The organism is Burkholderia sp. NLJ2 (assembly GCF_049487195.1).
In the GTDB taxonomy this organism is placed as follows: Bacteria; Pseudomonadota; Gammaproteobacteria; order Burkholderiales; family Burkholderiaceae; genus Burkholderia; species Burkholderia pyrrocinia.
This window is the reverse complement of the sequence record NZ_CP137808.1, coordinates 1877229-1931646: the sequence shown is the minus strand read 5'-3', so window position 1 is coordinate 1931646 and position 54418 is coordinate 1877229. Positions and strand designations below refer to the sequence as shown.

Annotated in this window: 56 protein-coding genes, 2 pseudogenes and 1 riboswitch (2 of these 59 only partly in view); of the genes and pseudogenes, 25 read left to right on the top strand and 33 right to left on the bottom strand. The window is 68.4% G+C overall.

Going from position 1 to position 54418, the window contains the following annotated elements; translation table 11 throughout:
• Together R9B84_RS08860 and R9B84_RS08855 are read right to left on the bottom strand one after the other, a co-directional pair.
• Window positions 1-689, bottom strand: a pseudogene (locus R9B84_RS08860) (APC family permease) (its annotated part extends 310 nt beyond the left edge of the window); the annotation flags it as partial.
• Window positions 690-763: 74 nt separating this feature from the next.
• Window positions 764-1462, bottom strand: a complete 699-nt coding sequence (locus R9B84_RS08855; protein ID WP_423757688.1) for a GNAT family N-acetyltransferase — start codon at window positions 1460-1462, stop codon at window positions 764-766.
• Between the two features lie 330 nt (window positions 1463-1792).
• Here R9B84_RS08855 and R9B84_RS08850 point away from each other — a divergent pair, with 330 nt between their 5' ends.
• From R9B84_RS08850 to R9B84_RS08840, 3 genes are read left to right on the top strand one after another with little or no spacing between them, the layout of a single operon-like run.
• Window positions 1793-2245, top strand: coding sequence for a MaoC family dehydratase (locus R9B84_RS08850; RefSeq protein ID WP_423757687.1), 453 nt, complete (start codon window positions 1793-1795; stop codon window positions 2243-2245).
• Between the two features lie 40 nt (window positions 2246-2285).
• The gene (locus tag R9B84_RS08845; RefSeq protein ID WP_423757686.1) at window positions 2286-2429 is read left to right on the top strand and encodes a hypothetical protein; all 144 of its coding nucleotides are present in this window, start codon (window positions 2286-2288) and stop codon (window positions 2427-2429) included.
• Window positions 2430-2487: 58 nt separating this feature from the next.
• Entirely contained in the window at window positions 2488-3399 is a 912-nt protein-coding gene (locus R9B84_RS08840) for a LysR substrate-binding domain-containing protein (RefSeq protein ID WP_423757685.1), read from the top strand.
• A 95-nt stretch (window positions 3400-3494) separates the two neighbouring features.
• Here R9B84_RS08840 and R9B84_RS08835 read toward each other — a convergent pair whose 3' ends face one another.
• Window positions 3495-4208, bottom strand: coding sequence for a gamma-glutamylcyclotransferase (locus R9B84_RS08835; RefSeq protein ID WP_423757684.1), 714 nt, complete (start codon window positions 4206-4208; stop codon window positions 3495-3497).
• A gap of 293 nt (window positions 4209-4501) precedes the next feature.
• Between R9B84_RS08835 and R9B84_RS08830 the strand changes: the two genes are divergently transcribed.
• The 4 genes and pseudogenes from R9B84_RS08830 (at window position 4502) to R9B84_RS08815 (ending at window position 7692) form a co-directional block, all read left to right on the top strand.
• Complete coding sequence (locus tag R9B84_RS08830; protein WP_423757683.1) at window positions 4502-4789, top strand: DUF4148 domain-containing protein; 288 nt, start codon at window positions 4502-4504, stop codon at window positions 4787-4789.
• A 184-nt stretch (window positions 4790-4973) separates the two neighbouring features.
• Window positions 4974-5456: pseudogene (locus R9B84_RS08825) on the top strand (phospholipid methyltransferase); the annotation flags it as partial.
• Window positions 5453-6328 (top strand): lipid A biosynthesis lauroyl acyltransferase, encoded by an 876-nt coding sequence (locus R9B84_RS08820; protein ID WP_423757682.1) that lies wholly within the window; start codon window positions 5453-5455, stop codon window positions 6326-6328. The pseudogene R9B84_RS08825 and the gene R9B84_RS08820, both read left to right, overlap by 4 nt.
• A gap of 656 nt (window positions 6329-6984) precedes the next feature.
• The gene (locus R9B84_RS08815) at window positions 6985-7692 is read left to right on the top strand and encodes an SDR family NAD(P)-dependent oxidoreductase (RefSeq protein ID WP_423757681.1); all 708 of its coding nucleotides are present in this window, start codon (window positions 6985-6987) and stop codon (window positions 7690-7692) included.
• A gap of 29 nt (window positions 7693-7721) precedes the next feature.
• On the opposite strand, the gene R9B84_RS08810 is transcribed toward R9B84_RS08815, so the two are convergent.
• Entirely contained in the window at window positions 7722-8687 is a 966-nt protein-coding gene (locus tag R9B84_RS08810; RefSeq protein ID WP_423757680.1) for a LysR substrate-binding domain-containing protein, read from the bottom strand.
• Window positions 8688-8902: 215 nt separating this feature from the next.
• Here R9B84_RS08810 and R9B84_RS08805 point away from each other — a divergent pair, with 215 nt between their 5' ends.
• The 6 genes from R9B84_RS08805 (at window position 8903) to R9B84_RS08780 (ending at window position 12207) form a co-directional block, all read left to right on the top strand.
• On the top strand, window positions 8903-9367 hold the full coding sequence (locus R9B84_RS08805) for a RidA family protein (RefSeq protein ID WP_423757679.1): 465 nt from the start codon (window positions 8903-8905) through the stop codon (window positions 9365-9367).
• A 281-nt stretch (window positions 9368-9648) separates the two neighbouring features.
• Window positions 9649-10068 (top strand): organic hydroperoxide resistance protein, encoded by a 420-nt coding sequence (locus R9B84_RS08800; protein WP_423757678.1) that lies wholly within the window; start codon window positions 9649-9651, stop codon window positions 10066-10068.
• Window positions 10069-10131: 63 nt separating this feature from the next.
• Window positions 10132-10461, top strand: coding sequence for a DUF4148 domain-containing protein (locus R9B84_RS08795; RefSeq protein WP_423757677.1), 330 nt, complete (start codon window positions 10132-10134; stop codon window positions 10459-10461).
• Between the two features lie 53 nt (window positions 10462-10514).
• Window positions 10515-10841 (top strand): DUF4148 domain-containing protein, encoded by a 327-nt coding sequence (locus tag R9B84_RS08790; protein ID WP_423757676.1) that lies wholly within the window; start codon window positions 10515-10517, stop codon window positions 10839-10841.
• A gap of 74 nt (window positions 10842-10915) precedes the next feature.
• On the top strand, window positions 10916-11245 hold the full coding sequence (locus R9B84_RS08785; RefSeq protein WP_423757675.1) for a DUF4148 domain-containing protein: 330 nt from the start codon (window positions 10916-10918) through the stop codon (window positions 11243-11245).
• A 245-nt stretch (window positions 11246-11490) separates the two neighbouring features.
• Window positions 11491-12207 (top strand): GNAT family N-acetyltransferase, encoded by a 717-nt coding sequence (locus R9B84_RS08780; RefSeq protein ID WP_423759982.1) that lies wholly within the window; start codon window positions 11491-11493, stop codon window positions 12205-12207.
• 48 nt (window positions 12208-12255) lie between these two features.
• On the opposite strand, the gene R9B84_RS08775 is transcribed toward R9B84_RS08780, so the two are convergent.
• The 7 genes from R9B84_RS08775 to R9B84_RS08745 all read right to left on the bottom strand — a co-directional run bounded on the left by R9B84_RS08775 (window position 12256) and on the right by R9B84_RS08745 (window position 17438).
• On the bottom strand, window positions 12256-12711 hold the full coding sequence (locus R9B84_RS08775) for a MarR family winged helix-turn-helix transcriptional regulator (protein WP_423757674.1): 456 nt from the start codon (window positions 12709-12711) through the stop codon (window positions 12256-12258).
• Window positions 12712-12838: 127 nt separating this feature from the next.
• Window positions 12839-12967 carry a hypothetical protein gene (locus R9B84_RS08770; protein WP_279612962.1) on the bottom strand — a complete coding sequence of 43 codons (129 nt, stop codon included), beginning with the start codon at window positions 12965-12967 and terminating at the stop codon, window positions 12839-12841.
• A complete protein-coding gene (locus R9B84_RS08765) occupies window positions 12964-13335 on the bottom strand; it encodes a GFA family protein (protein WP_423757673.1) in 372 nt (123 codons plus the stop codon). The genes R9B84_RS08770 and R9B84_RS08765 overlap by 4 nt, the downstream gene beginning before the upstream one ends.
• A 185-nt stretch (window positions 13336-13520) precedes the next feature.
• A complete protein-coding gene (locus R9B84_RS08760) occupies window positions 13521-14621 on the bottom strand; it encodes an NAD(P)H-dependent flavin oxidoreductase (RefSeq protein ID WP_423757672.1) in 1101 nt (366 codons plus the stop codon).
• Between the two features lie 256 nt (window positions 14622-14877).
• Complete coding sequence (locus R9B84_RS08755) at window positions 14878-16134, bottom strand: MFS transporter (protein ID WP_423757671.1); 1257 nt, start codon at window positions 16132-16134, stop codon at window positions 14878-14880.
• A complete protein-coding gene (locus tag R9B84_RS08750) occupies window positions 16131-16394 on the bottom strand; it encodes a hypothetical protein (RefSeq protein ID WP_423757670.1) in 264 nt (87 codons plus the stop codon). Before R9B84_RS08750 ends, R9B84_RS08755 begins: the two co-directional genes overlap by 4 nt.
• 117 nt (window positions 16395-16511) lie before the next feature.
• The gene (locus tag R9B84_RS08745) at window positions 16512-17438 is read right to left on the bottom strand and encodes a LysR family transcriptional regulator (RefSeq protein ID WP_423757669.1); all 927 of its coding nucleotides are present in this window, start codon (window positions 17436-17438) and stop codon (window positions 16512-16514) included.
• Between the two features lie 234 nt (window positions 17439-17672).
• Here R9B84_RS08745 and R9B84_RS08740 point away from each other — a divergent pair, with 234 nt between their 5' ends.
• Window positions 17673-18305 carry a 5-formyltetrahydrofolate cyclo-ligase gene (locus tag R9B84_RS08740; RefSeq protein ID WP_423757668.1) on the top strand — a complete coding sequence of 211 codons (633 nt, stop codon included), beginning with the start codon at window positions 17673-17675 and terminating at the stop codon, window positions 18303-18305.
• A gap of 629 nt (window positions 18306-18934) precedes the next feature.
• Window positions 18935-20398: an MFS transporter gene (locus R9B84_RS08735; RefSeq protein WP_423757667.1), complete on the top strand. Its 1464-nt coding sequence runs from the start codon at window positions 18935-18937 to the stop codon at window positions 20396-20398.
• Between the two features lie 59 nt (window positions 20399-20457).
• On the opposite strand, the gene R9B84_RS08730 is transcribed toward R9B84_RS08735, so the two are convergent.
• From R9B84_RS08730 to R9B84_RS08710, 5 genes are all read right to left on the bottom strand, one after another.
• Window positions 20458-21351, bottom strand: a complete 894-nt coding sequence (locus R9B84_RS08730) for a LysR family transcriptional regulator (protein ID WP_047900702.1) — start codon at window positions 21349-21351, stop codon at window positions 20458-20460.
• A gap of 95 nt (window positions 21352-21446) precedes the next feature.
• Window positions 21447-22274 carry an alpha/beta hydrolase gene (locus R9B84_RS08725; RefSeq protein WP_423757666.1) on the bottom strand — a complete coding sequence of 276 codons (828 nt, stop codon included), beginning with the start codon at window positions 22272-22274 and terminating at the stop codon, window positions 21447-21449.
• 256 nt (window positions 22275-22530) lie between these two features.
• On the bottom strand, window positions 22531-22914 hold the full coding sequence (locus R9B84_RS08720; protein WP_034184203.1) for a VOC family protein: 384 nt from the start codon (window positions 22912-22914) through the stop codon (window positions 22531-22533).
• Window positions 22915-22937: 23 nt separating this feature from the next.
• Window positions 22938-23900 carry a hydroxymethylglutaryl-CoA lyase gene (locus tag R9B84_RS08715; protein WP_423757665.1) on the bottom strand — a complete coding sequence of 321 codons (963 nt, stop codon included), beginning with the start codon at window positions 23898-23900 and terminating at the stop codon, window positions 22938-22940.
• Window positions 23901-23929: 29 nt separating this feature from the next.
• A complete protein-coding gene (locus R9B84_RS08710) occupies window positions 23930-25120 on the bottom strand; it encodes a CaiB/BaiF CoA transferase family protein (protein ID WP_423757664.1) in 1191 nt (396 codons plus the stop codon).
• Between R9B84_RS08710 and R9B84_RS08705 the strand changes: the two genes are divergently transcribed.
• On the top strand, window positions 25119-25517 hold the full coding sequence (locus tag R9B84_RS08705; RefSeq protein WP_423757663.1) for a hypothetical protein: 399 nt from the start codon (window positions 25119-25121) through the stop codon (window positions 25515-25517). The two genes, R9B84_RS08710 and R9B84_RS08705, sit on opposite strands and share 2 nt — an antisense overlap.
• Window positions 25420-26355, top strand: a complete 936-nt coding sequence (locus tag R9B84_RS08700) for a D-2-hydroxyacid dehydrogenase (RefSeq protein ID WP_423759981.1) — start codon at window positions 25420-25422, stop codon at window positions 26353-26355. The genes R9B84_RS08705 and R9B84_RS08700 overlap by 98 nt, the downstream gene beginning before the upstream one ends.
• A 277-nt stretch (window positions 26356-26632) precedes the next feature.
• Here the strand turns inward: R9B84_RS08700 and R9B84_RS08695 are convergent, their stop codons facing one another.
• From R9B84_RS08695 to R9B84_RS08640, 12 genes are all read right to left on the bottom strand, one after another.
• Window positions 26633-26845, bottom strand: coding sequence for a hypothetical protein (locus R9B84_RS08695; protein ID WP_047900698.1), 213 nt, complete (start codon window positions 26843-26845; stop codon window positions 26633-26635).
• A 206-nt stretch (window positions 26846-27051) separates the two neighbouring features.
• Window positions 27052-27489, bottom strand: a complete 438-nt coding sequence (locus R9B84_RS08690; RefSeq protein WP_174418945.1) for a hypothetical protein — start codon at window positions 27487-27489, stop codon at window positions 27052-27054.
• 172 nt (window positions 27490-27661) lie between these two features.
• Window positions 27662-28585: an ABC transporter permease gene (locus tag R9B84_RS08685; RefSeq protein WP_423757662.1), complete on the bottom strand. Its 924-nt coding sequence runs from the start codon at window positions 28583-28585 to the stop codon at window positions 27662-27664.
• Window positions 28585-29454, bottom strand: coding sequence for an ABC transporter permease (locus tag R9B84_RS08680; RefSeq protein ID WP_423757661.1), 870 nt, complete (start codon window positions 29452-29454; stop codon window positions 28585-28587). The genes R9B84_RS08685 and R9B84_RS08680 overlap by 1 nt, the downstream gene beginning before the upstream one ends.
• A 37-nt stretch (window positions 29455-29491) precedes the next feature.
• The gene (locus R9B84_RS08675) at window positions 29492-30571 is read right to left on the bottom strand and encodes an ABC transporter ATP-binding protein (RefSeq protein WP_423757660.1); all 1080 of its coding nucleotides are present in this window, start codon (window positions 30569-30571) and stop codon (window positions 29492-29494) included.
• Between the two features lie 49 nt (window positions 30572-30620).
• A complete protein-coding gene (locus tag R9B84_RS08670) occupies window positions 30621-31796 on the bottom strand; it encodes an ABC transporter substrate-binding protein (RefSeq protein WP_047900689.1) in 1176 nt (391 codons plus the stop codon).
• 316 nt (window positions 31797-32112) lie between these two features.
• Window positions 32113-32688, bottom strand: a complete 576-nt coding sequence (locus R9B84_RS08665; protein WP_423757659.1) for an RBBP9/YdeN family alpha/beta hydrolase — start codon at window positions 32686-32688, stop codon at window positions 32113-32115.
• Window positions 32689-32705: 17 nt separating this feature from the next.
• Window positions 32706-34034, bottom strand: a complete 1329-nt coding sequence (locus tag R9B84_RS08660; RefSeq protein WP_423757658.1) for an MFS transporter — start codon at window positions 34032-34034, stop codon at window positions 32706-32708.
• 156 nt (window positions 34035-34190) lie between these two features.
• Window positions 34191-35246 (bottom strand): 3-keto-5-aminohexanoate cleavage protein, encoded by a 1056-nt coding sequence (locus R9B84_RS08655; RefSeq protein ID WP_423757657.1) that lies wholly within the window; start codon window positions 35244-35246, stop codon window positions 34191-34193.
• Between the two features lie 128 nt (window positions 35247-35374).
• Entirely contained in the window at window positions 35375-36223 is an 849-nt protein-coding gene (locus R9B84_RS08650) for a TauD/TfdA dioxygenase family protein (RefSeq protein WP_423757656.1), read from the bottom strand.
• A 10-nt stretch (window positions 36224-36233) separates the two neighbouring features.
• Window positions 36234-37214: a quinone oxidoreductase family protein gene (locus R9B84_RS08645; protein ID WP_423757655.1), complete on the bottom strand. Its 981-nt coding sequence runs from the start codon at window positions 37212-37214 to the stop codon at window positions 36234-36236.
• Window positions 37215-37232: 18 nt separating this feature from the next.
• The gene (locus tag R9B84_RS08640) at window positions 37233-38180 is read right to left on the bottom strand and encodes a universal stress protein (RefSeq protein ID WP_423757654.1); all 948 of its coding nucleotides are present in this window, start codon (window positions 38178-38180) and stop codon (window positions 37233-37235) included.
• 243 nt (window positions 38181-38423) lie between these two features.
• Between R9B84_RS08640 and R9B84_RS08635 the strand changes: the two genes are divergently transcribed.
• The 3 genes from R9B84_RS08635 (at window position 38424) to R9B84_RS08625 (ending at window position 43499) form a co-directional block, all read left to right on the top strand.
• Entirely contained in the window at window positions 38424-41117 is a 2694-nt protein-coding gene (locus R9B84_RS08635) for a LuxR C-terminal-related transcriptional regulator (protein WP_423757653.1), read from the top strand.
• Between the two features lie 353 nt (window positions 41118-41470).
• Window positions 41471-42595 carry a porin gene (locus R9B84_RS08630; protein WP_423757652.1) on the top strand — a complete coding sequence of 375 codons (1125 nt, stop codon included), beginning with the start codon at window positions 41471-41473 and terminating at the stop codon, window positions 42593-42595.
• Between the two features lie 199 nt (window positions 42596-42794).
• On the top strand, window positions 42795-43499 hold the full coding sequence (locus R9B84_RS08625; RefSeq protein WP_423757651.1) for a glutathione S-transferase N-terminal domain-containing protein: 705 nt from the start codon (window positions 42795-42797) through the stop codon (window positions 43497-43499).
• Window positions 43500-43634: 135 nt separating this feature from the next.
• On the opposite strand, the gene R9B84_RS08620 is transcribed toward R9B84_RS08625, so the two are convergent.
• On the bottom strand, window positions 43635-44141 hold the full coding sequence (locus tag R9B84_RS08620; protein ID WP_423757650.1) for a MarR family winged helix-turn-helix transcriptional regulator: 507 nt from the start codon (window positions 44139-44141) through the stop codon (window positions 43635-43637).
• Window positions 44142-44270: 129 nt separating this feature from the next.
• Here R9B84_RS08620 and R9B84_RS08615 point away from each other — a divergent pair, with 129 nt between their 5' ends.
• Window positions 44271-45449 carry an MFS transporter gene (locus tag R9B84_RS08615; protein ID WP_423757649.1) on the top strand — a complete coding sequence of 393 codons (1179 nt, stop codon included), beginning with the start codon at window positions 44271-44273 and terminating at the stop codon, window positions 45447-45449.
• Window positions 45450-45696: 247 nt separating this feature from the next.
• On the opposite strand, the gene cobM is transcribed toward R9B84_RS08615, so the two are convergent.
• Genes cobM through cbiE form a run of 4 tightly spaced genes read right to left on the bottom strand, consistent with a single transcriptional unit; the run spans window position 45697 to window position 49538 of the window.
• A complete protein-coding gene (gene cobM / locus R9B84_RS08610; RefSeq protein ID WP_423757648.1) occupies window positions 45697-46425 on the bottom strand; it encodes a precorrin-4 C(11)-methyltransferase in 729 nt (242 codons plus the stop codon).
• A 43-nt stretch (window positions 46426-46468) separates the two neighbouring features.
• Window positions 46469-47200, bottom strand: a complete 732-nt coding sequence (locus R9B84_RS08605) for a cobalt-precorrin-6A reductase (RefSeq protein ID WP_423757647.1) — start codon at window positions 47198-47200, stop codon at window positions 46469-46471.
• Window positions 47197-48285 (bottom strand): cobalt-precorrin-5B (C(1))-methyltransferase, encoded by a 1089-nt coding sequence (locus R9B84_RS08600; protein WP_423757646.1) that lies wholly within the window; start codon window positions 48283-48285, stop codon window positions 47197-47199. Before R9B84_RS08600 ends, R9B84_RS08605 begins: the two co-directional genes overlap by 4 nt.
• Window positions 48285-49538: a precorrin-6y C5,15-methyltransferase (decarboxylating) subunit CbiE gene (gene cbiE / locus R9B84_RS08595; protein WP_423759980.1), complete on the bottom strand. Its 1254-nt coding sequence runs from the start codon at window positions 49536-49538 to the stop codon at window positions 48285-48287. The genes R9B84_RS08600 and cbiE overlap by 1 nt, the downstream gene beginning before the upstream one ends.
• A gap of 202 nt (window positions 49539-49740) precedes the next feature.
• A riboswitch (cobalamin riboswitch) is annotated at window positions 49741-49932 on the top strand.
• 134 nt (window positions 49933-50066) lie between these two features.
• Here cbiE and cobG point away from each other — a divergent pair.
• The 4 genes in view from cobG to cobJ are tightly spaced (each overlapping or abutting the next) and all read left to right on the top strand, a layout consistent with a single transcriptional unit that may run on beyond the window.
• A complete protein-coding gene (gene cobG, locus R9B84_RS08590; RefSeq protein ID WP_423757645.1) occupies window positions 50067-51425 on the top strand; it encodes a precorrin-3B synthase in 1359 nt (452 codons plus the stop codon).
• Window positions 51418-52044 (top strand): precorrin-8X methylmutase, encoded by a 627-nt coding sequence (locus tag R9B84_RS08585; protein WP_423757644.1) that lies wholly within the window; start codon window positions 51418-51420, stop codon window positions 52042-52044. Before cobG ends, R9B84_RS08585 begins: the two co-directional genes overlap by 8 nt.
• A complete protein-coding gene (locus R9B84_RS08580; protein WP_423757643.1) occupies window positions 52041-52775 on the top strand; it encodes a precorrin-2 C(20)-methyltransferase in 735 nt (244 codons plus the stop codon). The genes R9B84_RS08585 and R9B84_RS08580 overlap by 4 nt, the downstream gene beginning before the upstream one ends.
• Window positions 52772-54418, top strand: the 5' portion of a protein-coding gene (gene cobJ, locus R9B84_RS08575; RefSeq protein WP_423757642.1) for a precorrin-3B C(17)-methyltransferase. Its footprint extends 63 nt past the window's final position; the window shows 1647 of its 1710 coding nt (coding positions 1-1647); the start codon lies at window positions 52772-52774; the stop codon falls past the right edge of the window. The genes R9B84_RS08580 and cobJ overlap by 4 nt, the downstream gene beginning before the upstream one ends.

Below are 54418 nucleotides of genomic sequence, written 5' to 3'. Positions count from 1 at the left end.
CCGACGACGCCGGCCAGCGCGATGTTGATCGCGGGCGTCTTGAAGCGCGGATGAATGACCCCGAAGATGCGCTTCGGCAGGATTTCATCGCGGCCCATCGCATAGAGCAGCCGGCCGACGCTCGCCTGCGCGGAGATGCCGGACGCGAACTGCGCAAGGATCAGGCCCACGAGGAACACCGTCACGAACAGATCGCCGCCGATCATCTTCGCCAATTCGAACGCGGCCGAATCCGTGTCCTTGAATTCGACGCCGGGGTGTGCGAGCTGCATCGTGTACGCCGCGATCACGAAGATCGCGCCACCGATCAGCGCAATCAGCAGGATCGCGCGCGGCATGTTCTTTTTCGGGTCGATCGTTTCCTCGGTCAGCGTCGAGACGGCGTCGAAGCCGAGGTACGAATACGCGGCGATCGCGGCGCCCGCCATCGTCGCGCCGAACGGCACGTGCGGCTTGAAGAACGGCTCGGCCATCGCGATACCGCCCGCGCCTGCCGCCGCCGACGCGTAGTGCCAACACAGCAGGACGAACATCGCGACAATCGCGAGTCGCACGATCATCAGCACGATATTGAAGCGCGCAGCCAGTTCGATGCCGAAGATGTTCAGGCCGCTCGTCAACACGATGAACGCCACGATCCAGATCCATGTCGGCACATGCGGAAATGCCGCGTTCAGATAGGCGGCGCCGTGTGACTTGTATCGTGGCGCGGACGATGCACGTGGAACCTGGCAGGCGGTCCCTCAGCAAACGCCCTGCTGTTTCAGGCCTCGCCCGGCAGCGCCGAATGACGGAAATCCAGATCGAGTCGCAGATTCGTCACGAACGCGGCTCCCGGCTCCCGGGACAGCCTGAATCCGAGTGATCGCGCGAGGCCGGTCATCGCGTCGTTCTCGCTCCACGTCGTGCCGACCATGCGCTTCATGCCCGACCGTTCCGCAAGATCGATCAGGCTCGACAACAGCGCACGGCCGAGCCCTTGCCGATGCCAGGCGTCGTCGATCACGATCGCGCATTCGACGACATCGGTTTCGCCGTCGTTCATCGCATAACGCGCGACGCCGATCAGCCGTTCGCGGCCGCTGGCACAGATTGTCGCGATCACCGCGCCTTCCCGCCGGCGGTCGATGCGGGTCCATCGAACCATCTCGTCTTCGGTCGGCTTGCGCGCCGACATCAATCGCATGTAGCGGCTCTGGCTCGACAGCCGGTCGACCAGATCGCGTTCGATCTCGAGATCGCTGTGCTCGATCGCACGCAGGAGCACCGGCGTTCCGTCCCTCGCCTCCCGGATGCGCCGGATGCTGAGGGCCGGCGCGTCCGGCATGGCCTTGCGGTACGGGGCCGGTTCGATCTCGGTCGTGCCCATCCTTACCTCCGCATGGTTTTCGCGCTGCCCGGCGTGCGTCCGGAATTCGTTCGACACGGAAAGCGACGCCGCCTTCGGCTGGCGCTTCATCATGCAATCAGTCTAGCGATACACCCGCCTCTACCCCAAGCGTGCCGGGTCAAAGCGGTTTTCCAATCGGATCAATAATGCCGAACGACAAACGGCGTGAGCCCGACGGCCCGGCGGCACCCTACGACCCGGTTACGCGCGGCCTTCTCCACCGTTCGTTGCCGCTTGCGGCACCCGCATCCCGGTGCGCCGATTATTGACCGATCCGGAATGCCGCATTCATCGCCGCCCTCTTACACCGCGTCGTAACGTTTCATATAGTGGCGTCAAGCCCGAACGACCACCCATCAGCGGCGCCGCCCGGATCTCTCCTCCCGCGCATCGGATACGTCCATGGACCAGCAGCTTTTCTACTTCGACGATTTCACGATCGGCGACACCTTCGTCGGCGCTACGCACGAGGTCACCGCCGCCGACATCAAGCGATTCGCCGCGGAATTCGATCCGCAGCCGTTCCATCTCGACGACGAAGCCGCGCGCGACACGATATTCGGCGGCCTGGCTGCGAGCGGCTGGCATACCGCGGCGATCACGATGCGGCTGCTCGTTGCGAGCGGGCCGAAGCTGGCGAACGGAATACTCGGCGCCGGCGCCGACATCGAATGGAAGCAGCCGACGCGCGCGGGCGACGTGCTGCGCGTCGAGAGCGAAGTCGTGGAGCTGACGCCGTCCCGGTCACGCCCGCAGTACGGGATGCTCACGCTGCGAACCAGGACGGTCAATCAACGCGGCGAAGTCGTGCAAATCCTGACCGCCAGGCTGATGGTCGCTCGTCGTCCTGCATGACGCGTATCGCCCCGAACCGCGCGAACCAAGAAGACACAACGTGATCGTCGATCCCTCCACCCAGGACGCCGCCGCGAACGACAAGCTGCGGATCGGCTCGATGCTGTCGTGCGCCATCGCATGGGTCAGCACGCTTGCCGCAGGCAGCGTCGCGAATCTCGCCCCGATCTCGTTCTTCAGCTAGCGAGACGCAGCCGGATTGCGGTTTAATGGCGACTCCACCCCCGACCGGAGTCGCGTACATGGACCGCATTGCTGCGATGAATGCATTCGTCCGCGTCGTGGAAGCCGGGACCTTCACGAAAGCGGCCGATACGCTCGACATGCCGAATGCGACGGTGACGCGGTTGATCCAGAAACTCGAGGAAGACCTGCAGGTGCGCTTGCTGCATCGCACCACGCGATCGGTGACGGTTACGCCCGAAGGAGCGATCTACTACGAGCGCGTCGTGCAGCTGCTCGCCGATCTCGCGGACATCGAATCGTCGACGACCCATGCGCGCGCCAAGCCGTCCGGCAGGATTCGCGTGGATACCGCCGCGGCGATCGGCACGCTCGTCCTCGTGCCCGCACTCGCGGAATTCTATGACGCGTACCCCGACGTCGAGATCGAACTCGATATCGGCAACAAGCGTACCGACCTGATCGCCGAAGGCATCGACTGCGCGATACGCGCGGGCGAAGTCGACGAGCAGTCGCTGGTCGCGCGGCAGATCGGCAGCTTCGGCTTCACGACCTGCGCGACACCCGCGTTCCTCGACGCGCACGGCATGCCGGCGTCGCCGGACGCGCTGCGCGAGTTTCCGACCGTTGGCATGATTCCGTCGCGCGGCGGCCGCTCGTTGCCTTTCCAGTTTTCGAACGGCGACAAAAGAAGCGATCTCGCCCTCAATCATCGTCTCGTCGTGAACGATACGAACGCCTACCTCGCCGCGGGTCATGCGAACCTCGGCATCATCCAGGCGCCGTCCTATTCGGTTCGCGACGCAATCGCCGCCGGCACGCTCGTGCCGATCCTCGAGGGCTGGACGCACCACGCCAATCCTGTCTACGTGATCTACGCGCCCAACCGCTACCTGAGCGCAAAAGTGCGCGTGTTCATCGACTGGGTTATCGCACTGTTCGAGCGCGACGAACATCTCAGGCGCCGCTGACGCCGGGTCTGGCCGATCGGATTGGCCGCGACGCGCGCGCGGCCGTCTGATGCGTTGACCGCTGACATTCGCGCGCAGTCCGCAAACCCGGGCGATCAACCGTACGCAGATTCGGCCTCGTCCGCGCCGCGTATTGCGCGTTGAAGCCGGTCGATGCCGGCGTCCTGGAGACCGAGGCGCGTCAACGCCTGCACGGTCGAATCGAAGTAGTCGCGCGACGAGCCGAGCGGGCCGCGGCCGGTGCGGATCAGGTGCGCGACGCGGTCGAGCGTGTATCCGCCGAGGTAACGATCGTGCGACCGGTTGACGACGAAAGTCAGCGCGCGGATCGATTGGCCGTCGCCCCGTGCCGCGACCCATCGCGGTTCGTACGAATCGGCCAGCATTTCGCGTCGCCACAGCAAGCGCAATTCGGCTTCGACCTTGGCCGCGTCGATCCGGTACAGCACGCCGTCGCACCTGCCGCCGCGGTCGAGCGCGAGCATCGCGCCCGGCTGCTGGGGCGTGCCGCGCGCGATGACGAGCCGCAGACAGAACGCCCGGTGCCAGCCGTCGACGCGCGCAACCGACGAACCGGCGACATCGAGTGCCGGATTCCACATCAGCGAACCGTACGCGAATACGTGCAGATCGCGACCGGGTGCGTGGCGGTCGAGCGTGGCCCGCAACGTGCGTTCGAGTTCCGCATCGCTTCGCACCGTCATGCCTGCCGGCGGGTCCGCGCGCAGCGCCTGCAGCAGCGTGCCTTGAGCCAGGCGCTCGCGCGTCATTGCGTAGACGGAGTCGATGGTGCGTCGATCGTCGGACATGGCCGGAAGCGATTGCGCGTCGTGATGGTGAGACGACTGTATGTCGTGCCGCCGTCGCGAGGAATCCGGGTGCAAACAATGCGCTTTTGTCGCGAATGAAAAAGCGGACGCGATGCGGTCGATGGGTCGTCGGTGGCCCTTCTCGCCGGGCGGCACGATTGCTCAAGCACTTTTGTTCCAACTGGAACGTTGAATTGGAGCGGCGGGCATTTATCGCGACGTCGTTCGATCCTAACCTCCACTCGACGACTGAAACACAAGTCGCTTCGCTCAATCTTCCGGAGGTGGTCATCATGAAATCCCTGATTCGTTTACTGGTCGTTGCATCCGCACTCGCCGCGCCGGCCATCACGTTCGCGCAGGAAACCCAGCCGCTGACGCGCGCGCAGGTTCGCAATGAGCTCATCGAGCTCGAGCAGGCTGGTTACGACCCGATGGCCTACGACTATGCGAAAAGCCTGCAGGATGCCGAAGCGAAAATCGCGCGCCAGCACGAGCGTGACGCACAATCAGAATCCGGCAGCAAGCAGGTCATGTCCGAGGCCGACACACATTCGCCGCTGAACGTCACGCGGAAATGACGGCTCGCGGTGCACGGGCATCGGCTTCCCGTGCACCGTGACTCGGCGTCTCTTCGCAATTCCTGCGGAGGCCCGTGCTAGCGCTGCCAGCGCTCCGGCTCCAGCCATATCGGGAACGACAGGATCACCGCCAATCCGTGCTCCTCGATGCCGGCCGCGACCTCGACCGCCCCGCCGTGAGATTCGGCGATTCCCCGCGTTGCGGATCACGCAGATGGATGCGGCCCAGCTCGGCATGACGGGTGACTTCTTCGGCGGGGAGCGTGCACGTGTTATTGTGAGAGGATTGCCACTCGTCGCGATGCCGGTCGAACAGGCCGTCGCGATCGTTCACTGCGCCTTCGCGCGCCACCTGGCTGCCGGTGGCGCGTTCTATCCATTCACGTATGTGCCGCGCTGCCCGATCCCGGCGCGTTATCTGGAGGCCATGCGCATTCGCGCAGTCCGAGTCGGCATCGCGTGGATGAACTTCCCGCCTGCGATCGTGTATCGCTTCGAACGCCGAATCGATGCGGCCGGCCATCAGCGGCCTGGCGCGCGGCCTCCGTCGGAGGTGGTCGCGCAAGCCACTACTTCATACAGCCTCGACACAACCCGATTTTCCCGTACTCCATCACTCGACTCGAGCGGCGCCGGGCAGTCAACAGACGGAAGTCCATCATCATGAACGCTCTCGGGTATTGGCTGCTGTTCGGCCTCCTACGGTTCCTTTCTCTTCTTCCGTACTCGCTGGTCGCGAGAACCGGCAGCAGCATCGGCGCTGCGCTTTACCGCATACCGAGCCGACGCAAACACGTGGTGCATGTCAACCTGCAACTCTGCTTTCCGCTGAAGACCGACGAGGAACGCGACGTTCTCGCGCGTGCCCATTTCGAACATGTGGTCCGGAGCTACCTGGAGCGCGGTTTCCAGTGGTTCGGCAGCGCGCGGTCGATCAATCGCCTGGTCGAGCTGGACAGCCACATCGATCTCCACGACCCGGATGCGCCGCCGACGATCTTCATGGGTTTTCACTTCGTCGGCATCGAGGTGGGCTGCATGCTCTATTCGTCGACGCTGCCCGTGGCGGCACTCTACACGCGCATGTCGAGCCGCCGCATGTGCGATCTCGCCAAACGTCAGCGCGGACGCTTCGGGGCCGAGATGATCGAACGCAGCGCGAGCGCGAAACACCTCGTCAGACTGCTGCGCTCGGGCACCCCGGTGATGCTCGCCGCGGACATGGATCACGGCACGACAGGGTCGGTGTTTGCGCCGTTGTTCGGCGTGCAGGCCTGCACGTTGACGTCGGTATCGCGGCTGGCGAAGCTGAGCGGCGCGCGGGTCGTACCGTTCGTGACCGAAGTGCTCCCGGAATTCCGCGGCTACAAGCTGACCATCTTCGAGCCGCTCGACAGCTATCCGACCGATAGCGAGTCGTTCGACGCGCGCAGGATGAATTCCTTTCTCGAAGCGCAGATCCTTCGATTTCCCGAGCAGTACTACTGGGTGCACCGACGGTTCAAGCATCGTCCGGCAGGCGAGCCAGGCGTCTATTGACGGCTGCGTGAGTGGCGGAACACGGCGCATTTATCGTGTCGTAACGGGGCGATCGCTCTCCGCTCTACGAATGGGGCGGCAAATCCGGTGACGGCCGCTATCACCCGTTGTTCTTGCCGATCAGCGGGCGTTCGCTTCAAGACCGTCGCCGGCCGGGGCGGCCGCGCTTTTACGACCGCTTCCCTGCCCTCGAATCGATGACGAATCGCATGCGAGCGGTCTGGACAGTGACGTCAGGCACGTTTCTGAAATGGCGAGTTTTTATTCATAATAGTGGTGTTGTGATAAGAAAAGTTATCCAGATAAGTGCATGGATTTATCCAACTGCGAGTTCCGTGACAGACAAATCGGCTCGTCAAGCCGCGAAAAAGTGGGGCCCTGGGTGAGATCGCGCCAGGCTCCAACACTCGTGTGCAGCGCGTCGAGGCGCTTGCGCAAGACGTCGAGCGCCGATTTGCGCCGCTTGCATCCGTGTCTCGACAGGCCGTTCTGACCGGAGACAACCCGCCCTCCCCCTTCATTTGTTCCCGCGACGCAAGACTGTTGCTCCACGGCGGGTGTTCGAAATCGCGATCGACGCGCCTACAGTTTGCCCATCGGATTCATCGATCCGGTCGGCACTGAAGCCGAACACCATTCACCTGTCGAGGCAAGTCATGAGCACATCCAAAGTCATCATCGTCACCGGCGCATCGCAAGGCATCGGCGCGGAAACGGTCAACGCGTTCCGGGCACGCGGCCATCGCGTCGTCGCGACTTCCCGTTCGATCGGGCCGTCGAACGATCCCGATCTCGTCACCGTCGCGGGCGACATCGGCGATCCGGCCGTCGCGCGTCGCGTGGTCGACGCGGCAATCGAACGCTTCGGCCGCGTCGACACGCTCGTCAACAACGCCGGCATATTCATCGCGAAGCCGTTCACGCAATACACCGCGGACGACTACGCGCAGATCACGAACGTCAACCTGAACGGTTTCTTCCACGTCACGCAGCGCGCGATCGCGGTGATGCAGCAGCACGGCAGCGGGCACGTGGTCAGCATCACGACGAGCCTGATCGACCACGCGAACAGCAACGTGCCGTCGGTGCTCGCATCGCTGACGAAAGGCGGATTGAATGCGGCGACGAAGTCGCTCGCGATCGAATATGCGAAGGCCGGCATCCGCGTCAATGCGGTAGCGCCGGGCGTCATCAAGTCGCCGATGCATGCACCCGAAACGCATGCGACGCTCGCGTCGCTGCACCCGGTCGGCCGCATGGGCGAGATGAGCGACATCGTCGACGCGATCCTGTATCTCGACTCGGCGCCGTTCGTCACCGGCGAGATCCTGCACGTCGACGGCGGCCAGAGCGCCGGGCATTGAGCCGCCGTGTCGAAAACGAGCCGGCGTGCCTAGCGCGATGCGGCGGCGCGTTTGGTGCGTGTGCCGCTCGCCTTCTTGGCGGGCGCGCGCGCCAGATGCTCGACGAGAAAGTCGACAAACACGCGCACGCGCGACGACAGAAAGCGCGCATGCGGATACAGCAGCATGAACGGCCGCGACCGGCCGCCAAGGCCGGGCAGCACCTCCACGAGCGTGCCGGCGCGCAGATCCTGTTCGACGATGAAGCGGTAGGTCTGGAACAAGCCCGCGCCGCTGCGCGCGAGCGTCACGCCGGCGAGGACGTCGCCCGACGTACTGTAGTTGCCGGTCGTCGCGATATCGATCTCGTCCGATCCGTCGTCGAACAGCCAGGGAATCGGCCGCCCGCTGCTCGGCAGCTCGAACTGGATGCATTCGTGCGCATGCAGATCGTCGATGGCGGTCGGCGTGCCCGCACGCTTCAGGTAGCCGGGCGTCGCGACGATCACGAGCTCGGCATCTTCCAGCTTGCGCGCGACCAGGTTCGAATCGGCCGGCGCGCGGCCGCGGATCGCGAGATCGAAGCCTTCCTCGGCGAAGTCGATGTTGCGGTTGCTCAGGTGGGTTTCGACGCGCACGTCCGGATAGCGCTCGCGAAATGCGGGCAGCAGCGGCAGCACGCGATAGTGCCCGTACGGCGTCGGCATGCTGATCCGGAGCACGCCGGCGGGCGTGGCCTGCTGGCCGGTCGCTTCGCGTTCCGCGTCGACGAGCTGCGACAGCGCATCGCGGCATTGCTCGAAGTAGCGCCGGCCGGAATCGGTCAGGCGGATCTGCCGCGTCGTGCGCACGAACAGCCGCACGCCGAGACGCTCCTCGAGCCGCGCCACCGACCGGCTGACCGCGGCCGGCGTGACGCTCGCCGCGGTTGCCGCCAGCGTGAAGCTGCCGAGTTCGGCGGCGAGACAGAACAGCTCGATGCTGCCCAGCAGCAGGTCGTCGAATTGTCGTTGCATGGGGCGGTTCCTGCCGTCTCCGGTGTGGAGCGCGAGATGAAGCAACGAGTGTGCATGAATATCGCACGGGAAACCAGCCAGCGTGGGTGGCGCGATTCGTTACATCGCGTCCCGAATCAATTGCGCCGCTGACATTTACCGGCTTCGGCCGCATGACTAGATTGACTGACAGGCAATACCGATCGCCCGATCCATTTTCCCGCAAGGAGAACGACATGACCGTCGAACACAAGCTGGCCGAACTCGGCCTCGCGTTACCCGAACCGCCGAACCCGCTGGGCAGCTACACGGCCGCAAGCGAAGCCGGCAACCTGCTGTTCGTGTCGGGACAACTGCCGCTCGTCGATGGCAGGATTGCCTATACCGGCCGCGTCGGCGAGCAGTTGAGCGTCGACGAAGGCCAGCATGCGGCCCGGCTTGCGGCGCTGAACGTGCTCGCGCAGATCCGCAAGCACCTGGGCGGGTTCGACCGCCTGCGCAAGATCGTGCGCGTCGAAGGGCACGTGAGCTCGGCCGACGGTTTTTACGGGCAGCCCGCCGTAATCGACGGCGCGTCGGACCTGTTTGCCGCCGTGCTCGGCGACAAGGCGGGACACGCGCGTTCGGCATTCTCCCAGCGCCAGTTGCCGGCCGACGCGGCCGTCATTCTCGTCGTGATTGCCGAGATCGACCCAGCGTGACGTATCGGCCGCCCCGCGAGGCGGTAACCCATTCCCGCAGACGTTTCCGCCCGCCCTACCCGGGATTGGTCGCCTGCCCCGTTACCGTGGATATCGGGGCTCGACCGCCCGAGAGCTTTGTCCAGCAAAGCCCGGCGCATTCCAGATACATTGAAATACAAAATATCGCATGCGATTGAATCGAATGCGCTTGACTAGGGTGATCGGTTCAACGAAACTGCATCGCATGCGATCGAATCGCGTCTGAGAAAAACCTGCCAAGCCAACTGACGGAGCAAATGATGAGCAAGATCGAAAAAGTGCTGTACACGGGCAAGACACATACGACTTCGGGCGGCCGTGACGGCACGGCGCGCAGTTCCGACGGCCGCCTCGACATCCAGTTGTCGTCGCCGGGCAGCGTCGGCACCGGCACCAACCCGGAACAACTGTTCGCGGCCGGCTGGTCGGCCTGTTTCATCGGTGCGATGCAGCTTGCGGCGCGTGCCGCGAAGGTGACGCTGCCGGCCGATCTCGCCGTCGACGCCGAAGTGGATCTCGGCACGGCCGGCAACGCGTACTTCCTGCAGGCCCGGCTGAACGTGAACGTGCCCGGGCTCGATCGCGACGTCGCGCAGCGCATCGTCGATGCCGCGCACCAGACCTGCCCGTATTCGAAGGCGACGCGCGGCAACATCGACGTCGAAATCCGTATCGCCTGAACGTTGCATCGGGCGGCCGAGCGCCGCCCTTCCGAATTCCCGACTCTTTTCCTATCGAGGCAAATGATGAATACCCGACTGATCGCCGCCCTTCTCGTCGCTGTTTCGGCCACTGTTGCCGCACCGGCGTTTGCCGGTGAAATCACCGTCACACGTGCGCAGGTGCGTGCCGAACTCGCGCAGCTTCAAACGGCCGGTTATCCGCTGAATCGCGCCGCCGACGCGACCTATCCGGACAATCTGCAGGCCGCGCTGACGCAGGTTCATGTGGTCGATGCCGTCGCGGCCAACGAGCAGGCATCCGGCTACGGCAGCAACGGCGATGCCGCGACGCAATCGGGCCGCCGGCACGCCGTCAGCGTGGCGGACCGCTCGGTGTATTTCGGTCATTGAGCGCCGATACGCGAACCCTGAATCCTTTCTATCCCTGACTGTCGAGGTAAATGATGAAAAACCAACTGATCGCTGCCGTTCTCGTGGCCGTTTCGACCGCCGTTGCCGCCCCGGCGTTTGCCAACGAAACCACCGTGTCCCGCGCGCAAGTGCGTGCCGAACTCGTGCAGCTCGAACAAGCCGGCTATCGGCCGGGCCGCGCGAACGATCCGCACTATCCGGACGACCTGCAGGCCGCACTGACGCGCGTTCACGCGAACGACGCCGTGACCGCCGATGCGTCGGCATCCGGTTATGGCCGCGACGCCGTCGCCGCCACGCAGTCGGGCAGCCGGCCCGCGACGCGCATCGTCGAGCGCTCGATCTATTTCGGTCATTGAACGAAACCGCGAACGGCGCCGGTTGACGGCGTGCGGTGCGCAACCCCTGAATTCCCTTTTTCTTGCCGAGGTAAATGATGAAGACCCAACTGATTGCCGCCCTCCTCGTTGCCGTGTCGGCCGCCGTCGCCGCACCGGCGAACGCCAGCGAAAGCACCGTGACGCGTGCGCAGGTGCGCGCGGAACTGGCCGCACTGCAGCAGGCCGGCTACCTGCCGAACCGCCCCAACGATCCGAACTACCCGGACAATCTCCAGGCGGCGCTGCGCCGGATTCACGGCAACGGTGCCGGCGCGGCCGATACGATGGCGTCCGGTTACGGCAACGATGCCGACGGCGCGACGCAGTCCGGCAGCCGCAGCGCGGTTCGCACGGCCGAGCGCTCGATCTATTTCGGTCATTGAGCATTGCACGACGGATTCGGCCGTCCACGTCCGCCATATAAAGCGCATGCGATGTAATCGCGTGCGCTTTTCTATTGGTGACGCCCGGATTTGCAAAGACGTTTTCCGGCTATGGATCGTCGGGAACGAAGAAGGTCTGCGATGCGCGCCAGGCCAATGACGCGATCCATGTCGTTACGGTGCTACCCGCTCGGCCGATCCGGTCTATTCTGTGCGACACGAAATCTTCAATCGAGGAGCCGCCGATGCCGGAAGCCACGACCGGAAACACGACAGGCGTTGCACACCCGCTCGACCACGTCGTCTGGAATGCGCTCACGGGCAAGCAGCGCCGCTTTGCGCTCGGCAGCGACCGCGCGCTGCGGTTTCCGGCGGCCATTGCGCCGTTCGCCGCGATCGCGGACGCGAGCCCGGCATCGTTCGACGCGTTGCGCGAATTGATTGCCGCGCACGGGCCGGCGGCGCTGGTCACGCCGGACGAACTCCGGCCGCCGGCGGGATTGTCGGTGATCCGGCGCGCGACGTTGCTTCAAATGATCTGGCAAGGGACGCCCGACCCGGCGTATGCATCGGAGCATGTCACGCTCGCCGAAACCGATGTGCCTGACATGCTTGCGCTGACCACGGCCGCGCAGCCCGGCCCGTTCGGCCCGCGCACGATCGAGCTTGGCGACTATATCGGCGTACGCAGCGAAGGCCGGCTGGCCGCGATGGCCGGCGAACGGATGCAGGTCGACGGGTATACCGAGATCAGCGCCGTCTGCGTGGATGCCGCGTTTCGACGGCAAGGGCTTGCGGCGCGGCTGATCCGGTCGTTGATCGCGGCCATCGGCGCACGATCGGAAACGCCTTTCCTGCACGTGCTCACGTCGAACCAGGTCGCGATCGAGCGCTACCTCGCGCTTGGTTTTGCCGTCCGTCGCGAGATGAACCTGCTGGTGCTGGGCGACGCGCACGCATGACGACGCGGCCGACGCGATATGCGCGTCGGCCGCCGGTTGCCACCGTGTTTATTCTTCGGTCGACTGGATCAGGTTGCCGCGCAGCGTGACGATTGCCTTCTGCACCTTCGCAAATTCGTCCGGCTTCAACCCGGTGGCGTCGACCAGATTCATGTCGAGCCCCTTCTCGCGTAAGCGGCGGCCACCCTTCGTCAGGCTGACGAGCACCTGGCGTTCGTCCGACGGATCGCGGTGCCGCTCCAGGTAACCCATCGCCTCGAGCTTCTTCAGGATCGGCGTCAGCGTATTGGATTCGAGGAACAGCTTCTCGCCGAGCTGGCCGACCGTCTGGTTGTCCTGCTCCCACAGCGCAATGATCGTGATGTATTGCGTATAGGTGAGGCCGAGTTCGTCGAGGATCGGCTTGTACGCCTTGCCGAACGCGAGGTTGGCCGAGTAGATCGCAAAACACAGGAACTCGGACAGCTTCGGCGCGGCGGGCGATGGTGCTTCGGTCGGTTTCATGGGCTTCCTCCAGCGACGCGAGCGGCCGCAGATGAACGCATTATATATCGCGTGCGATCTTATCGGAAGCATGATAATCGGCCTCGATGAACCGGCGGGATGGCGAAACCTAGCCGGATCGCCGCCGTCAGTCCTGCCTGCGGCGCTTGCCGGTCTGCAACCGGCTTACCGACAGCAGCGAGCATTGCACCGGATGCGCGATTTCGGTCGCGAGCCCGCCTGCGGCAAACAGCAGGATCATCAGCCAGCGTTTCATGCGTCCTCCACGATCGAGAGGCTTGCGCCGTCGGCGACCGTCGCGTCGAGCGCATACGGATCGACGCCGTCGAGGCAGCCGAGATTGACGCGCCAGCATGCGGGGTCCTTGCGCGTCTGATGGAACGGATAGACGCCGCAACGGCTGCAGAAATAGTGACGGGCCGTGCGCGTGTTGAAGCGGTAGCACGTCAGTGCGCCCTCGCCTTCGACGATCTTCAGGTGGTCAGCGGGGAACATCGGGCTCATCAGCGCGCCGCGCCGGCGGCACAGGCTGCAGTTGCAGCGGACCGCCGGCGTAATAGCCGCTGTCACTTCGAATTTGACGGCCCCGCAATGGCAGGACCCTTTGAACCAGGTTGCAGACATGATGTGCTCTCGAAGAAGTCATGCCTGCTTTATAGCGGACGCCCGAACACGCGTTGTATCACGCTGTATCCGCGGTCCGCGCTGATACAGAACATTGCAAATCGGCGGCCGGTGGCGCACGTTCGGCGCGGCGATCTGCAGCACGGATCGCCGGCACGCGCGTGCGGCTTGCGGGCCGGGCGCAATCAGTCCAGCGCGTGCTGCAGGCGCTCGATCGCGGCCCGCGTTTCGCGTTCGAGCGTCGCGAACAGTTCGGCGGCCGGCAGCGATCGGACGAGCGGCGCCGCCTGCCCGGCCCACTGCGCGCCGTAGCCGAATTCGCCCTGCGCCTTCGCGGCCGCATGCAGCGCCTTGCCCGCGTCGTACGCGATCGGATACGCGGGCGTGGCCGGCGCGTGCGGGTCGTCGCCGAGCGCGGTCAGCCGGTTCGCGAGGCCGCGTGCGATCCGGCCCGAGATCGCGGACGTGAACGTCGTGCGGCGTGCCGCATCGCCGAGGATCGCGCGGCGATAACCGTCGTCGATCGACGTCTCCGGGCATGCGACGAACGCGGTGCCAAGCTGCGCGGCCTGCGCGCCGAGCGCCAGCGCGGCGGCAATGCCTGCGCCGTCCATGATGCCGCCGGCCGCGATCACGGGCAGCGCGCATTCGCGCACGATCAGGCGCGTCAGCGCGAACGTGCCGAGGCGATCGTCCTGGGCGGTCGAATCGAACACGCCGCGGTGCCCGCCGGCTTCGATGCCCTGTGCGACGATCGCGTCGATGCCGGCGGCGGCGATCTGCCGCGCTTCGTCGAGATTCGTCGCGGCCGCGAACAGCGTGATGCCCGCGCGCTTCAGCGCGGCGATCACGTCCGCGGACGGCAGCCCGAAATGGAAGCTGACGACGGCCGGCCTTTCTTCGGCGAGCATCGCCTGCATCGCGTCGTCCGCGACGAAACTCGTATAGATCTCCGACAGCGATGCGGGCGGCGTCGCACCGTATGCGCGGAACACCGGTGCGAGCCAGTCGAGCCACGCGCGTTCGACGGCCGCATCGGCGCGGGCCGGACGATGGCAGAACACGTTGATGTTGAACGGCCGGTCGGTGAGCGCGCGCGTGTCGCGGATCATCTTGCGTGCGCCGTCGGCGTTCGTCGCGCCGACGCCGAGCGAGCCGAGCCCACCCGCGTTCGACACGGCGGCAGCGAGCGCCGGCGTGCTGACGCCGGCCATCGGCGCCTGGACGATCGGCGCGCGAATGCCGAGCGTGCGCAACAGCGTCCGGTTATCGGTCGAGTGATTCATGGTGCTTGCCTCCTGCACGATCCGTAATCGACATGCTTCGGCCGCATGCCGGCCGAAGCGCGTTGGTCGGGCCCGGCACGACGCGTTCTTCGCGCGCAGCCGGTCATGTGAATGTGAAAGCGGCGTCCAAGACGATAGGCGGCCTCGAGGTGCTGCGTCCGGAACGCGTGGCGAAGGTGTGCGTTGTCGCCGCTTCCGGGCGCGGCACCCGCAACTGCGCCCATCCTACGCCAGGCCCCGAGCCGCGGGCCAGCCGCTAACGGCCGCGCGCCCAGTGCGCGAGCACCGCACAGGCCGCCAGCAGCGCGCCCGTCGCGAAGAACACCGAATGCAGGCCGAGCGCGACGCCGATCTGCCCGCCGATCACCGGGCCGATCACCTGCCCGCTGAACTGGGCGGACTGCAGGTAGCCGAGCATCTGCCCCGTCGCGCGTTCGTCGACCGATTGCCGCACGAGCTTGCCGATCGACGGCAGCAATCCCGCGAGCGTCATGCCCATCAGCACGCGCAGCGCGGCAAGCTGCCACCAGTGCGTGACGAATGCCTGCGGCACCATCGCGAGCGCGGTCAGCAGCAGGCAGCCGACGATCACGTTCCAGCTGCCGATCCGGTCGGCCAGCGCGCCGAGCCGTGCGGCGGTCAGCATGCTGCCGAGCGCCGAACACGCCATCACGACGCCGGCAACGCGTGCGAGGTGATCGCCGCCTACCCCGAGGCCGCCGATATAGACCGTGATGATCGGCTCGATCGACATGTTCGCGAGCAGCACCATCGTCGCGGTCACCAGCAGTGCGGCGACCGCCGCACGATGCGTGCCGTGCGCCGCGCCTGTGGCCGCACCGGAGGTGCGCGTTTTCGCGTCGGTGTCCGCGTGGAAGTCCTCTTTCACGACGAAGATCGTCAGCAGCGCGGCGACGGCGATCATCGCGCCACCCGCGAAAAACGTGCCGCGAATGCCGAGCCAGCCCGGCAGCAGCCCGCCGACGAGCGGCCCGACGAGATTGCCGGCGAGCGCGCCGGTCGACAGGATGCCGAGCGCCCAGCCCGCGCGTTCGCGCGGCGCCTGCGTGCCGACCATCACGGTCGACGCCGACGCGTAGCCGCCGACGAGCCCCGCGATCAGTCGCAGTGCGACGAGTTCGACCACGTTGTGCGCGATGCCGATCAGCGACATCACGATGGCCATCCCGATCGCCGCGCGCACGAGCATCGGCTTGCGGCCGAAGCGGTCCGCGAGGCGGCCCCACAACGGCGCGGTGACAGCCGTGCCGAGAAACGTCGCGCCGAACGCGATGCCCGACCACTGGATCACGGCCGACTGCGTATCGACGCCGAGTTGCCGTACGTACAGCGGCAGGAACGGCAGCAGCATGCTCAGGCTGACGAGCGTCGTGAACGATCCGAACACGCAGACGGCGAGATTGCGCCGCCAGTAGCGCGCGTTGCGTTCGGCATAACTGGCGGCCGGCCGTTCGGCGAGCGCGGCGACCGGCACGTGTGCGGTCGTGCTCATCGCGCCCTCGCCATCGCGATCGAACCGACCGGGAACGCCGGCGCGCCCGCGACGCGTGCACCGTCCGAATACCCGCCGGGGTTCGCCGTGCCGAAAGACGCGGCCGTCGATGCCGGAAACCCGTGCGCGGCGATGATCGCCGGCAGCAGCATGAACACGACACCTGCCAGGCCGATGCCGGCCGGGCTGGCGGCGGACACCGTGCCGCGCATCACGTTGGACGCACGTGCGTGGGGCCGGTCGGGAAGCGCTTGATGCATGTTGACCTCCATTCGCTGGACGGGCGCCACGTGCGTCCGTCGGTTGAAGAAAGTCTAGATTGAGTCGAATGTCGAGAGAATCGCCGTCATGCGAAAGCCATTCTTCCGTGATCCGGTTCAATCGCCGTCGGTGATGGCCGCCAGCTGCGCGAAATGTTCACGCAGGCGCGGCGCCGCGAAATCGACGAACGCGCGTACCTTCGGAACCGACAGCCGTCCGTAAGGGGTGACGAGATGGATCGGCAGCGGCGCATGCTCGCTGTCGCGCAGCACGATCCGCAGCGCACCGTCGCGCACCTGTTCGGCGACGTGATACGAAAAGAGCCGCGTGACGCCGTGGCCGGCGACGGCCGACGCGACAGCCCCGCGGATCGTGTTGACGATGAAGCGCGGCGCGAACTGGACGACCTGCGGCAGCGCTGTCGGCCCGGACGGCGGGAAGCTCCATGAGTCGAGCCCGAAGTGCGTCATCGAGATGATCCGGTGCTGCGCGAGATCGGCCGGCGCATCGATCGCCGGATGTTTCGCCAGATAGCCGGGCGACGCCACGACGACGCGCCGCACCGTGCCGACCGGAATCGCGACGAGCGTGGAATCGGACAGATGCGCGATACGCAGCGCGACGTCGATCCCTTCGTCGATCAGGCTGACGGGCCGGTCGAGCAGTTGCAGGCGGATCGACACGGCCGGATGGCGTTCGATGAATTCGTCGAGCAGCGCGCGCAGCACGTCCTCGCCCGCGGCGACCGGCGCGGTGATCGTCAACATGCCGCGCGGTGCCGAGCGTTCGTCGGCGACCAGCATGTCGGCTTCCTCGAGATCGGACAGGATGCGGCGGCACGCGGCCGCATAACGTTCGCCGGCCTCGCTCAAGCGGATCGTCCGGGTGGTCCGGTACAGCAGCGCGGTGCCCGTGTGCTCCTCGAGAAACGCGATCGCGCGGCTGACCGCCGCCGGCGACCGGCCGAGCCGCCGGCTCGCGCCCGCGAGGCTGCCTTCGTCCAGCGTGGCGACGAACACCTTCATCGCATCGATTCGATCCATGGCGTGTGTGGGGGCGCGAGCGGTCGTGTGATTGGCGGCGGGCAAGCGAGCCTGCAGTCTATCGCACGCGGGCGCGGCGCTTCGCCGGGGGGATGCGGCGGTGGCGGTTTTGGCCCTACAATGCCCAGGCGAAGAAACCGCATGAAGGGCCGTCACGACGCCGCGTTCATCGAACGCTGGGTCCGACATTCAAGCGGTTCCGCTTAATAACGAACAACAACCTGTACAGCACTCATGAAAAGAAGAACATTTCTCGCGCTGCCCGCCGTGGCAGCGTCCGGCATGCTTGCCGGCTGCACCGATTTCGGCCCCGTCACCAATCGCATGATGAAGGACCCGGAATACCGGGAAACGCTCTCGGCGTTTCTGATCAGCGCGGACGGGAAGAAGCTCGTCGTGATCGGCAAGCGGTATCACTATATTTTCGATGTGCCGCCGGCCCTCGCCGTCAACCTCACGGCGCCCTATCGCCCCAAGTTGTATACCGATTTCGACGACTTCGAGGCGCGCGGCGACAAGATCACCGGGCGTTACGTGTTGCGACTTGCGCGCGAGGACGCACCGCCCGGCTCCGAGCTTCGCGAGCGTGCGCTCGCGGACGGTTTCACGGACCAGCGCTTCGAACTGACGGAGCACGGCACGATCAGCGGTACGCGTTACCAGCCGAACGACGTCACGCCTTCGTCGATCCCGCAAGCATTCAATCACGAGTACGACGTCAAGGTGATCGAGCGGCCGTCGGTGCTCGGCAAAGGGGTAAAGCTTGCGTTGTCGCCGATCACGATGGCGGCCGACGGCGCACTCGGCCTGCTGGGCGTTGCGCTGGCCCCGATCGCGCTCACCACGCTCATCGTCTTGGCCCGCTAAGACCGTCGCATCGCGATGCTTGCCGCAATGCGACGGCGCGGAGATGGCCGATCTGTTCGAGAAGCTGGGCAAGACGGAGCTCGTCACGGCACTGCGCGCTTGCGCGACGCAGCAGAATCCGGGACTGAAGTGAATCGACCGGCACGCATCGGACGCGCGCCGGCAGCGGCGGATGCAGCATTTCACGCTGGAGCGCGGTAACCCCGTTCGCGTGTTTCATGGGGTGGCGTTCGTGCCGGCCGATTGAGCGCGACAGCGTGGCCGCCGGCAGCTGTTGCGCTGGCGGCCACGCAACGGGTCTCATGGTTTTCCCGCCCCGCCTGGTTGCGGGAGCACCATCGACTCCAACGTCCGACCGCGCGTCGCAGCATGCCGCACCGCCCTGCTGCGCACATACCGCCCGCCGTGCGTTCCGTACCCTTTCTGCGCAGGAAAGGACGCTTGAAACATCCGCAATTATCGCGTGCCGCAGATTCGCCCACCATGTGTCGGACGATCGGCGCAGCCCGCGTAGCCGGCCCTTCCACGGGCCTTGCGGTGCGTGCCGCCCTATCGTGCGACCGGACGCGTCATGCCGGCCGCAAACGCCCAGGCCGTGCGCCACGGCATATCGATAATCAGGAGACACGATGAACAGCCAATCCCTCGATCTGGGCGGCAACGCGGGCGGCCCCGCGTCCGCACGACCGCCGGCCGCATCCGCCGGCGTCGGCGCCGATGTGGCGGCGCTGCCCGCGCGCCGCGTCACGCTCGGCGCTTTCATGGACGACCTCCCGGTCGGTGCGTTGCACCGGTTCGTCGTGTGGGTGATCGGCATCGGGCTGTTCTTCGACATGTACGAGATCTTCCTCGTCAGCACGATCGGTTCAGCGTTGCAGAACGAATACGGGCTGAGCCGGCAGAGCACCGATTTCAAGCTGCTGCTGGCATCGGCGTTCATCGGGATGTTCGTCGGCGCGATGTGCCTCGGCAGCCTCGCCGACCGCATCGGCCGGCGCAAGGCGTTCCTGCTGACGCTCGTGTGGTACAGCGCGTTCTCGCTGGTCGGCGCGTTCTCGGTGAATGCCGACATGCTCGTCGCGTGCCGCTTCCTGACGGGCATCGGCGTCGGCGCGATCTATCCGGTCGCCGACAGCTTCCTGTCCGAAATCCTGCCGAAGGAAAAGCGCGGGCGGCTCGCCGCATGGGCCTATACGACTTCCTATGTCGCGGTGCCGCTCGTCGGTTTCCTCGCGCTGTGGCTGAACCCGCTGCATGTGGCCGGCGTGGCCGGCTGGCGCATCATCCTCGCGATCGGCAGCCTCGGCGCCGTGTACGTGCTGCTCGTCCAGCACCGTCTGCCGGAGAGCCCGCGCTGGCTGCTCGCGCAAGGCCGCACCGCCGACGCGCACGCTGCGCTGCGGCGCTTCGCGGAAGGCACCGGCGTGCGCGTGCCGGAGCACTTCGCGGAATCGGCCGAGCCGCAACGGCCGCTCGGCCTCGGCGAGCGCATCGCGTTGCTGCGCCGCGAACCCTACGGCGCGCGCTACCTGATGCTCGCGATCTTTCACCTGTTCCAGGGCTTCGGCTACTACGGCTTCGGCACGCTGGCCGGCACGGTCGTGAAGAGCCGCGGCTTCGACGTGACGGACAGCACGCTGTTCATCGCGCTGTCGTTCGTCGGTTATCCGATCGGCTCGCTGCTGTCGATTCCGCTGCTCAACTGGATCGAACGCCGCACGCTCGTGATCGCGTCGATCCTGTCGATCGCCGTATTCGGGCTGTGCTTCGCGTATTCGGGCAATACCGTGCTGATCGTCGGTTTCGGATTGCTGACGACCTGCGCGTCGAACGTGTTCAGCAACGCGTATCACGTGTACCAGGCCGAGATTTTCCCGGCGCGCGTGCGCTCGACGGCAATCGGCAGTACGTATTCGCTGTCGCGCATCGTCAGCGGTGTACTGCCGTTCGTGTTGTTGCCGGTGCTCGGCAGCTACGGCGCGGGTGCAATGTTCGGCGTGATCTCGATCGCGCTCGGCATCGTCGCCATCACGCTGCGCGTGCTCGGGCCGCTGACCACGCGGCGCAGCCAGGACGAAATCAATCCGGTGTAATGCCGGGACCGGCACGGGGCGCACGCAGGCGTGCCCCGTGCGTCGCCGCTTCGGCGCACTCAGCGCGCCGACATGAAATCGAACAGCTTCGCGATGTCGGTCGTCAGCACGGTGCCGGCCTTGACGCCGACCCACAGCGTGCGCGTCGCCCACGCGTCGTCGAGTTTTACGACACCGAGCCGCGCCGCGCGCTCGCCGGTCACCGCATCGCGCGGCAGCACGCCGATGCCGAGCCCGGCCTCGATCATCCGGCTCACGCCGTCGAAATTCGATACCTGGATCCGCACTTTCAGCGAGCGCTCGGCCGCGAATGCGGCGTCGGTCATGCGCGCGAGCAGCGAGCTGCCGTCGCTCAGGCCGACGTAATCCTCGTCGAGCGTTTCCGCGAAGCGGATGCTGTCGCGTGCGGCGAAGCGATGCGCGCGCGGTACGAGCAGCACGAGTTCGTCGCGCCGGTACAGCCGCCGTTCGATGCCGGGCGCCGGCACGTTGTCGGCGAACACGCCGAGATCGGCCTTGCCCGACCCGAGCGCATCGACGATCTCGTGGCTCAACCGCTCCTCGAGACTCACCTTGATGCCCGGGTTGTCGGTGAGGAACGCGGCGAGATCGGCGGGCAGGAACTGGACGATCGCGGACGTATTGGTCCACACGTGGATATGGCCGCGCACGCCGGCGACGTAATCGCTCATCTCGTGCGCCATCCGGTTGACCTGCTCGATCACCTTCGCCGCATGGTCGAGCAGCGCGCGGCCCGCGGGCGTCAGCTCGACGCCGCGCGCATGCCGGACGAACAGTGCGCTACCGGTCACGCTTTCGAGCTCGGCGATGCGCTTGCTGACCGCGGACAGCGTGAGCTGGCCGTGTTCGGCCGCCTTCGTCAGGCTGCCGTGTTCGGCGACGAGCGCGAACACGCGCAGCGACTGCAGATCGAAATGAAGCGGGTTCACCATGTCGGGGGTCCTGGGAAGGCCGTACGGCGCGCGCCATCATCGCGGCGGCCTGACGCCGATCATACGCCCGGCCATGCAGGCGCGATACGGCGCGGCTAGCGCGGCGCGAGCGCCTGCAACGCGGCGAGCATCGCACCGTCCGGCTTCGCGAGATCGTCGAGCACCGCGAAGTGCTGCATGCCGGGCAGCCAGGTGCGCGCGATCCGTTCGCCGGCCGCTTCGCACGCCGCCGCGTATTCATGCGCTTGCCGGATGAGTTCGGGCAGTTCGGCATCGCCGACCGCGACGACGGTCGGCGCGCCGGGCCCGATGTGGCGCAGCGGGCTGTACGCGTCGACTTCTTGCGCGGTGAGCTGCAGCTTGTCGTTCAGGCAGCACAGCGAGATCGGTTCGAGATCGACGAGCGGGCTGATCGCGAGCGCTGAAACAACGGCCGGATGCGCGCGATGCATGGCCGTCAGGTGGCCGCCGGCCGAATGGCCGCTCAGGTGGATCGGCCGCTGCGCGGTGCCGAGACCGTCGGGATCGTTGGCGAGGTGGTCGAGCAGCGCGCCGATCTCGCCGACGATGTCGGTCATCGTCGCGACCGGCGCGAGTGTGTATTCGGCGAGCACGACGTCGAAGCCGCGCGCGAGCGGGCCGCTCGCCGCGTACGCGAAATCCTCTTTCGTGCAGTGTTGCCAGTAGCCGCCGTGAATGAACACGAACAGCGGCGCGTCGGGCTGCCCGCACGGCAGCCAGTCGAAGCGCTGCGCGGGTTGCGCGCCGTAACGCAGGTCGCGGCGGCCGGGTGTCGCGTCGTAAAGCGCCGCACTGCGCGCCTGGCACGATGCGAGCAATGCAGGGAAATCGGGAACAACTCTCGTGTTCAGGTAGGCGGCGTCGAGTGCCGCGCGGTCCATGCCGCGATAGAGGATCGTCATTCGGGGAGTGTCCGGGGCGGGTTGCGGATCAGCGAGGCAGGTTCGCCCTGCCCGCTGCGAAGGCGACGGCGGAACCGACACCTTCGCACCATTATCCGCAGCGCGACCGGGTCAGGCTATCCGGATTCGGCGGGTGCGGCGCGTGCCTGTCCGCTTTCGGCGAAAGACTCGCGACGTCGTGTGCGCATCGTGCCTGTGCTTTCGCGACCGGGCGGATCGATGTGCCGAAGCAGCGAGACCGGCCGGCCGCCGCCGGTCAGATCAACTCGGAGATCTCGATCAGGTTCAGGTCGGGGTCGCGCACGTAGACAGAACGGATCTTCTGCGTCGCGCCCGTGCGTTCGACGGGCCCTTCGACGATCGGCCATTCGACCCGCTTCAGGTGCGCGATCACGTCGTCGAGCGGCACCGACGCGATGAAGCACAGGTCGAGTGCGCCGGGCACCGGCACATGCGCTTTCGGTTCGAACTCCGCGCCGCGCACGTGCAGGTTGATCTTCTGGTTGCCGAAACGGAACGCCAGCCGGCCGGCGCCGAAGGTTTCGAGCTGCATCTGCAGCACCTCGGTGTAGAAATGCTTCGTCCTGTCGGGATCGACGCAGGTCAGCACGAGATGGTCGAGGTGATCGATCAGCGCCATGGAATTCGCTCCTGTTTTCCTGTTCATGAGAATGCGCGTTGCGCGGGCATGTCGCCGGCGTCGGCGCGCGGTGGCGGATGAAGATCCGAGCGGCGCCCGGCCTTCAGGATCTGGCTCGGCACGTCATGCCCGATCAGCGCGGGCAGCCGTGCCGAAGCGGCGAGCACGGCCGCGAGATCGATGCCCGTATCGTAGCCGTCCAGTTCGAGCATGTGCACGAGCTCCTCGGTACACGCGTTGCCGGTCGCGCCCGGCGCGTACGGGCAGCCGCCGAGCCCGCCGAGCGATGCGTCGAAGCGGTCGATGCCCGCGTCGAGCGCCGCGAGCGTATTCGCGAGCGCCATCCCGCGCGTATTGTGAAAATGCAGCGTGAGCTGCAGCGCGCCGAAGCGCTCGCGTGCCTGTTCGGCCAACGCATGCACCTGCGACGGAAACGCCATGCCGGTCGTATCGCACAGCGTGAAGCCATGTACGCCGAGCTCCGCGAAGCGCTGCATCCACGCGAGCACGGCTTCGGCCGGCACGTCGCCTTCCATCGGGCAGCCCATCGCGGTCGACAGCGACACGTTGATCGCGACACCCGTGCCGCGCACCGTGTCGATCACGTCGCGCAACTGCGCGAACGACTGCTCGCGCGTCATCCGCAGGTTCGCGCGGTTGTGGCTCTCGCTCGTCGACATCACGAGGTTCACTTCGTCGACGCCGCACGACAGCGCGCGCTCGGCGCCGCGCACGTTCGGCACGAGCACCGTATAGACGACGCCCGCTGCGCGCGCGATGCCGTGCATCACGGCCTCCGCGTCGCGCAATGCGGGGATTGCCTTCGGCGACGTGAACGACGTGACTTCGATCTTCGCGTAGCCGCAGGCGCTCAATGCATCGACGAGCGCGATCTTGTCGTCGGTATCGATGAATGCCGCTTCGTTCTGGAAACCGTCGCGCGTCGCGACTTCGTGGATGTAGAGCCGTTTGCGTGGCTTGCTCATGATGTTTCTTCCTGTCTCCTGTGGCCGGTTCAGATCACGCCGCGCGTGCGCCAGTCGCCGCGCGTCGCCGCATCGATGCCGATCGATTCGAGCACCGCATCGGTATCCGCGCCGAGCGCGGGCGCCGCGCGCTCGATGCGCCCGGGCGTCGCGCCGAGTTTCGGCACGATGCCCGGCACGAGCACGGGCGTGCCGTCGGGCAGCGCGGCGTCGACGATCATGTCGCGCGCGCGGTAATGCGGATCGGCTGCGATGTCGGCCACGTCGTAGATGCGCCCTGACGGAATGCGCGCTTCGTTCAGCGCGGCCAGCACGTCGTCGAGATCGTGACGCGCGCTCCACTCGCCGATCGCCGCATCGATGCGCTCGACCTGCGCGACGCGCCCGTCGTTGTGCGCGAGCGCGGGATCGTTGCCGAGATCGGGCCGGCCGATCAGCTCCATCAGCCGACGGAAGATGCTGTCGCCGTTGCCGGCGATCAGCGCATACCTGCCGTCGCGGCAGCGGTACGCGTTGGTCGGCGCGATGCCGGGCAGGCTGCTGCCGGCCGCCTCGCGCACCGCGCCGAACGCCGAGTATTCGGGCAGCAGGCTTTCCATCATGTTGAACACCGATTCGTACAGCGCGACGTCGACGACCTGCCCCTTGCCGCCCTGCTGTTCGCGATGCCGCAGCGCGAGCAGCACGCCGATCACGCCGTGCAGCGCCGACAGCGAATCGCCGAGCGAGATGCCGACGCGCACCGGCGTGCGGCCGGGCTCGCCGGTCAGGTGCCGCAGGCCGCCCATCGCCTCGGCGATCACGCCGAAGCCGGGACGGTCGCGGTACGGGCCGGTCTGCCCGAAGCCCGACACGCGCAGCATCACGAGCCCCGGATTGATCTCGGACAGCGCGTCCCAGCCGAGCCCCCACCCTTCGAGCGTGCCGGGCCGGAAGTTCTCGATCAGCACGTCGGTCTCGGCGACGAGGCGGCGCACGACGTCCTGCCCTTCGGGCGTGCGCAGGTCGAGCGTGAGCGAGGTCTTGTTGCGCGACTGCGCGGCCCACCAGACCGACGTGCCGTCGTGCAGCAGCCGCCATTTGCGCAGCGGATCGCCGAGGCCGGGCGGCTCGACCTTGATCACGTCCGCGCCGAATTCGGCGAGCATCCGGCCCGCGAACGGCCCGGCGATCAGTTGGCCGAGTTCCAGCACGCGGATGCCGTCCAGGGGGCGTGTCATGGCTGTCTCCGATGAAATCGTGTTGTCGATGACAGTGATCATGACGGCGTTCGCGCACCGCGAAAATCGATCGATGCTCAACCAGCCTTTCCGAAACGGAAAGGTGCGCGTCGACGCGATCGCTGCATTCGTTCCCGCGTGGTGTGCGTCCGCCTTTCCTTCCGGGAAAGCGCGCTCGCGCAACGGTCAAACGACGCCGTGCGCGCCGCCGGCAGAATCGAAGCCGTTCCGCGCCCGCCGGGCGCCTGTCACTGTCAGCGAGACCCGCCATGTTTTCCGTTTCTTCTCCCGCGACGATCGTGTTTCTCGATCGCGCGACGCTGTCGCCGCAAACCGTGCTGAAGCCGTTCCCGTTTCCGCACGTGTTGCAGACCTTCGACCGGACGGCCGCGCATGAGGTGGCCGCGCGCATCGGCGACGCGGACATCGTCGTGACCAACAAGGTGCGGCTCGACGCGGCGGCACTCGCCGCTGCGCGCCATCTGCGGATGATCGCGATCGCCGCGACCGGCACCGACATCGTCGATCTCGACGCGTGCGCGTCGCGTGGAATCGTCGTGAGCAACATTCGCGGCTATGCGGTCCGCACGGTGCCTGAGCATACGTTCGCGCTGATTTTCGCGCTGCGTCGCAGCCTCGTGGCTTACCGGGACGCGGTGCGCGCCGGGCGCTGGCTCGACAGCGGCCAGTTCTGCTTTTTCGACCATCCGATCCGCGACCTGGCCGGCTCGACGCTCGGGATCGTCGGCGACGGCGTGCTCGGGCGCGCGGTGGCCGGCATCGCGCGTGCGCTCGACATGCGCGTGCTGTTCGCGGCGCACGGCGATGCCGCAGGTGACGATTACGCGACGCTCGACACGCTGCTGCGCGACAGCGACGCGATCACGCTGCACTGCCCGCTCACGCCCGCGACACGACACCTGATCGATGCGGCCGCGTTCGCGCGGATGGCGCGCCGGCCGCTGCTGATCAATACCGCGCGCGGCGGGCTCGTGGACGAAAACGCACTGGTCGACGCATTGCAGTCGGGGCAGATCGCGGGCGCGGGGTTCGATGTGGTCACGCAGGAGCCGCTGCCGGCCGCGCATCCGTTCCACGCGATCCTGTCGCATCCGGCATTCATCCTGACGCCGCACGTCGCGTGGGCAAGCGACGAGGCGATGCAGGCGCTGGCCGATCAGCTCGTCGACAACGTCGCCGCGTTTGTCGGCGGCGAGCCGCGGCATGTCGTGTGATTCGCGCCGCAGCGGCAAATCGATTCACGCACGCAAACAGAAAGGCCCCGCTCGATTGCTCGAAGCGGGGCCGACTGAATGAGGGGCTGCTTACGCCAGCGACTCGGCACGTGACGGGTTCGTGCATCCGCCCTATCTTGCGGCCGGTTTCTGAATTCCTGATGAGCGCTACTTTAAGGAATTCAGGCCGACAACGCTGTAGGGCCAGTCTGAAACTGAATCGGACGAGTCATGAAAAACGTCTGGTCCGGCTGCAGCGCACCGCTCGACGCAAATTTCAGTATGCGGACATCTCGACGCAGGGATCGACCTTGGACGGCGAGCAGATGACCGAATACTTGGCGCTCTCGCGCATCAGCGCTTCGCCTTCGTGCAGCGCGATCTTGATCTCGGGGTGACGCTCGTACGCGAGGAATGCCGAGCACATGACCGCGGACATCACGACGAGGGAAAACACAAATTTTTCAAGGGTTTGGAAACGTTCAGGCATGGTTCGACCTTTCTCTCAGCCGGTGATTATACCCTGAGATAAGGGTTTTCCCTATAACCCGGCCCGCATGCCGAGGATGCGCTCAACCGATGACAGACCGCGCGCTCGTGCCCTTTTTCTCCGTTAATCCGCGCTTCAGCGCCGGTCGAACAAGAACGACAGACCGTGCACCGCCGGAAGGAAGAGAACAGCCTGCCGCCGGCGCGTTACTTCGGCGCCGACGCTGCGCTGGCCGCGTCGCCATGCCACGCCTTGCCGATCTGGTCGATCAGCGACTTCGCGGTGCCCGTCGCAAGCGCTGCGTCGACCCCCGACGTCTGCCACGAGCCGTCGGCAGCCTTCACGAAGGTCAGGTTCGCACGGGACGGCGAGTAATCGGCATTGCGCCACGTGACCACGACGTCGCACGAGTACGTGCGATCGCCGAGCTTCTTGCAGTCGCCGTCCGGTTTCGCCGATACGACATCGGCCGACACGGGCAGCGGCTGGCCGAACAGCGCGTTCAGGCCGCCGTGGTTTTCCGCTTCGAGCGCGCGGCGCACCGCGGCGTCGACGTCGCTTGATCCGGGACCGTCGTGGAGCAGGTTGCAGGCGGCCAGCAGCGTCGAGGCACAGCCGAGTGTCAGCAGCGTTTGAAACTTCATGGATATCCGTTGTCGGGTGAACACGTCGGGTGGCGCGCGGCGACGTGCAGGAACGCGTTCGCCGGGCCGGTATGCCGCGTAGTCTGCAACGTCCGCGGGTCGTTCGCGGTATCCATTTGTAACCAATTGCACGGACGCGCGGCGGCACGGCGCGTCCGTGTAACGCCCTCTCTTACTGCCGCTCCTGCTTCACGCGGCTGACGAGCTGCGTCGGGCTCACGAACTGCAGCGCGATCACGACCCATACGAGCGTGATGGCCATATAGATCATCGCCATCGCGTCGATCGACTGCGGCGCGCGCACGCCGGTCGAGAACACCGCGTAATACAGCGCGACGACCAGCGTCTGCGTGCTCGGGCCCGCGGTGAAGAACGTCAGCTCGAACATCCCGATCGTGCGCACCAGCACGAGCAACCCGGCCGCGAGCATGCCGGGCACGAGCAGCGGCAGCAGCACGTAGCGGAAATAGCGCCACGTGTTCGCGCCGAAGATGCGCGCGGCGGCTTCGAGATTCGGATCGATCTGCTCGATGAACGGCGTCATCACGAGGATCACGAACGGCAGCGCCGGCACCAGGTTCGCGAGGATCACACCCGGCAGCGTGCCCGCGAGCCCGACCTTGTACATCACGGTCGCCATCGGGATCCCGTACGTGACGGGCGGCACCATCAGCGGCAGCAGGAACACCAGCAGCGCGAAGCGCTTGCCGCGAAACCGCACGCGCGCGAGCGCATAGGCGGCCGGCACGCCGAGCGCGATCGACAGCAGCACGACCGCGCCGACGACCTCGACGGTCACCCACAGCACGCTCGCGAGCTGGAAATCCTCCCACGCCTTCGCATACCAGCGCAGCGTGAAGCCCTGCGGCAGCGGCGTGCCGAACCAGCGTGTCGCGATCGAGTTCACCGCGACGGTCGCGATCAGCAGCATCACGTTCAGCAGGAAGAACGCCATCAGCCCCCAGACGAGCGCCTTCCAGGCGCGGCCGGCGAGGTTGCTTCTCATCTTTTGCGGTCGCCTCGCGTTGACGGGCCGTGCATCGGGCGCGCCCTGCTTCGGCGGCCAGGCCGGCGCGGCATGATTGTCGGTCGCCATCAGCCCTTGCCCCCCGTCACCGGCCCCGTGTAGAAGAAACGGCGCGCGCCGAGCATCGATGCGACCACCAGCAACTGCACGAAGCCCATCACGATCGCGATCGCCGACGCGAGCGAATAGTCGTAGCTCTCGAACGCGGCTTCGGCCGCCGCGATCGAGATCACGCGCGTCGGCCCGGCCGGCGCGCCGAGCAGCACGGCCGACGGGAACACCGAGAACGCCTGCACGAACGACAGGCACGCGGCCATCGTAAGCCCCGGCACGAGCAGCGGCAGGTAGATCTGCCGGAACTGCTGCCACGGGTTCGCGCCGAGCGTCGCCGCTGCGCGCGCGAGCGTCGGGTCGATGCCGCTGATGTACGACAGCATCAGCAGGAACGCGAACGGAAAGCCCGACACGATCAGCGACAGCAGCACGCCCCAGTAGTTGTGCGTGAGCCGCACTTCATCGGTGTACAGGTGCAGCCCCTGCAGCGCCTGCGGGAACCAGCCGTTCGGCCCGAAGTACGTGAGCATCCCATCGGCGACGAGCACCGTGCCGAGCGTGACGGGAATCACGAGCAGCGTCGTGACGAACTTCTGATACGGCGAATTGCGGCGCAGCGCGAACGCGACAGGCACCGAGACGCCGACGTTGATCAGCGTGGCCGGCACCGCGAGCTTCAGCGTGACGAGCACGGTCGGCCACATCGCGGTATCGGTGAAGAACTGCACGTAGTTCGCGAGCGCGCCGCCGCCGTTCATCGGCTGGAACGACAGCACGAGGCCGTACGCGAACGGATAGATGAACAGCGCGACGATGAACGCGAGCGCGGGCGTGACGAGCCAGGCCTTCGCGTCGCGCGGCGTGCCGGCCGAGAGCGTGCTCATGCGGCCTCCCGGCGCGACGGCGCGGCGGTCGAGCCGCTCATGCCGGCGCTCCCGGATAGACGAGCGTGCGCGACGGCGCGACGCGCAGCCGCAATCGTTCGCCTTCCGAGAATTCGCCGGCCACGCGCGCCCAGATCGGGCCGAACGGTGCGACCGCGCGGATCAGCGAATCGCGGCCGCCGTACTCGACCGTTTCGACCGTCGCGTCGAACGTGTTGTCGCCAGCGTCGTCCGCGCGCTCGATGTCGTCGGGACGCAGCGCGACCACGACGTCCTTCGTGTCGAAGCCGGCCATCGGCACGCCCGCGACGCGCACGCCGCCAGCCGTGACGTTCACGTAATCGCCGGCCATCCCTTCGAGCGTGAACGGCAGTACGTTGCGATAGCCCATGAAGCGCGCGACATGCAGGTTGTGCGGGCGCGTGTAGACGTCCTTCGGCGACGCGACCTGCTGCACGACGCCCTCCTTCATCACGACGATGCGGTCGGCCATCGACAGTGCCTCGTCCTGGTCGTGCGTCACGTAGATCGTCGCGCGTTCGAGCTGCGTGTGGATGCGGCGGATCTCCGCGCGCATCTCGATGCGCAGCTTCGTGTCGAGGTTCGACAGCGGCTCGTCCATCAGCACGAGCGGCGGCTCGATGACGATCGCGCGCGCGATCGCGACGCGCTGCTGCTGCCCGCCCGACAGTTGCCCGGGCAGCTTGCCCTCGTGGCCGACGAGCTGCACGAGTTCGAGCGCCTGCTGCGCGAGGCGCCGCGTTTCCTGCTTGGGCACGCCGCGCATCTTGAGGCCGAAGCCGACGTTGTCGAGCACCGACATGTGCGGAAACAGCGCGTAGTTCTGGAACACCATCCCGAAGCCGCGGCGCTCGGGCGGCAGCACGTCGATGCGCGTGTCGTCGAGCCAGATGCCGCCGCTCGTGAGCGGCTGCAGCCCCGCGATGCAGTTCAGCGCGGTCGACTTGCCGCAGCCCGACGGGCCGAGCAGCGCGATGAACTCGCCGCGCCGGATCTCGAGGTCGAGCCCGTCCAGCGCGGCGACCTGCGCCCCCTCCGCATTGGTGAAGCTGCGGCACACGCCGTCGAGCCGCAGCCGTTCGAAACTGTGCTTCATTACGCGAACTCCATGGACGCGGGCGCCGCGGCGCCCGCCGGTTCAAGCGTCACTTCGACTTCTGCGAACCGATCTCGCGATCCCACTTCTGGAACGCGGCGACCATCGCCTGCGCGTTGAGCGGCTGCACGTGCGGGCGATCCGCGAGCAGCTTCGCGTATTCGGGGCGGCCGAACTTGCGGATCACCTCCTGGCTGTGCGCGGGCGCCATCTCGAGCGTCACGCCCTTCACCGCCGGGCCCGGATAGAAATAACCGTCGTCGTAGGTCATCGCCTGCTGCGCCGGTTCGAGCAGGAAGTTCATCAGCTTGAACAGCACGTCGAGCTTTTCCTTCGGCACGCCCTTCGGAATCACCATGTAGTGCGCGTCGTTGACCCACGTCATGTTGTCGAACGCCTGGACCCTGAACTCGGCCGGCACGATGCCGAGCGCGCGCGGGTTGAGGTCCCAGCCGGTGACGGTCACGGTCATGTCGCGCGTGCCCTCGCCGAGCTCCTTCATCACGGCCGACGTGCCGCCCGGGTAGTACGGCACGCAGTCGTTCAACGCCTTCAGGAACGCCCAGGTCTTGTCCCAGCCGTTGATCGGGTCCTGCGGATTCTTGTCGCCGAGCACGTACGGCAGCCCCATCAGGAACGTGCGGCCGGGGCCCGAGTTCGCCGGGCGCGCGTAGATCAGCTTGTTCGGGTGCGCCTTGCACCACGCGAGCAACTGGTCGGGTGTCTTCGGCGGGTCGCTGACTTTCGCCGGGTTGTATTCGAGCAGCGGGCCGGCCGGCATGTAGGTGACTGCGAGGCCGAAGCCCTGCGCGAGATCCTGCATCTTGCGCGGGCCGGGCGCGTACCTGTCGAGCACGCCGGGGAACGCGGCCGCGTTGTCGGGCAGGAGTTTCTGCCACAGGTTCTGTTCGATGCCGGCGGCCAGCGCGTCGGTGCCCGTCAGCACGAGGTCGATGTCCGAGCGCCCGGCCGCCTGCATCGCCTTGATCTTGCCCGGCAACTGCGGCGCCGGCGCATTCGTGAACGTGACGTTCGATACGAGGTTCGGGTTCTTGTCCTTGAACGCTTCGATGGCCTTCTGCGTGAGCTGCAGGTTGCCCGCGACGTCGACGATGTTCAGCGACACGGGCGCTGCAACGGCTGTGGCGGCCCCCGCCGCCGTCAGCGTGAAGCCCAACGCCACGGCAATCCGGCGGGCACGGCGCGCGATCGTGGTTGTGTTCATGTCTCCTCACTTCGGTCGGTGGATGGGACCTTTCTTTTCAGGAAATCATGACGGCGTTATACGATGTCGGTCAACAAAAAACCACGGCGCACGGGGCGGGACTTTCCCTGACAAAAACCTTCCGGCGGTTGACGATTTGCGTGCTGACCGATTTTGTGGAACGTCGCGGCATCGATTGCTCGGTGTGTTAGGACGTCGTATATCAGCGAGCGGAGAATTGGAATCGGTTCAGGGCAGCGCGGCGGCCCGACGGTGACGGGTGTTCGCGCCGGAACCGGATCGGGCCCGGCGCGTTGCGGATGGACGCGCCGGATGTTCAGGAGGCGCCGAGCGCCACGACCTCGCCGATCAACCGTTCCGCGTCATGCCACTCGCCATACCCGGACGCGGGGTTCAGGTGCCCGACCTCGCCGAGATCGACGAGCTTGCTGCCCCACCCCGCTGCGAGCACCTCGATGCGCTCGAAGCGCGCGAGCGGATCGTTGCGGCTCGCGGCGACGAGGCTCGGGAACGGCAGCCGTGCAGTCGGCACGGGCGTCCAGCCGTGCGCGTCGATCGCATCAGGTGTTGGATAGCCGGCGGGCATCGGCGTATCGAGATCGGCCGGCGCCGCAAGCAGCGCGCCGTGGATCGCGCGCGTGGCCTGCTGCGCCCAGTGCACGGCGATCATCACGCCCGCGCTATGCGCGACGAGGATCACGGGGCCGTCGATCGCGGCCAGCGCCGCGTCGAGCGCCGCGACGCGCGCGGCGCGGCTCAGTTTGTCGGCTTCCAGCGGGGCGACGGACCGTGCGTTCGGCAAGCGCCGTTCGAGGTGCGTCTGCCAGTGGTCTTCGACGTGATCGCGCAAGCCAGGCACGATCAGGATGGTGGGCGTGGTCGCCAGGGTCATGCAGCCTCCGGGAGGGTTCAGGAAAGGTGTGTCGCGCGCTGTTCGCGTTCGGCGCGCGCGAGATCGGCCGCGTAGCTCGCGCGTCCGATCGCGAACAGCACGGCGGCCGCGAGCGGCACGACGGGAATCCATTGCAGTGCGCCGACGAGCCCGGCGCGATCGGCGACCCACCCCGTCAGCAGCGGGCCCGGCGCCATGCCGAGCAGGTTGTTCGCGAGCGTGAGCGTCGCGAATGCCGATGCGTGGATCGCGGCCGGCGTCAGGTTCGCGACCATCGCGCCCGATGCGCCGGACGCGCCCGCGCCGACCAGCATGCCCGCGCAGATCAGCACGAGCTGCAGCGGCCCGGGCGGCAGCCGGAACGCGACCGCGAGGCAGACGCCCGTAATCAGGCAATAGGCGATCGCGGTCAGCCATTTGCGCGAACCGTCGGCGCGGCCGACGCGGTCGGTGACGATGCCGCAGCCGACCATCCCGACGCCCGCGAGCAGCACGAAGCCGGCCGCGAGCACCGCGGCGCGGTCGGGCGCCATCGCGTAGTAGCGGTTCAGGTAGCTCGGCAGCCACGCGAACAGCGCGCCCGGCACGAACAGGTGCAGCCCGCTGCCGAGATACGCGCAGATCACCGAACGCGACGCGAACAGCCCCGACATCAGCGCGCGCACGCTGCCGCGCAGGTCGCGCGGTGCGTCGGCATCGCGCCGGCACGGTTCGACGCGGCACGCGGCGAGCCGCCGTTCGGTCACCGCGCAGCGATACGCGACGAGCAGTACGATGCCGAGCGCGGCCATCACGCCGAACGACCAGCGCCAGCCGAGGTGTGCGCCGACCAGCCCGCCGAGCGCCATCCCGAACACGGAGCCGAACGCGCCGCCGGCCATGAACGCGCCGGTCAGCGTCGCGCGCAGCCGGGCCGGAAAGATGCTGAGGATCAGCGCGACGCCGACGCTGCCGTACGCGGCTTCGCCGAGCCCGACGAGGCCGCGCGCCACGAGCATTTCGCCGTAGTTGGTCGACAGCGCGCAGCCGAGCGTCGCGACGCTCCACAACGCGGCCATCAGCACGATGCTGCGCACGCGCCCGAAGCGGTCGGCGAGCACCGACAGCGGAAACGTGAGCAGGCCGACCAGCAGCGCGACGACGCCGCTCAACGAGCCGAGCTGCGTGTCCGACAACTGCCACGCGTGCTTGAGCAGCGGAAACACGGCGTTCAGCACCTGCCGCGACATGTAGTCCGACAGCAGCAGGCCGACGGTCAGCCCGAACACCAGCCACGCATACGCAGGCGCGCGCCGCTCGGTGGCCGTCAGATTCTGTAGCGACGGCTCGACATGATGAATCAACATGCGTGTCTCCTCCGGCACCGGTGCGATAACGCGCCGGCGCGGCTTGCGCGGCCCCGCTCCGTTCGGCGGAGCTTGCCTCGCGCGCTGCGCGAGGGTGGGTGCCGCACCACATCGATCGGCGGGCGGCGTTCGCGGGCCGCCCGGGTGCGCGGCGCGTCAGGCCGCGCGCAGCGGCACGCTCACCTGGCCCGGCCGGCGGTTCGGCGCCATCCCGAGCTGTGCGAGCGTTTCGTCGACGCCGTCGTACTGCACGCCGATCCGGTAGATCGCCTTCGCCTCCTTGCCGGTCGCGATGTCGCGGCCGAGTTCGCGCGCGATGCGCGCGCACTGCTCGACCTGCTGCACCGACGTCATCCGGTTGCCCTTCTGGTCGATGATCGTGTCCTCGATCCCGCAGCGCGGATGCAGGCCCAGCGCCATCGCGACCGTGTTGATCGGCAGCACGTTCTTCATCAGCGATTCGAGCGTGATGCACGCGCCGTCCGGGCAACGCCGCACGAATTCCATGAAGTTGTACGGATTCGGGCCGTCGAAGCCGCCGCCGATGCCGACCCACGTGACGTTCAGCGGGCCGCAATAGACGCCGCGGCGGATGATCCGTTCGAGCGTTTCGAGCGCGTGCATGCCGGTGAGCTGGAAATGCGGCTGGATGCCGGCCGCCTGCAGGCGGCGCAGGTGTTCGTCGACCCAGCCGGGGCCGGCCGGCACGGTCATCTCGCGGTACGCGTCCCAGTACGCGGTTTCGTTCAGCGACGTGCCGGCGATGTCCTGACGGTTCATCAGTTCGGTGATGTTCATCTGCACGGTGTTGATCGCGACCGTCACCTGGTCGGGCTTGGGCGTCAGCTCGGCGAGCATGTGCCGCGTGTCGTCGGACAGCCATTTCGCTTCCGCGCCGTCGCCTTCCGGCGCGAACGAGATCGAGCCGCCGACCTGCAGGATCATGTCGGGCACGGCCTCGCGCAGCCGGCCGAGCAGTTCGTTGAACTTCGACAGCCGCTTGCTGCCCTTGCCGTCGAGTTCGCGCACATGCAGGTGCAGCACCGTCGCGCCCGCGTTGTAGCAGTCGACGGCCTTCTGCACGTGCTCGTCCATCGTCACCGGAATGTCTTCCGGGAAATCCGCGGGCATCCATTCGGGGCCGTACGGCGCGACCGTGATGACTACCTTGTCCTGGTTTTCCGGGTGCAGCGAATCGTCGAGAAATTGCATGTCGTCCTCCAGTGGGAATCGTTGTATTCGGGTTGTATTCGGGCGTACGGGCGTGCGTATCCCGCCGCGCCGGGCGGCGGGCCCGGCGCGTTGCATGGGGTGGCGAATCGGTTACGGTGCGGGCGCGCTCAGAACGGCACGTCGCCGACGATGCCCGCGCGCTCCATCCTGCGCACGCACGGCGGGTAATCCATCACCGCGTAGTGCTGGGTGCTGCGGTTGTCCCAGATAGCGACGCTGTTTTTCTTCCAGCGCCAGCGCACCTGGTATTCGGGGATCATGGCCTGACTGATCAGGTAGTGCAGCAACTGGCCGGCGCCGGGGTTCGCGTCCTGCCCGAAGCGCACGCGCTCCGGCGTGTGGAAGTTCGTGAAATGTGTCGTGAACGCATTCACGTACAGCACTTTCTCGCCGGTTTCGGGATGCGTGCGCACGACCGGATGCTCGGCGTCCGGATACTGCGCCTTCAGCGCGAGGCGCTTGTCGATCGGCATCGCCGCGCCGAAGCTCGCCTCGATGCTGTGGCGGGCGCGCAGCCCGTCGATCTGCTGCTTCACGTGTTCCGGCAGGTTGTCGTATGCGAGCACCATGTTCGCCCACATCGTGTCGCCGCCAACCGGCGGACCCTCGACGCAGCGCAGCACGCAGCCGAACGGCGGCGCCACGCGCCAGCTCGCATCGCTGTGCCACGCATTCTCGTAGCGGTCGTTCGGCTGGTCGGGCGACTTGTAGATCCGCACGAGCCCCGGGTGCTCGGGATCGCTGCCGGCGACCGGATGATCCTCGAGCTCGCCGAAGCGCCGCGCGAATGCGACGTGCTCGGCGCGCGTGATGTCCTGGTCACGCAGGAACAGCACGCGATGCCGGAGCAACTGCGCGCGGATCTCGGCGAACAGGCCGTCGTCGTGCACGGCGTCGGCGAGGCTCACGTCCAGCAGTTCCGCGCCGATCGCGCAGGTCAGGGGTTCGACTCGCATGCGCGCCTCCTCAGACGATGAACACCGACGAACCGGTCGTCTTGCGCGATTCGAGATCGCGGTGTGCCTGCGCGGCGTCCTGCAGCGCATAACGCTGGTTGATCTCGATCCGGATGCGGCCGGCGGCCACATGCGCGAACAGTTCGCCGGCCAGGTCGTTCTTCTCGGCCGGGTCGGCGATGTAGTCGGCCAGCGCCGGGCGCGTCAGGTACAACGAGCCCTTCATCGCGAGGCGTTGCGGATCGAACGGCGGGATCGGGCCCGACGCGGTGCCGACGCACACCATCAGCCCGCGCCGCTTCAGCGAATCGAGCGAACCTTCGAAGGTGTCCTTGCCGACACTGTCGAACACGACGTCGACGCCCGCGCCGTCCGTCAGTTCGCGCACGCGATTCGCGACATCCTCGCGGCTGTAGTCGATCGTATGGTCGCAGCCGTGCGCGCGGGCGATGTCGGCCTTGTGTCCGCTGGATACGGTGCCGATCACCTTGAGCCCGAGCAGCTTCGCCCATTGCGACACGATCAGCCCGACGCCGCCGGCGGCCGCGTGCAGCAGCAGCGTGTCGCCCGGCGCGAACGCGTGGATGCGGCGCAGCAGGTAGGCCGACGTCAGCCCGCGCATCGTCATCGCCGCCGCGGTGTCGCACGCGATGCCGTCCGGCAGCCGGATCAGCGGCGCGGCCGGGATCAGCCGCTCGGTGCTGTACGCGCCGAGCGTGTTGATGAAACCGGTGTAGGTCACGCGATCGCCGGCGGCGACGTTCGTCACGCCGGGGCCGACGGCCTCGACCACGCCGGCCGCCTCGACGCCGATCCCGGACGGCAGCGGAACCGGATACAGGCCGCTGCGGAAATAGGTATCGGCGAAGTTCAGGCCGACCGCCTCGTGCCGCAGGCGCACCTGGCCGGGGCCCGGGTCGCCGACGTCGACCTCCTCCCAGCGCAGCACGTCGGGGCCGCCGGTTTCGTGGAATCGCACTGCATGTGCCATCTTGTTCTCCGTAGGGTGTCAGTCGGATGCGCGTCGCGCATCGTCAGGTTCGTTCGCGCCCGGCAGCGTCGCGGCTGCGCCGCCCGCCGGGGGCTCGTCCAGTTCGGCCCAGTCGGCGTCGCCCAGGTAGCGCCGCGCGGCCGGGAAAATCACGCCTTCCATCCGCCCCATCTGCTCGAACGCGCCATGTGCATAGCGCGCGAGCGCTGTGTCGAATTCGGCCGACGGCAACCCATCCACGGCGATTCGCGCCAGTGCGTCGAGCGCTCGCGCGTCGCGCTGCCGCTGGCGGTCGAGTTCGTCCAGTTCGGCCGCGACGCACTCGGCACGGGCACGCAATGCCGCGAACAGCCGCGCTTCGGCGGCCGTGCCGAAGCGCGCGTTCTGCAGCGCGGCGAGCGAGGCCAGCGCACCGCGCGCATCGACCGCTTGCCGCTGCGGCCCGTTCGCGCGTTCGCCGCACGCCATCAGCGCTTGCAGCAGCACGCCGACCGCGCGATGCGCATCGAGACAGCGCGCCATCACGCGCGCCTCGGCCGACGAACGCTGCGACGGGCACACGAGCACCGGCACGCCGCTCGTCGCGAGCAGGTGCTGCCGCTGCTTGCAGGTTGCCGCATCGGCATCGTGCGGCAGCGCCGCGACGCCGATCAGGTCGCAGCCGAGTTCGCCGGCGAGCATGCCGGGCGACGTGTCGCCGGCAGCCGGGTGGCCGGCCCCCGGATGGCCGGCCCCCGGATGGCCGGCCCCCGCGATCGCATGGGACAAACCCTGCGCCCGCGCGGCGGCTTCCACTTTCGCACCGTGTTCCGGCAGCCGCGCTCCGGACAAACGCGAGTCCGGCGCGGTGCCGGGCAGCACGAACGTGACCCGCGCGCCGACCGCACGGGCCAGTTCGAGTGCATGGCCGATCGCGTCGATGCCGCCGGGCGCGCCGTCGACCGTCACGAGCAGATGGCGGTACATCGTGCCGCTCCGCTTATCCGGCGGTCGGCGCGCTGCGCCGCGCGCCGGTCGATACGATCTTCATGGGTGCCCTCCTCGTGGTGTTCGTCATGCATCGGAACCCATGCTATCGGCGCGGCGCCGGTGCGGCCCCACTCGTCGCGGGGGGGATTGACGCGCGAACGCGGTTCGACCGATCCTTCCCCCCACGCCCACCCCGGACGCTGGCCCGCACGGCACCGCCGGATTCCGACTGCTGCCCCGATGGCCCACCCACCCGATCGCGCCGACGCGCCCCCCACCGAACTGGTCCTGAAGACGACCGCGCCGCGCGTGCCGGCGCAGTTGCTCGCCCGCGCGCGGCTGAGCCTCGCCGCGCCGGCATTCGACGGCCGTCCGGTCACGCTCGTGCAGGCGCCGGCCGGCTACGGCAAGACGTCGCTGCTCGCGCAATGGCGGCGCGAGTATCTCGCGCTCGGCGGTGCGGTCGTGTGGCTGTCGGCCGACGAGCGCGACGACGCGCCGCGGCTGCTGCAGGGGCTCGTGCAGGCGGTGCGCACCGGCTGCGCGCGGCCCGGCTTCGGGCGCCTGATCCCGGACGGCGCGTCCCGCGCGCTGGACGGCCTGACCGCGTGGCTGGCCGAGGTCGCGCAACTGTCGATCGACGCACTGCTGATCGTCGACGACGCGGAGCGCCTGCCTGCCGCCGGCCTCGACGCGCTGACCTATGTGCTGCACAACGCGCCGCAAAACCTGCATGTCGTCGTCGCGGCGCGGCGCGGGCTCGATCACGCGGCCGGCGACCTGCTCGCCAGCGGGCAATGCACGCTCGCGGGCCCCGACTGGCTGCGCTTCACGCTCGACGAGACGATCGCGCTGGTCGGCGCGCGCTTTGCGCAGCGCGTCGACGCCGACGCGTGCGCGCGGCTGTTCGAACGCGTCGACGGCTGGCCGCTCGGGCTGCAGCTCGCGATGGCCGCGATGGCGCGCTCGGCCGATCCGCGCCAGGCGGTCGACGCGCTCGCCGCGCGCGTGGACGGCACGCGCGACCGGCTCGTCGAGTTGCTGCTCGCGAACTTGTCGGCCGACGACACCGCGTTCCTGACACGGACGAGCGTCGCCGATCGGTTGCATCCGTCGCTGTGTGCCGCACTGCTCGACGACGCGGATGCGCCCGACCGGCTCGCGCGGCTCGCGCGCGACACGCCGCTGTTCATTGCATCGGACGATTCGGACTGGTGCCGGCTGCATCCGCTCGTGCGCGACACGCTGCGCGACCGCCTGGCCGCGGGCCCGGACGCCGAGCGCAGCGTGCTGCATGCGCGCGCGGCGGCCTGGCTCGACGCGCACGGGATGACCGAGGAAGCCGCGCGCCACGCGTATGCGGCCGGCCAGGTCGAGACCGCGTACGCGCTCGCGCAGCGTTGCCTCGAGGATGCGATCAAGCAAGGTCGCATCAACGACGTGCTCGACTGGCTCGCGCTGCTGCCCGACGCGGAGCTCGACAAGCGCCCGACGCTGCGGGTCGCGGTCGCCTGGGCGCTGGCGCTCGGCGAGCGCCATGTCGAGGCGCAGCGCCAGATCGCGGGCATCCTGGCCGACCCCGGCACGCCGGCCGCGATGCGCTACGAATGCGCGCTGATTCTCAGCGCGGCCGCGTATTACGCCGATGAAATCGATCGCTTCGTCGAACTGTTCGAACCGTGGGCCGACTTCGCGCCGCCGGCGGCGACATGGCTCGCGCAGATGCACGCGAACCGGCTGTCGGCGCGCGCGATCATCGTCGGCGAACCGGCGCGGGCGCGCCGCTTCCAGCAGGCCGCGCCGCGCGGCGAGACGGCGGCCGGGTTCGGCTACGTCGCGCGCTGGGGCGAGCTGATCACGGGCCTGAGCTACCTGCGCGAAGGCCAGATCCGGCTCGCGGACGACGCGCTGTCGCCGGCACTGGCGCGTGCGGAAGCCGATCTCGGGCGCCGCCATCCGCTGACCTGCATGCTCGCGGCAATGTGCGCGGCGATCGCGTACGAGGCCGACCGCGTCGACCAGGCCGCCGCGCTGCTCGCGAACCGGCTCGACGTGCTCGAACATGCGGGCACGCCCGACACCGTGCTGCTCGGCTATCGCACCGCCGCGCGCATCGCGCTGCTGCGCGGCGTCGAGCATCGGGCGATCGACCTGCTCGAGGCGCTCGACGCGATGGGCGTCGCGCGCCGGCTGCCGCGCCTGTCGGTCGCGAGTCTCGCCGAGCAGGTGCGGATTCACGCGGCGCGTTATCGCGAGGCGACCTGCCATGCGCTCGTCGAGCGGATCGATGCGATCGCCGCGGCCGAGTTTCCGTCGCACGGGCCGCTGTGGCGGCGGCCCGTCGTGCTGCTGCAGGCGACCGCGCATGCGGGTGCGGCGCTCGCCGCGCGCCGCTGGGACGACGCGAGCGCCGCGCTCGACGAAGCGGCGGTGCTGGCCCGCGAAATGAGCATGGGACGCGAGCGCATCGAGATCATGGCGCTCAGCGCGTTCGCGCTCGAACAGTCGGGGCACGGCGGCCGCGCGCTGCTCGACGAGGCGATGAACCTCGCGGACATGTTCGGGCTCACGCGCACGCTCGCCGACGCGCATCCGGCCGTCGCCGACTGGGCGCGCCGCGTCGGCGACGAGGCGGCCGCCGGCGACGGCCCCGCGCGGCACGCGCTGCCGCAGCCGCGCATCGTGCCGCCCGCGCCGCGCGGCGCACCCAGTCCGCGCGCGGTGCCGAGCGTCGTGCTGACGCCGAAGGAGCGCGCGATTCTCGAACTGCTCGCGCGCAACCTGTCGAACAAGGAGATCGCGGTCGCGCTCGCCGTCGGCGAGGAAACCGTGAAGTGGCACCTGAAGAACCTGTTCGGCAAGCTCGACGCCAGCTCGCGCAAGCATGCGGTGCGCCGCGCGCTGGTGCTCGGGCTGCTCGAAAGCGCGCCTTGATGCCGACTTGAAACGGCCTGTTCCGCCCGCATTGCGGCGTCGTTCGTCGTTGCAATAGCTGCGGCCATTGCGCCTCCTCTCTCCTTGCACGCGCCCAAGGGAAATCCCCTTGAGGGACGGGCGGAAAGGCGCGTTCGCCAGCCCGTTATCAGCGTGAACAAGCCCTGACCCCCTTCGATTCTCCGCAACCCTGCCCCCCGCGCATGGGGGGGAGCGGCCGCCCGCCGTTGCGTAGTCTTTCCGCACGGCTCGCACCGGCGTCGCATCCCGCGCGTTCCCGCCTGCCCCGATGCTTCCCCGCTTCACCCGGCCGGGCTCGATCCCGTCCGGTCCAATACGACCCTGGAGACTTCATGAAGACGAAACTGGCCGCGCTCGCGGCGCTTGCCGGCTGTTCGGCGCTCGCTCACGCGCAATCCTCCGTCACCCTCTACGGCGTGATCGACACGGGCCTGCTGTACCAGAGCACGTCGGCCGCGTCGTTCAGCCCGACCGCGCCGAATACCGGCAAGGTGTTCCGCATGAAGGACGGCGGCATCTATTCGAGCTTCTGGGGCATCAAGGGGAGCGAGGACATCGGCGGCGGCTACAAGGTCAACTTCAAGCTGCAGGGTTCGTTCGACAGCGGCACCGGCAAGCTGCAACTGAGCGACACGCCGGGTGCCGTCGCGATCTTCAACCAGGTCGCGTCGCTCGGCGTGTCGGGCCCGTTCGGCACGTTCACGGCCGGCCGCCAGATCGTGCCGATGATCTACGCGATGGCCGACACCGACGTGCGCAACGCGCAGTTCTTCGGCAGCGTGCTGACCGCGTGGCTCGGCCTGAACACCGCGGCCGGCTGGCCGGGGACCAGCACCAACGGTGCGATCGGCGCGCTGTACGACAGCAATGCGCTCGTCTACCAGTCGCCGACGTTCGCGGGCGCGTCGATCGCGCTCGAATACGCGCCGGGCGGCGTCGCCGGGCAGTTCCAGGGCGGCACGCGCGAATCGGTCGTGCTCAAGTACTCGAACTACGGGCTGAACGTGTCGGCGCTCTACTACAACGGCCACGACACGAACCCGGCGCCGGGGGTCGCGCCGACCGGCGTCGACAACAACCGCTTCATGTACTTCGGCGCGAAATACACGATCCGCGATTTCTCGGTGTCGGCGTCGTACGGCAACGGCAGGAATCCTGCGCATGCCGACAAGGTGAACCTCGACATGCTGTCGGCCGGCGTCGGCTATCGCTTCACACCCGCGCTGCAGGTGACCTCCGCCGTGTACTACCTGAAGGACCGCAATCGTTCCGAGAACCGGTCGACGGCGGTCGTGCTCGCGGCCGACTACAGCCTGTCGAAGCGGACGATGGTCTATGCGCAGGTCGGCCACGTGAACAACCGCGGCACGATGGACCAGATGCTCGTCTACGGGCAGCCGGTCGCGCCGGGCGTCGGTACGACGGCCGCGATGATCGGGCTGCGGCACAACTTCTGACGATGCGTTTGACCTGACGCGGAACGGGCGTCGCGGCGCTCGGGGGCGAATCCCGGCCGCCGCCTGCATCGATTCCGGGGATCGGCTACAGTGGGCGTTTTTCGGCGCGCTCCGGCGCCATCGCCGCGCCGCGGACCGTGCGCGAGCGCGGCGGCACGGCGGAGCGCGAATCACCCACCTCGTCGACGAGCGAACCTCCATGCCCGACCTGTCCGCCTTCCCGATCACGCAAAAGTGGCCGGCCCAGCATCCCGACCGTCTCCAGCTCTATTCGCTGCCGACGCCGAACGGCGTCAAGGTGTCGATCATGCTCGAGGAAACCGGCCTGCCGTACGAGCCGCACCTCGTGCGTTTCGACACGAACGACCAGTTGTCGCCCGCGTTCCTGTCGCTGAACCCGAACAACAAGATCCCGGCGATCATCGATCCGAACGGCCCCGACGGCAAGCCGCTGCCGCTGTTCGAATCGGGCGCGATCCTGATCTATCTCGCGGACAAGACCGGCCAGTTGATCCCGAAGGATCTCGCCGGCCGCTACGAGACGATCCAGTGGGTGATGTTCCAGATGGGCGGCATCGGCCCGATGTTCGGCCAGGTCGGCTTCTTCCACAAGTTCGCCGGCCGCGACTACGAGGACAAGCGTCCGCGCGACCGCTACGTCGACGAGTCGAAGCGCCTGCTCGCCGTGCTCGACGCGCATCTCGCGAACCGCAAGTGGGTGATGGGCGACACGTACACGATCGCCGACATCGCGATCTTCCCGTGGGTGCGCAACCTCGTCGGCTTCTACGAAGCGGGCGACCTGGTCGGCTTCAGCGAATTCCGGCACGTCGCGCGGGCGCTCGACGCGTTCGTCACACGTCCGGCCGTCGCGCGCGGGCTCACTATCCCGGCACGCAACTGATCGACAACGCGGGCGCGCAGTGCGCCGCCCGCGATCCGCGCAGCCCGCCGCCTTGCGCGGCGGGTGCGCCTCCTTCGGCCCGGCGCGTTCGCGCCCGTCGTTCGCTGTTTGCCGATGCTACTTCCCGCCCGGCCCTTAAAGCCCTTCCGGCGCTCCATCGGCCAGCCCCGCCAGCAACTTTCCCAGCAATTGCGACAACTGCGCCTGTTCCGCGTCCGACAGCGCGGCCAGCAGCGCGCGCTGGTTGTCGATGTGCGCGACGACGGCTTCGTCGATCAGCGCGCGGCCGGTTTCCGTCAGCGCGACGAGCGTGCCGCGCCCGTCGGCCGGGTTCGGCCGGCGCTCGACCCAGCCGGCCTTCTGCAGCCGGTCGATGCGCGCGGTCATCCCGCCCGACGACATCATCAGCGCGTCGTACAGCGCCGTCGGCGTCAGCGCGAACGGCGCACCGCCGCGCCGCAGCGTCGCGAGCACGTCGAATTCGCCCGGCTGCATCCCGTAGCGCGCAAACAGCGGATTGAGACGGTCGCGCGCGATTACGAGCGCGGCTTCCTGCAGCCGCCCCATCACGACCATCGACGACGCGTCGAGATCCGGACGCTCGGCGCGCCATTGCGCGAGCGCATGCGCGGCTCGATCCATTAACCCTCCTCGGCTCACCAGTTATCTTGACGTCGAGATAAATCGACGTTTATCTTGATGTCGAGATACTTTACCTGAAAACGCGCGGCACCCGGATGGATGCCGTGCACCGATACCGAGGGCCTGTCGATGAATCGTTTCACTTCCCCCGGATGGCGGCTTGCCGCCATCGTGCTCGTCGGGCTGAACCTGCGGCCGGCGCTCGCCGCGGTCGGCCCGCTGCTCGACATGATCCAGCGCGCGACCGGCATCGGCGACGGCGCGGCCAGCCTGCTGACGACAATCCCGATCCTGCTGATGGGGCTCGGTGCGCTGAGTGCGCGGCGCCTGCAGCGCGTGACGGGCATCGCGGGCGGCGTATGGCTCGGCGTTGCGCTGATCGGGCTGGCGTGCGTGTCGCGCATCGGCGCGCAACACGCGTGGCTGCTGCTCGCGAGCGCCTGCTGCGCGGGCGTCGGGATCGCGATGGTGCAGGCGCTGCTGCCCGGTTTCGTGAAGGCGCATTTCGCGACGCGCGTCGGCGGCGCGATGGGCGTCTATTCGACGTCGATTATGGGCGGTGCGGTACTCGCGAGCGTCGTCGCGCCGTTTGTCGCGGCGCGCTGGGGCTGGCTCGCCGCGCTCGCGGGCTGGGCGCTGCCGGCCGCGGTGGCCGCGCTCGCGTGGCCGCTGGCCAGTCGCGGCGGCGATGCGCTCGCCGCCGGGCCGGCTTCGGCATCGACTGCGCAGCCGTCGCGCTCGCCGCGCGCATGGCGGCTCGCGCTGTTCTTCGGGATCGCGACGGGCGCGTATACGCTCGTGCTCGCGTGGCTGCCGCCGTACTACATGCGGCTCGGCTGGTCACCGACGGCGGCCGGCAGCCTGCTCGGCGGCGTGACGCTCGCGGAAGTCGTCGCGGGGCTGACGATCTCGGCGACGATCGACCGCCTGCCCGATCGCCGGCCCGCGCTGCATGCGGCGATCGCGTCGCTGTTCGTCGGCTTGCTGGTGATGCTGGCCGCGCCGGAGACGCTCGCGCTGCCGGCCGCGCTGCTGCTCGGTGCGGGGATCGGCGCGCTGTTTCCGCTGTCGCTGATCGTCACGGTCGACCATGCGGCGACGCCGGCGGACGCCGCATCGCTGACGGGGTTCGTGCAGGGTGTCGGCTACCTGGTCGCCGGGTTGTTCCCGTTCGCGGCCGGCGTCGTGCGCCAGCATCTCGCGGACCTGACGCCCGCGTGGGTGGTCATGGCGTGCCTGTGCGTCGTGCTGTTCGCGCTGGCGGCGGGTTTTGCGCCGCGGCTCGCGCGGCGTGTTGCGAGTGCTTAGGCAGAGGGCCGCGCGTCAGCCGCCCGTTTCCCGCTCCGACGGCAACCGTCGATAGGCATGTTCGGACGGACGTCGCCGCAAATCGCACGGTCATCGTTGCACAGTAGGCACACCCGGATCGCGGGCTGCACGTCGTCGGCCAGTACGCCGATCAGTTGCTCGCAGATCGGCATGAGGCATGGGTTGCGCACACGGTTCGACCGTCACCGTGCACGTGATGTCCGTGATCGCCGATCCGCGCGCACGATCAGCCTGCGCTCGCGTACAGCGTCGAATCCGCGAACCCTTCGGCGTCGAGCACGCGCCCGACCAGGATCAGCGCGGTGCGCTCGATCTGCGTGCCCTGCACCTTGCCGACGATGTCGGCGAGCGTGCCGGTCACGCGTTCCTCGTCGGGCCAGCTCGCGCGATAGATCACCGCGACCGGGCAATCGGCGCCGTAATGCGGCAGCACTTCGTCGACGATGCGCGCGAGATGGCGCACGCCGAGATGGATCCCGAGCGTCGCGCGGTGCGCGGCGAGCGCGCCGAGCGCTTCGCCTTCCGGCATCGTCGTCTTGCCCGCGAAGCGCGTGAGGATCACCGTCTGCGCGACGCCGGGCAGCGTCAGCTCGACACCGAGCGTTGCCGCGCACGCGGCCGTGGCCGTCACGCCCGGCACGATTTCGTACGGAATCCCGAGTACCCTCAGCCGGCGGATCTGCTCGCCGATCGCGCCGTACAACGACGGATCGCCCGAATGCACGCGCGCGACGTCCTGCCCTTTCGCATGCGCGGCGGCGAGCAGCGCGACGATCGCGTCGAGGTCGAGCTCGGCCGTATTGACGACCTGCTCCGCGCGATGGCCGTCGAGCACGGCCGCCGGCACCAGCGAGCCCGCATACAGGATCACCGGGCAGCTGCGCACGAGGCGCTGGCCCTTCACCGTGATCAGCTCCGGGTCGCCGGGGCCCGCGCCGATGAAATACACCGTCATCGAAAAATCTCCGTTTATTCGTTGGATGATCGGCCGCGCGGCGTCACGCGCGGGCGGCCGGATCGAGTGCGTCGAGCAGCGCGGCGGCCGAGTCGAACGCGCGGTCGGCGTCGGGCAGCGGCGGCCGGCGCAGCATCACGACCGGCAGCCGGCGTTCGCGTGCGACGTCGAGCTTGGCCTCGGTGGCCGCACCGCCGCTGTTCTTGCTGACGACGACGTCGATCCCCATCAGCGCGAACAGTGCGCGCTCGCCGTCGAGCGTGAACGGCCCGCGCGCGGCGACGATCTGCGCGTGCGCGTTGCCGGGGTGCGCATCGAGGCAGCGCACGAGCCAGAACTGGTGCGGCGGGATCGCGTCGAGATGCGCGAGCGGCTCGCGGCCGAGCGTGAAAAGCGGCCGCCGGAACGGCGCGAGCGCGGCCTCGATGCCGGCCCAGTCGTCGACCATCCGCCAGTCGTCGCCGGGTTGCGGCGCCCAAGGCGCGCGGCGCAGCGCCCACAGCGGCACGCCCGCGTCGCGCGTCGCGGCAGCGGCATTCGCGCTGATTTGCGCGGCATACGGATGGGTCGCGTCGATCACGAGGCCGATGCCGGCGCTGCGCAGATACGCGGCCAATCCGGCGGCGCCGCCAAAACCGCCGACGCGCACGTCGCAGCGCAGGTCGTCGGGTACCTTGCCGAGGCCGGCCAGGCTATACACGTGGTGCGGACCGAGTGCGCGCGCGATTTTCAGCGCGTCGCCGGTGCCGCCGAGCAGCAGGATGCGCGTGCTCATCGCGCTTGCCCGACGAAGCGGCCCTGCCGGTCGATCGCGAACATCTCGACGGCGACCGATGGCGGCACGATATCGCGTGCGACGCGCAGCGCCTCCGCGCAGACGAGATCGCCGAGCGGCACGCCGGCGGCCAGCGCGAGCTTCAGCGCTTCCTGGCTCGTGTTCGCGGCGCGCATCGCTGCCTGCAGCGCATCGCTCGCGCCGGCCTCCGCCGCCCACTGCGCGAGCAGCGGCAGGTCGATGCTCGAATGGCGGCTGTGCAGGTCGAGGTGGCCGGCCGCGAGTTTGCTGAGCTTGCCGAAGCCGCCGCACATCGACAGCCGCGCGATCGGTGCGCGCCGCAGGTGCTTGAGCACCGCGCCCGCGAAATCGCCCATCTCGACCAGCGCCATGTCGGGCAGGTGGTAGTGCGCACGCATCGCGTCTTCGCTCGTATTGCCCGTGCACGCGGCGATATGCTGGATGCCGTTTGCGCGCGCGACGTCGATGCCCTGGTGGATCGAAGCGATATACGCCGAGCACGAGAACGGCCGCACGATGCCGGTCGTCCCGAGAATCGACAGCCCGCCGACGATACCCAGGCGCGGGTTCATCGTCTTCAGCGCGAGCGCTTCGCCGCCTTCCACGCCGATCGTCACGTCGAAGCCGCCCATGTAGCCATGCTCGGCCGCCAGCGCGTCGAGGTGCGTCGTCATCATCTGGCGCGGCACCGGGTTGATCGCCGGTTCACCGACCGCCAGCGTCAGCCCCGCACGCGTGACCGTGCCGACGCCCGGCCCCGCGTGAAAACGCACGCCGGGCGCCGCCGCAAGCGCAACGCGCGCGAAGATCAGCGCGCCGTGCGTGACGTCCGGATCGTCGCCGGCATCCTTGATCGTGCCGGCTTCGGCGCCGTCGGCCGTGGTCCGGCAGAACTCGAGCCGCATCATCACGCGCTGCCCCTTCGGCAGCACGATCTCGACGGCATCGTCCGCGTGGCCCGCGAGCAGCAGGCGCGCGGCTGCGAGCGATGTCGCGGTCGCGCAGCTGCCGGTCGTATAGCCGAAGCGCAGCGGAGCGTGCTGTTCGGGGGTTTCGTCGCGCATCACGCGTCCGTTTCGTTCGTCAGGTTCGACGGTCCGGCCATGGCGGCCGCGTCGGGCTTGCGAACATCGTACAGCGTGACCGGCAACGGCTGCCGCCATGTGTCAAAGCGGCCGAGCGGCTCTGCATGCGCGAGCGACACGCGCGTGAGTGTGCCGCCGTGCGCGTCGCGCCATGCGGCAAGCGCCATCTCGCCCTGCAGCGTGACCGCGTTCGCGACCAGCCGGCCGCCAGGCTTCAGCGACGACCAGCACGCGTCGAGCACGCCGGGCGCCGTCGCACCGCCGCCGATGAAGACCGCGTCCGGCGCGGCGAGCCCGGCGAGCGCATCGGGCGCGCGGCCCGCGACGAGTTGCAGGCCCGGCACGCCGAGCGCGTCGCGGTTGTGCTCGATGAAGCGCTGCCGCTCCGCATGCGCTTCGATCGCGATCGCCTGGCATGACGGATGCGCGCGCATCCATTCGATGCCGATCGAGCCGCTGCCGGCGCCGACGTCCCACAGCAGCTCGCCGGGCGCGGGCGCGAGGCGTCCGAGCGTCATCGCGCGCAGGTCGCGCTTGGTGAGCTGGCCGTCGTGGCGGTACGCATCGTCGGGCAAGCCGGGCGTGAGCGCGCGGCGCGGCGCATCCGGGCCGGCCTGGCAGTCGAGCGCGACGAGATTGAGCGCGGCCGTTTCGTCGACGTTCCAGTCTTGCGCGAGGCCGTCGAGGCGCCGCTCGAGCGGGCCGCCCAGATGTTCGAATACGCTGATGCGCGTCGGCCCGAAGCCGCGTGCGGCGAGTTCGGCCGCGACGGCGGCCGGCGTGCGGCCGTCGGCGCTCAGCACGAACAGGCGCCGGCCCGGCAGCAGGTGACGCGCGAGCGTCGCGAGCGGACGGCCGACGAGCGATACCGCACCGACGTCCTGCAGCGCCCAACCGAGGCGCGCGGCCGCGAGCGACAGCGACGACGGCGCGGGCAGTACGCGCCATTCGTCGGGGGAAAGCTGGCGCGCGAGCGTGGCGCCGACGCCGAACAGCATCGGGTCGCCGCTCGCGAGCACGCAGACGGGCGACGGGCGGCGGGCGAGCACGCCCGCGATGTCGAACGGCGACGGCCACGTTTCGCGCGCGGCCGGCAGCCGCGCGGGCAGCATGTCGAGATGCCGCGTCGCGCCGACGACGAGCGTCGCGTCGAGCAACGCGCGCCGCGCGCTGCGGCCGAGCCCCGCGTAACCGTCGTCGCCGATGCCCACTACCGTCAGCCACGCCGTCATGCACCCTTCCCCATCGTTCGATTCCATCGTGTCGCCGCGCAGCCGTAAAAGGGCCGGCGCAGCCGTCCGCATTGCGAAAGACGGCATGGTACCGTGTTCCATCCCGCGTTTCATCTGCCGGCTCGCCGGCGCCGGGCCGTCGTCCGTTTCGCCCGTCGCGAACGGCTTTCCGGTCGCGAACCGCAGTCGAAATCGGGTATCCTACGGCCGTTCGTTCGCCGGTGCCCCTCGGGGCCGAAGAGGGAACACAGGGCGCGCCGCGCGCCGCTGTGGCTGCCCCCGCAACTGTAGACAGCGAGCCGATTTCCCCCCTCACGCCACTGGTTCGACCGGGAAGGCCGGGAGCCGGCGCCGACCTGTCAGCCAGGAGACCTGCCGGCCAGAAAGTGCGTGCGTGCCAGTCGGCGTCGGGCGGGGTGTACCGATGCGTTGGCCGCGGCGCGACACTGTCCCGGTACCCCGTTGAGTTCCGCCCCCGATTCGATTCCTGCGTCGCCTGTCGTGCGCCCTTCGGCCTGCCCGGGGCTCATGCGCGTCGTTGCGGCCGCCGACGGCGGGCTGTGCCGGATCAAGCTGCCGGGCGGCCGGCTCGACGCGGGCCAGGCACGCGCGATCGCCGCCGCCGCGCGCGCATACGGCTCCGGCGCGATCGACGCGACCAATCGTGCGAATCTCCAGCTGCGCGGCATTCGCGACGGCGCGGCCGACGCGCTGACACGCGCGTTGCTCGACGCGGGGCTTGGCCCGCGCGCCGATGCCACCGCGAACTCGACCGCGGATTCAACTGCCAATGCGGCCGCGCTCGCCGCGAGCGACGACGTCCGCAACGTGATGCTCAGCCCGCTCGCCGGGCACGACCCCGCCGCGCTCGTCGACAGCCGCGCGCTCGCCGTTCCGCTGCTCGACATGCTGGCAAGCGAGCCGCGTCGCGGCGAACTGTCGCCGAAATTCTCGATCCAGCTCGACGGCGGCGAATCGGTCGCGGCGCTCGATCATCCGCACGACATCTGGCTTGCCGCATGGCGCCGCGACGACGGCGCGGTGCGCATCGCGGCCGGGCTGGCCGGCTGCCCGCCGATTGCATTCGACGATACGCCTGCTGCGGTCGATGTGTCGCCCGACCAGAGCGTTGCGCTCGTCCGCGGACTGCTGCTTGCGTTCCTCGATCTCGCGCCGGCCGACGTCACGCGGATGCGTGCGCTGCTCGCGACGGCGACGTGCGGCGAACGCGTGTTGCTCGAACGCGCGCAGCACTACCTGCCCTTTCCGCTCGCGGCCGATCCCGCGCTCGCCGGCTGGCGGCGCATGCATTCCGATTCCGCACTGCGTTTCGGCGCGCGTCCGTCGCTCGACGCAGCGCGTTGCAGCATCGGCGCGCAATTCGCGCTCGGGCGGCTCGACGCGACGCAACTGGAACGGCTCGCCGCATTGGCTGAAACAGACGGCGACGGCACGCTGTCGATGACGCCGTGGCAAGGCGTGTTCATCCACGGCGTGTCGCACGCACGCGCACCGGCCACGCTCGATGCGCTCGCATCGCTCGGCCTCGTGTGTACATCGTCGGACCCGCTTGCGACGCTCGTCGCGTGCACCGGCAGCGCGGGCTGCGCGAAAGCGCACGCGGACACGAAACACGACGCGCTCGCGCTTGCCGCGCGCCTCGGCCATCCGGTCGACGTGCACCTGACCGGCTGCGAGCGCCATTGCGCGCTGCCGCATCCCGCGACGCACACGCTCGTCGCGGTTGCGCCCGCGCACTACGACCTTTACCGGCGCGACGCCGCCGCGGGCCTCGGCGCCCCGCTCGCGCGCCATCTGACGATTGACCAGGCCGCGGCCCGCCTCACGGGCGCACGGCATAGCCAGGACACCACCACCGATGCTTGACTACATTCGCGACGGACAGGAAATCTACCGCCAGTCGTTCGCGACGATCCGCGCCGAGGCCGACCTGTCGCAGGTCCCGCCCGATCTCGAGAAACTCGCGGTGCGCGTGATCCACGCGTGCGGGATGGTCGATGTCGTCTACGACCTGCGCTTCTCGGCCGGCGCCGGCACTGCGGGCCGCACGGCGCTCGCGGCCGGCGCGCCGATCCTGTGCGATGCGAAGATGGTTGCCGAAGGCATCACGCGCGCACGGCTGCCGGCGGGCAATCCCGTGATCTGCACGCTCGGCGAGCCGGAGGTGCCCGATCTTGCGCGGCATCTCGGCAACACGCGCTCGGCCGCCGCGCTCGAACTGTGGCGCCCGCATCTCACGGGCAGCGTCGTCGTGATCGGCAACGCGCCGACCGCGCTGTTCCACCTGCTCGACATGATCGATGCCGGCGCGCCGCGCCCCGCGCTGATCCTCGGGTTCCCGGTCGGCTTCATCGGCGCGGCCGAATCGAAGGCGATGCTCGACGCCGACAGCCGCGGCGTGCCGTACGTCGCGCTGCTCGGCCGGCGCGGCGGCAGCGCGATGGCCGCCGCCGCGGTCAACGCGCTCGCGACGGAGGTCGAATGACGACCGCGCGTGGACGCCTGTTCGGGGTCGGCGTCGGCCCCGGCGACCCTGAACTGATGACGATCAAGGCGCTGCGCGTGCTGCAGGCCGCACCCGTGGTCGCGTATTTCGTCGCGAAGGGCAAGAAAGGCAATGCGTACGGCATCGTCGAAGCACACCTGCTCGACACGCAGACGCAACTGCCGCTCGTCTATCCGGTGACGACCGAAGCGCTGCCGCCGCCGCTTTGCTACGAGACGGTGATCGCCGACTTCTACGATACGGCCGCCGAAATCGTCGCGGCACATCTCGACGCGGGCCGCGACGTCGCGGTGATCTGCGAGGGCGATCCGTTCTTCTACGGCTCGTACATGTACCTGCACGACCGCCTCGCGCCGCGCTACGACACCGAGGTCATCCCGGGCGTGTGTTCGATGCTCGGCGGCGCGGCCGTGCTCGGCCAGCCGCTCGTCTATCGCAACCAGAGCCTGTCGGTGCTGTCGGGCGTGCTGCCCGAGCACGAGCTGCGCGCGCGGCTCGCGCAGGCCGACGCGGCCGTCGTGATGAAGCTCGGCCGCAATTTCGACAAGGTGCGGCGCGTGCTCGACGAACTCGGGCTCGCGAAGCGCGCGCTGTACGTCGAGCGCGCGACGATGGCGAGCCAGCGTATCGTGCCGCTCGACGAAGTCGACCCGATGGCGTCGCCGTATTTCTCGCTGCTCGTCGTGCCGGGGGAAAAATGGCAAGGATGACGACTCCGCCTGCGATCGTGATTCTCGGCGCCGGTGCGCTCGACACTGCGCGGCGCATCCAGGCCCGCTACTCGGGCGCCCGCGTGCACGGGCTCGCGTCGCGCGTCGATGCCGACGAGCCATTCGACGAACTCGGCGCACACCTGCGCGAACTGTATGCGCGCGGCTTGCCGATCGTCGCGCTGTGCGCAGCCGGCATCGTGATTCGCTGCCTCGCGCCCGCGCTGGCCGACAAGGGCGTGGAGCCGCCGGTGCTCGCGGTCGCGGAGGACGGTTCGGCCGTCGTGCCGCTGCTCGGCGGGCTGACGGGCGTCAACGTGATCGCGCGCGAACTGGCCGATTGGCTCGGCGTCGCGCCGGCGATCACGACGAGCGGCGAACTGCGCTTCGGCGCGTGCGTGCTCAATCCGCCCGAAGGTTATGCGCTCGCGGATCTCGCGCAGGGCAAGCGTTTCGTGTCCGACCTGCTCGCGGGCGCGTCGACGCGCATCGACGGCGCGGCGCCGTGGCTCGACGATGTCGCGCTGCCGCGCGACGACGCGGCAGCGCATGCGATCCGCGTGACGCCCGATGCCTGGCGCGGCACGCAAGACGAACTCGTGATCCATCCGCGCAGCGTCGTGGTCGGCGTCGATGCGCAAACCGTGCACGCGGACGACGCGCTCGCCGCGCGCATCGAAGCCGCGCTCGACGCACAAGGCCTCGCGCGGCTGGCGCTCGCGGCCATCGTTGCGCCGGCATCGGAGATTGGCGAAGCAGCGCTGGAGGAAACGTCGCAAACGCTCGGCGTGCCGCTGCGCTTCGTCGATGTCGATCCTCACGCGGAAGCCGATGCGGCCACGCTGCTCGGCCGCGCATTGCGCGTCGCGCACACGTTGCGCGCAGCATCGAACGGCCTCGCGTGCGCGGTCGCGTCGCATCCGGTCGATCCCGCCACGCTCGGCCGTGCGCGCGGCCGCCTGACGGTGCTCGGCCTCGGCCCGGGCGGCGCCGCGTGGCTCACGCCGGCCGCGCGCGCCGCGCTCGCGCAAGCAACCGACATCCTCGGCTACACGACCTACGTGAACATGGCCGGCCCGTTCCGGGCGGACCAGCGCGTGCACGGCACCGACAATCGCGAAGAGATGCAGCGCGCGCGCCATGCGTTCGAGCTCGCGGCCGAAGGCCGCCGCGTCGCGGTCGTGTCGTCGGGGGACCCCGGCGTGTTCGCGATGGCCGCGGCCGTGCTCGAAGCGCTCGACGAAGCGCGCGACCCGCAATGGGCGAAAGTCGACCTGCGCGTGGAACCCGGCATATCGGCGTCGCTCGCGACGGCCGCGCAAGCCGGCGCACCGCTCGGCCACGACTTCTGCGCGATCTCGCTGTCGGACAACCTGAAGCCGTGGGACGTGATCGAGACGCGCCTGCGGCATGCGGCGCAAGCCGATCTCGTGATGGCGTTCTACAACCCGATTTCGCGTGCGCGGCCGTGGCAGCTCGACCGTGCGCTCGATGTCGTGCGCGCGCATCGTGCGGCCGATACGGTGGTCGTGCTCGGTCGCGACATCGGCCGGCCGGGCGCGACGCTCGCGACGACGACGCTCGGCGCGCTGCGCAGCGACCAGGTCGACATGCGCACGATGGTGATCGTCGGCTCGTCGACC

Excerpts from the sequence above, each read along its gene's own strand:
- R9B84_RS08720 (WP_034184203.1), bottom strand. The coding sequence starts at position 22,914 with ATGGCGCTGATCGATCACCTCGACCATCTCGTGCTGACCTGCGTCGAT.
- R9B84_RS08775 (WP_423757674.1), bottom strand. The coding sequence starts at position 12,711 with ATGAAACCGACCGAAGCACCATCGCCCGCCGCGCCGAAGCTGTCCGAG.
- R9B84_RS08670 (WP_047900689.1), bottom strand. The coding sequence starts at position 31,796 with ATGAACACAACCACGATCGCGCGCCGTGCCCGCCGGATTGCCGTGGCG.
- R9B84_RS08840 (WP_423757685.1), top strand. The coding sequence starts at position 2,488 with ATGGACCGCATTGCTGCGATGAATGCATTCGTCCGCGTCGTGGAAGCC.
- R9B84_RS08765 (WP_423757673.1), bottom strand. The coding sequence starts at position 13,335 with ATGTCTGCAACCTGGTTCAAAGGGTCCTGCCATTGCGGGGCCGTCAAA.
- cbiE (WP_423759980.1), bottom strand. The coding sequence starts at position 49,538 with ATGACGGCGTGGCTGACGGTAGTGGGCATCGGCGACGACGGTTACGCG.
- cobG (WP_423757645.1), top strand. The coding sequence starts at position 50,067 with ATGCGCGTCGTTGCGGCCGCCGACGGCGGGCTGTGCCGGATCAAGCTG.
- R9B84_RS08735 (WP_423757667.1), top strand. The coding sequence starts at position 18,935 with ATGAACAGCCAATCCCTCGATCTGGGCGGCAACGCGGGCGGCCCCGCG.
- R9B84_RS08820 (WP_423757682.1), top strand. The coding sequence starts at position 5,453 with ATGAACGCTCTCGGGTATTGGCTGCTGTTCGGCCTCCTACGGTTCCTT.
- R9B84_RS08745 (WP_423757669.1), bottom strand. The coding sequence starts at position 17,438 with ATGGATCGAATCGATGCGATGAAGGTGTTCGTCGCCACGCTGGACGAA.
- R9B84_RS08760 (WP_423757672.1), bottom strand. The coding sequence starts at position 14,621 with ATGAATCACTCGACCGATAACCGGACGCTGTTGCGCACGCTCGGCATT.
- R9B84_RS08625 (WP_423757651.1), top strand. The coding sequence starts at position 42,795 with ATGCCCGACCTGTCCGCCTTCCCGATCACGCAAAAGTGGCCGGCCCAG.
- R9B84_RS08785 (WP_423757675.1), top strand. The coding sequence starts at position 10,916 with ATGATGAAGACCCAACTGATTGCCGCCCTCCTCGTTGCCGTGTCGGCC.
- R9B84_RS08780 (WP_423759982.1), top strand. The coding sequence starts at position 11,491 with ATGCCGGAAGCCACGACCGGAAACACGACAGGCGTTGCACACCCGCTC.
- R9B84_RS08685 (WP_423757662.1), bottom strand. The coding sequence starts at position 28,585 with ATGGCGACCGACAATCATGCCGCGCCGGCCTGGCCGCCGAAGCAGGGC.
- R9B84_RS08655 (WP_423757657.1), bottom strand. The coding sequence starts at position 35,246 with ATGCAATTTCTCGACGATTCGCTGCACCCGGAAAACCAGGACAAGGTA.
- R9B84_RS08790 (WP_423757676.1), top strand. The coding sequence starts at position 10,515 with ATGAAAAACCAACTGATCGCTGCCGTTCTCGTGGCCGTTTCGACCGCC.
- R9B84_RS08650 (WP_423757656.1), bottom strand. The coding sequence starts at position 36,223 with ATGCGAGTCGAACCCCTGACCTGCGCGATCGGCGCGGAACTGCTGGAC.
- R9B84_RS08675 (WP_423757660.1), bottom strand. The coding sequence starts at position 30,571 with ATGAAGCACAGTTTCGAACGGCTGCGGCTCGACGGCGTGTGCCGCAGC.
- R9B84_RS08635 (WP_423757653.1), top strand. The coding sequence starts at position 38,424 with ATGGCCCACCCACCCGATCGCGCCGACGCGCCCCCCACCGAACTGGTC.
- R9B84_RS08620 (WP_423757650.1), bottom strand. The coding sequence starts at position 44,141 with ATGGATCGAGCCGCGCATGCGCTCGCGCAATGGCGCGCCGAGCGTCCG.
- R9B84_RS08740 (WP_423757668.1), top strand. The coding sequence starts at position 17,673 with ATGAAAAGAAGAACATTTCTCGCGCTGCCCGCCGTGGCAGCGTCCGGC.
- R9B84_RS08615 (WP_423757649.1), top strand. The coding sequence starts at position 44,271 with ATGAATCGTTTCACTTCCCCCGGATGGCGGCTTGCCGCCATCGTGCTC.
- R9B84_RS08810 (WP_423757680.1), bottom strand. The coding sequence starts at position 8,687 with ATGCAACGACAATTCGACGACCTGCTGCTGGGCAGCATCGAGCTGTTC.
- R9B84_RS08710 (WP_423757664.1), bottom strand. The coding sequence starts at position 25,120 with ATGACACGCCCCCTGGACGGCATCCGCGTGCTGGAACTCGGCCAACTG.
- cobM (WP_423757648.1), bottom strand. The coding sequence starts at position 46,425 with ATGACGGTGTATTTCATCGGCGCGGGCCCCGGCGACCCGGAGCTGATC.
- R9B84_RS08725 (WP_423757666.1), bottom strand. The coding sequence starts at position 22,274 with ATGACGATCCTCTATCGCGGCATGGACCGCGCGGCACTCGACGCCGCC.
- R9B84_RS08580 (WP_423757643.1), top strand. The coding sequence starts at position 52,041 with ATGACGACCGCGCGTGGACGCCTGTTCGGGGTCGGCGTCGGCCCCGGC.
- R9B84_RS08645 (WP_423757655.1), bottom strand. The coding sequence starts at position 37,214 with ATGGCACATGCAGTGCGATTCCACGAAACCGGCGGCCCCGACGTGCTG.
- R9B84_RS08600 (WP_423757646.1), bottom strand. The coding sequence starts at position 48,285 with ATGCGCGACGAAACCCCCGAACAGCACGCTCCGCTGCGCTTCGGCTAT.
- R9B84_RS08850 (WP_423757687.1), top strand. The coding sequence starts at position 1,793 with ATGGACCAGCAGCTTTTCTACTTCGACGATTTCACGATCGGCGACACC.
- R9B84_RS08705 (WP_423757663.1), top strand. The coding sequence starts at position 25,119 with ATGGCTGTCTCCGATGAAATCGTGTTGTCGATGACAGTGATCATGACG.
- R9B84_RS08665 (WP_423757659.1), bottom strand. The coding sequence starts at position 32,688 with ATGACCCTGGCGACCACGCCCACCATCCTGATCGTGCCTGGCTTGCGC.
- R9B84_RS08805 (WP_423757679.1), top strand. The coding sequence starts at position 8,903 with ATGACCGTCGAACACAAGCTGGCCGAACTCGGCCTCGCGTTACCCGAA.
- R9B84_RS08770 (WP_279612962.1), bottom strand. The coding sequence starts at position 12,967 with ATGAAACGCTGGCTGATGATCCTGCTGTTTGCCGCAGGCGGGCTCGCG.
- R9B84_RS08690 (WP_174418945.1), bottom strand. The coding sequence starts at position 27,489 with ATGAAGTTTCAAACGCTGCTGACACTCGGCTGTGCCTCGACGCTGCTG.
- R9B84_RS08815 (WP_423757681.1), top strand. The coding sequence starts at position 6,985 with ATGAGCACATCCAAAGTCATCATCGTCACCGGCGCATCGCAAGGCATC.
- R9B84_RS08830 (WP_423757683.1), top strand. The coding sequence starts at position 4,502 with ATGAAATCCCTGATTCGTTTACTGGTCGTTGCATCCGCACTCGCCGCG.
- R9B84_RS08680 (WP_423757661.1), bottom strand. The coding sequence starts at position 29,454 with ATGAGCACGCTCTCGGCCGGCACGCCGCGCGACGCGAAGGCCTGGCTC.
- R9B84_RS08695 (WP_047900698.1), bottom strand. The coding sequence starts at position 26,845 with ATGCCTGAACGTTTCCAAACCCTTGAAAAATTTGTGTTTTCCCTCGTC.
- R9B84_RS08750 (WP_423757670.1), bottom strand. The coding sequence starts at position 16,394 with ATGCATCAAGCGCTTCCCGACCGGCCCCACGCACGTGCGTCCAACGTG.
- R9B84_RS08795 (WP_423757677.1), top strand. The coding sequence starts at position 10,132 with ATGATGAATACCCGACTGATCGCCGCCCTTCTCGTCGCTGTTTCGGCC.
- R9B84_RS08730 (WP_047900702.1), bottom strand. The coding sequence starts at position 21,351 with ATGGTGAACCCGCTTCATTTCGATCTGCAGTCGCTGCGCGTGTTCGCG.
- R9B84_RS08835 (WP_423757684.1), bottom strand. The coding sequence starts at position 4,208 with ATGTCCGACGATCGACGCACCATCGACTCCGTCTACGCAATGACGCGC.
- R9B84_RS08630 (WP_423757652.1), top strand. The coding sequence starts at position 41,471 with ATGAAGACGAAACTGGCCGCGCTCGCGGCGCTTGCCGGCTGTTCGGCG.
- R9B84_RS08585 (WP_423757644.1), top strand. The coding sequence starts at position 51,418 with ATGCTTGACTACATTCGCGACGGACAGGAAATCTACCGCCAGTCGTTC.
- R9B84_RS08800 (WP_423757678.1), top strand. The coding sequence starts at position 9,649 with ATGAGCAAGATCGAAAAAGTGCTGTACACGGGCAAGACACATACGACT.
- R9B84_RS08605 (WP_423757647.1), bottom strand. The coding sequence starts at position 47,200 with ATGAGCACGCGCATCCTGCTGCTCGGCGGCACCGGCGACGCGCTGAAA.
- R9B84_RS08715 (WP_423757665.1), bottom strand. The coding sequence starts at position 23,900 with ATGAGCAAGCCACGCAAACGGCTCTACATCCACGAAGTCGCGACGCGC.
- R9B84_RS08855 (WP_423757688.1), bottom strand. The coding sequence starts at position 1,462 with ATGATGAAGCGCCAGCCGAAGGCGGCGTCGCTTTCCGTGTCGAACGAA.
- R9B84_RS08660 (WP_423757658.1), bottom strand. The coding sequence starts at position 34,034 with ATGTTGATTCATCATGTCGAGCCGTCGCTACAGAATCTGACGGCCACC.
- R9B84_RS08640 (WP_423757654.1), bottom strand. The coding sequence starts at position 38,180 with ATGTACCGCCATCTGCTCGTGACGGTCGACGGCGCGCCCGGCGGCATC.
- R9B84_RS08755 (WP_423757671.1), bottom strand. The coding sequence starts at position 16,134 with ATGAGCACGACCGCACACGTGCCGGTCGCCGCGCTCGCCGAACGGCCG.